At 53.8% G+C, this 57671-nt stretch carries 51 protein-coding genes, 2 pseudogenes and 1 riboswitch (1 of these 54 running past the window's edge); of the genes and pseudogenes, 29 read left to right on the top strand and 24 right to left on the bottom strand.

The window, feature by feature from the left end:
• On the bottom strand, nt 1-23 hold the beginning of the coding sequence (locus O4H49_RS03725; RefSeq protein WP_269422074.1) for a CbtB domain-containing protein. It extends 163 nt beyond the left edge of the window; only the first 23 of its 186 coding nucleotides appear in the window; the start codon lies at nt 21-23; its stop codon lies off the left edge, out of view.
• A gap of 39 nt (nt 24-62) precedes the next feature.
• A riboswitch (cobalamin riboswitch) is annotated at nt 63-280 on the bottom strand.
• A gap of 222 nt (nt 281-502) precedes the next feature.
• Here O4H49_RS03725 and O4H49_RS03730 point away from each other — a divergent pair.
• Entirely contained in the window at nt 503-1114 is a 612-nt protein-coding gene (locus O4H49_RS03730) for a hypothetical protein (protein WP_269422075.1), read from the top strand.
• A 199-nt stretch (nt 1115-1313) separates the two neighbouring features.
• Nucleotides 1314-1712 carry a GFA family protein gene (locus O4H49_RS03735; RefSeq protein WP_269422076.1) on the top strand — a complete coding sequence of 133 codons (399 nt, stop codon included), beginning with the start codon at nt 1314-1316 and terminating at the stop codon, nt 1710-1712.
• A gap of 103 nt (nt 1713-1815) precedes the next feature.
• Here O4H49_RS03735 and O4H49_RS03740 read toward each other — a convergent pair whose 3' ends face one another.
• On the bottom strand, nt 1816-3027 hold the full coding sequence (locus tag O4H49_RS03740) for an aminotransferase class V-fold PLP-dependent enzyme (protein WP_269422077.1): 1212 nt from the start codon (nt 3025-3027) through the stop codon (nt 1816-1818).
• Between the two features lie 233 nt (nt 3028-3260).
• Here O4H49_RS03740 and O4H49_RS03745 point away from each other — a divergent pair, with 233 nt between their 5' ends.
• Nucleotides 3261-4226 carry a LysR substrate-binding domain-containing protein gene (locus O4H49_RS03745; protein WP_269422078.1) on the top strand — a complete coding sequence of 322 codons (966 nt, stop codon included), beginning with the start codon at nt 3261-3263 and terminating at the stop codon, nt 4224-4226.
• Nucleotides 4227-4367: 141 nt separating this feature from the next.
• On the opposite strand, the gene O4H49_RS03750 is transcribed toward O4H49_RS03745, so the two are convergent.
• The gene (locus O4H49_RS03750; protein WP_269422079.1) at nt 4368-5111 is read right to left on the bottom strand and encodes a 5'-methylthioadenosine/adenosylhomocysteine nucleosidase; all 744 of its coding nucleotides are present in this window, start codon (nt 5109-5111) and stop codon (nt 4368-4370) included.
• 185 nt (nt 5112-5296) lie between these two features.
• Between O4H49_RS03750 and ggt the strand changes: the two genes are divergently transcribed.
• Nucleotides 5297-7126 carry a gamma-glutamyltransferase gene (gene ggt / locus O4H49_RS03755; RefSeq protein WP_269422080.1) on the top strand — a complete coding sequence of 610 codons (1830 nt, stop codon included), beginning with the start codon at nt 5297-5299 and terminating at the stop codon, nt 7124-7126.
• A gap of 127 nt (nt 7127-7253) precedes the next feature.
• On the top strand, nt 7254-7829 hold the full coding sequence (locus tag O4H49_RS03760; protein ID WP_269422081.1) for an HD domain-containing protein: 576 nt from the start codon (nt 7254-7256) through the stop codon (nt 7827-7829).
• A 98-nt stretch (nt 7830-7927) separates the two neighbouring features.
• On the opposite strand, the gene O4H49_RS03765 is transcribed toward O4H49_RS03760, so the two are convergent.
• Nucleotides 7928-8599: a glutathione S-transferase family protein gene (locus O4H49_RS03765; RefSeq protein WP_269422082.1), complete on the bottom strand. Its 672-nt coding sequence runs from the start codon at nt 8597-8599 to the stop codon at nt 7928-7930.
• Between the two features lie 172 nt (nt 8600-8771).
• Here O4H49_RS03765 and O4H49_RS03770 point away from each other — a divergent pair.
• Nucleotides 8772-8920, top strand: a pseudogene (locus O4H49_RS03770) (IS481 family transposase); the annotation flags it as partial.
• Nucleotides 8921-8964: 44 nt separating this feature from the next.
• On the opposite strand, the gene O4H49_RS03775 reads toward O4H49_RS03770, so the two are convergent.
• Nucleotides 8965-9636, bottom strand: a complete 672-nt coding sequence (locus tag O4H49_RS03775) for a glutathione S-transferase family protein (RefSeq protein ID WP_269422083.1) — start codon at nt 9634-9636, stop codon at nt 8965-8967.
• Between the two features lie 232 nt (nt 9637-9868).
• The gene (locus tag O4H49_RS03780; protein WP_269422084.1) at nt 9869-10570 is read right to left on the bottom strand and encodes a hypothetical protein; all 702 of its coding nucleotides are present in this window, start codon (nt 10568-10570) and stop codon (nt 9869-9871) included.
• A gap of 180 nt (nt 10571-10750) precedes the next feature.
• Between O4H49_RS03780 and O4H49_RS03785 the strand changes: the two genes are divergently transcribed.
• Together O4H49_RS03785 and O4H49_RS03790 are read left to right on the top strand one after the other, a co-directional pair.
• Nucleotides 10751-13147, top strand: a complete 2397-nt coding sequence (locus O4H49_RS03785) for a mechanosensitive ion channel family protein (RefSeq protein WP_269422085.1) — start codon at nt 10751-10753, stop codon at nt 13145-13147.
• Between the two features lie 114 nt (nt 13148-13261).
• Nucleotides 13262-13879, top strand: coding sequence for a hypothetical protein (locus tag O4H49_RS03790; protein ID WP_269422086.1), 618 nt, complete (start codon nt 13262-13264; stop codon nt 13877-13879).
• Nucleotides 13880-14016: 137 nt separating this feature from the next.
• Here O4H49_RS03790 and O4H49_RS03795 read toward each other — a convergent pair whose 3' ends face one another.
• Nucleotides 14017-14193 carry a type II toxin-antitoxin system RelE/ParE family toxin gene (locus O4H49_RS03795; RefSeq protein WP_269422087.1) on the bottom strand — a complete coding sequence of 59 codons (177 nt, stop codon included), beginning with the start codon at nt 14191-14193 and terminating at the stop codon, nt 14017-14019.
• Nucleotides 14194-14199: 6 nt separating this feature from the next.
• On the bottom strand, nt 14200-14451 hold the full coding sequence (locus tag O4H49_RS03800) for a ribbon-helix-helix domain-containing protein (RefSeq protein ID WP_269422088.1): 252 nt from the start codon (nt 14449-14451) through the stop codon (nt 14200-14202).
• Between the two features lie 240 nt (nt 14452-14691).
• Between O4H49_RS03800 and O4H49_RS03805 the strand changes: the two genes are divergently transcribed.
• Entirely contained in the window at nt 14692-15120 is a 429-nt protein-coding gene (locus O4H49_RS03805; RefSeq protein WP_269422089.1) for a TM2 domain-containing protein, read from the top strand.
• Nucleotides 15121-15188: 68 nt separating this feature from the next.
• Here O4H49_RS03805 and O4H49_RS03810 read toward each other — a convergent pair whose 3' ends face one another.
• The 5 genes from O4H49_RS03810 to O4H49_RS03830 form a co-directional block, all read right to left on the bottom strand.
• Nucleotides 15189-15755, bottom strand: coding sequence for a GNAT family N-acetyltransferase (locus O4H49_RS03810; protein ID WP_269422090.1), 567 nt, complete (start codon nt 15753-15755; stop codon nt 15189-15191).
• Between the two features lie 399 nt (nt 15756-16154).
• Nucleotides 16155-17729 (bottom strand): alanine/glycine:cation symporter family protein, encoded by a 1575-nt coding sequence (locus O4H49_RS03815; protein ID WP_269422091.1) that lies wholly within the window; start codon nt 17727-17729, stop codon nt 16155-16157.
• Between the two features lie 10 nt (nt 17730-17739).
• Nucleotides 17740-18177 carry a universal stress protein gene (locus tag O4H49_RS03820; protein ID WP_269422092.1) on the bottom strand — a complete coding sequence of 146 codons (438 nt, stop codon included), beginning with the start codon at nt 18175-18177 and terminating at the stop codon, nt 17740-17742.
• A 492-nt stretch (nt 18178-18669) separates the two neighbouring features.
• The gene (locus O4H49_RS03825) at nt 18670-19152 is read right to left on the bottom strand and encodes a YbaK/EbsC family protein (RefSeq protein WP_269422093.1); all 483 of its coding nucleotides are present in this window, start codon (nt 19150-19152) and stop codon (nt 18670-18672) included.
• Nucleotides 19153-19257: 105 nt separating this feature from the next.
• Nucleotides 19258-20421, bottom strand: a complete 1164-nt coding sequence (locus O4H49_RS03830; RefSeq protein WP_269422094.1) for a pyridoxal phosphate-dependent aminotransferase — start codon at nt 20419-20421, stop codon at nt 19258-19260.
• Nucleotides 20422-20520: 99 nt separating this feature from the next.
• Between O4H49_RS03830 and O4H49_RS03835 the strand changes: the two genes are divergently transcribed.
• Complete coding sequence (locus O4H49_RS03835) at nt 20521-21195, top strand: GntR family transcriptional regulator (protein ID WP_269422095.1); 675 nt, start codon at nt 20521-20523, stop codon at nt 21193-21195.
• Nucleotides 21196-21258: 63 nt separating this feature from the next.
• Here the strand turns inward: O4H49_RS03835 and O4H49_RS03840 are convergent, their stop codons facing one another.
• Nucleotides 21259-24540: a DUF2126 domain-containing protein gene (locus tag O4H49_RS03840; protein WP_269422096.1), complete on the bottom strand. Its 3282-nt coding sequence runs from the start codon at nt 24538-24540 to the stop codon at nt 21259-21261.
• Between the two features lie 106 nt (nt 24541-24646).
• On the opposite strand from O4H49_RS03840, the gene O4H49_RS03845 reads away from it, so the two are divergent.
• The 11 genes from O4H49_RS03845 to O4H49_RS03895 all read left to right on the top strand — a co-directional run bounded on the left by O4H49_RS03845 (nt 24647) and on the right by O4H49_RS03895 (nt 39662).
• Nucleotides 24647-26509: a class II glutamine amidotransferase gene (locus tag O4H49_RS03845; RefSeq protein WP_269422097.1), complete on the top strand. Its 1863-nt coding sequence runs from the start codon at nt 24647-24649 to the stop codon at nt 26507-26509.
• A gap of 147 nt (nt 26510-26656) precedes the next feature.
• Nucleotides 26657-28123, top strand: coding sequence for a circularly permuted type 2 ATP-grasp protein (locus tag O4H49_RS03850; protein WP_269422098.1), 1467 nt, complete (start codon nt 26657-26659; stop codon nt 28121-28123).
• Nucleotides 28116-29060, top strand: coding sequence for an alpha-E domain-containing protein (locus O4H49_RS03855; protein ID WP_269422099.1), 945 nt, complete (start codon nt 28116-28118; stop codon nt 29058-29060). The genes O4H49_RS03850 and O4H49_RS03855 overlap by 8 nt, the downstream gene beginning before the upstream one ends.
• 186 nt (nt 29061-29246) lie before the next feature.
• Nucleotides 29247-30266: a bestrophin family protein gene (locus tag O4H49_RS03860; protein WP_269422100.1), complete on the top strand. Its 1020-nt coding sequence runs from the start codon at nt 29247-29249 to the stop codon at nt 30264-30266.
• A gap of 195 nt (nt 30267-30461) precedes the next feature.
• Nucleotides 30462-31709, top strand: coding sequence for a tetratricopeptide repeat protein (locus tag O4H49_RS03865; protein ID WP_269422101.1), 1248 nt, complete (start codon nt 30462-30464; stop codon nt 31707-31709).
• A 219-nt stretch (nt 31710-31928) separates the two neighbouring features.
• Nucleotides 31929-33242 (top strand): hypothetical protein, encoded by a 1314-nt coding sequence (locus O4H49_RS03870; protein WP_269422102.1) that lies wholly within the window; start codon nt 31929-31931, stop codon nt 33240-33242.
• Between the two features lie 435 nt (nt 33243-33677).
• Nucleotides 33678-35684 carry a hypothetical protein gene (locus O4H49_RS03875; protein ID WP_269422103.1) on the top strand — a complete coding sequence of 669 codons (2007 nt, stop codon included), beginning with the start codon at nt 33678-33680 and terminating at the stop codon, nt 35682-35684.
• 22 nt (nt 35685-35706) lie between these two features.
• Nucleotides 35707-36804: a hypothetical protein gene (locus tag O4H49_RS03880; RefSeq protein ID WP_269422104.1), complete on the top strand. Its 1098-nt coding sequence runs from the start codon at nt 35707-35709 to the stop codon at nt 36802-36804.
• A 13-nt stretch (nt 36805-36817) separates the two neighbouring features.
• Nucleotides 36818-37411, top strand: a complete 594-nt coding sequence (locus O4H49_RS03885; RefSeq protein ID WP_269422105.1) for an RNA polymerase sigma factor — start codon at nt 36818-36820, stop codon at nt 37409-37411.
• The gene (locus O4H49_RS03890; protein WP_269422106.1) at nt 37408-38055 is read left to right on the top strand and encodes an anti-sigma factor family protein; all 648 of its coding nucleotides are present in this window, start codon (nt 37408-37410) and stop codon (nt 38053-38055) included. The genes O4H49_RS03885 and O4H49_RS03890 overlap by 4 nt, the downstream gene beginning before the upstream one ends.
• Nucleotides 38055-39662, top strand: a complete 1608-nt coding sequence (locus O4H49_RS03895; protein WP_269422277.1) for a S8 family serine peptidase — start codon at nt 38055-38057, stop codon at nt 39660-39662. The genes O4H49_RS03890 and O4H49_RS03895 overlap by 1 nt, the downstream gene beginning before the upstream one ends.
• Nucleotides 39663-39667: 5 nt before the next feature.
• Here O4H49_RS03895 and O4H49_RS03900 read toward each other — a convergent pair whose 3' ends face one another.
• Nucleotides 39668-39829, bottom strand: coding sequence for a hypothetical protein (locus O4H49_RS03900; protein ID WP_269422107.1), 162 nt, complete (start codon nt 39827-39829; stop codon nt 39668-39670).
• A 609-nt stretch (nt 39830-40438) separates the two neighbouring features.
• Between O4H49_RS03900 and O4H49_RS03905 the strand changes: the two genes are divergently transcribed.
• The 3 genes from O4H49_RS03905 to O4H49_RS03915 all read left to right on the top strand — a co-directional run bounded on the left by O4H49_RS03905 (nt 40439) and on the right by O4H49_RS03915 (nt 43817).
• Complete coding sequence (locus O4H49_RS03905) at nt 40439-41269, top strand: hypothetical protein (protein WP_269422108.1); 831 nt, start codon at nt 40439-40441, stop codon at nt 41267-41269.
• Nucleotides 41270-41370: 101 nt separating this feature from the next.
• Complete coding sequence (locus O4H49_RS03910; protein ID WP_269422109.1) at nt 41371-42648, top strand: DUF1611 domain-containing protein; 1278 nt, start codon at nt 41371-41373, stop codon at nt 42646-42648.
• Nucleotides 42645-43817, top strand: a complete 1173-nt coding sequence (locus tag O4H49_RS03915; protein ID WP_269422110.1) for an alanine racemase — start codon at nt 42645-42647, stop codon at nt 43815-43817. The genes O4H49_RS03910 and O4H49_RS03915 overlap by 4 nt, the downstream gene beginning before the upstream one ends.
• A gap of 86 nt (nt 43818-43903) precedes the next feature.
• Here O4H49_RS03915 and O4H49_RS03920 read toward each other — a convergent pair whose 3' ends face one another.
• The 3 genes from O4H49_RS03920 to O4H49_RS03930 all read right to left on the bottom strand — a co-directional run bounded on the left by O4H49_RS03920 (nt 43904) and on the right by O4H49_RS03930 (nt 45418).
• On the bottom strand, nt 43904-44326 hold the full coding sequence (locus tag O4H49_RS03920; protein WP_269422111.1) for a GFA family protein: 423 nt from the start codon (nt 44324-44326) through the stop codon (nt 43904-43906).
• Nucleotides 44327-44438: 112 nt separating this feature from the next.
• A complete protein-coding gene (locus O4H49_RS03925) occupies nt 44439-44870 on the bottom strand; it encodes a cupredoxin domain-containing protein (RefSeq protein ID WP_269422112.1) in 432 nt (143 codons plus the stop codon).
• Nucleotides 44871-44878: 8 nt separating this feature from the next.
• Complete coding sequence (locus O4H49_RS03930) at nt 44879-45418, bottom strand: DUF4142 domain-containing protein (RefSeq protein ID WP_269422113.1); 540 nt, start codon at nt 45416-45418, stop codon at nt 44879-44881.
• Nucleotides 45419-45711: 293 nt separating this feature from the next.
• On the opposite strand from O4H49_RS03930, the gene O4H49_RS03935 reads away from it, so the two are divergent.
• Both O4H49_RS03935 and O4H49_RS03940 read left to right on the top strand, forming a co-directional pair.
• Nucleotides 45712-46647, top strand: a complete 936-nt coding sequence (locus O4H49_RS03935; RefSeq protein ID WP_269422114.1) for an AraC family transcriptional regulator — start codon at nt 45712-45714, stop codon at nt 46645-46647.
• A 147-nt stretch (nt 46648-46794) separates the two neighbouring features.
• Nucleotides 46795-47163: an SPW repeat domain-containing protein gene (locus O4H49_RS03940; protein WP_269422115.1), complete on the top strand. Its 369-nt coding sequence runs from the start codon at nt 46795-46797 to the stop codon at nt 47161-47163.
• A 78-nt stretch (nt 47164-47241) separates the two neighbouring features.
• Here O4H49_RS03940 and O4H49_RS03945 read toward each other — a convergent pair whose 3' ends face one another.
• Nucleotides 47242-47646 carry a MerC family mercury resistance protein gene (locus O4H49_RS03945; RefSeq protein ID WP_269422116.1) on the bottom strand — a complete coding sequence of 135 codons (405 nt, stop codon included), beginning with the start codon at nt 47644-47646 and terminating at the stop codon, nt 47242-47244.
• A 141-nt stretch (nt 47647-47787) separates the two neighbouring features.
• Here O4H49_RS03945 and O4H49_RS03950 point away from each other — a divergent pair, with 141 nt between their 5' ends.
• Nucleotides 47788-48930, top strand: a complete 1143-nt coding sequence (locus O4H49_RS03950; RefSeq protein WP_331283734.1) for an isocitrate lyase/phosphoenolpyruvate mutase family protein — start codon at nt 47788-47790, stop codon at nt 48928-48930.
• Between the two features lie 58 nt (nt 48931-48988).
• Here O4H49_RS03950 and O4H49_RS03955 read toward each other — a convergent pair whose 3' ends face one another.
• The 4 genes and pseudogenes from O4H49_RS03955 to O4H49_RS03965 all read right to left on the bottom strand — a co-directional run bounded on the left by O4H49_RS03955 (nt 48989) and on the right by O4H49_RS03965 (nt 52828).
• Complete coding sequence (locus O4H49_RS03955) at nt 48989-49816, bottom strand: hypothetical protein (protein WP_269422117.1); 828 nt, start codon at nt 49814-49816, stop codon at nt 48989-48991.
• A 49-nt stretch (nt 49817-49865) separates the two neighbouring features.
• Nucleotides 49866-51227 (bottom strand): toll/interleukin-1 receptor domain-containing protein, encoded by a 1362-nt coding sequence (locus tag O4H49_RS03960; RefSeq protein WP_269422118.1) that lies wholly within the window; start codon nt 51225-51227, stop codon nt 49866-49868.
• A 123-nt stretch (nt 51228-51350) separates the two neighbouring features.
• A pseudogene (locus tag O4H49_RS20630) lies at nt 51351-51878 on the bottom strand (pentapeptide repeat-containing protein); the annotation flags it as partial.
• A 254-nt stretch (nt 51879-52132) separates the two neighbouring features.
• The gene (locus tag O4H49_RS03965; RefSeq protein WP_269422119.1) at nt 52133-52828 is read right to left on the bottom strand and encodes a helix-turn-helix transcriptional regulator; all 696 of its coding nucleotides are present in this window, start codon (nt 52826-52828) and stop codon (nt 52133-52135) included.
• A 205-nt stretch (nt 52829-53033) separates the two neighbouring features.
• Here O4H49_RS03965 and O4H49_RS03970 point away from each other — a divergent pair, with 205 nt between their 5' ends.
• Complete coding sequence (locus O4H49_RS03970; protein WP_269422120.1) at nt 53034-53723, top strand: hypothetical protein; 690 nt, start codon at nt 53034-53036, stop codon at nt 53721-53723.
• A gap of 356 nt (nt 53724-54079) precedes the next feature.
• Nucleotides 54080-55639 (top strand): peroxidase family protein, encoded by a 1560-nt coding sequence (locus O4H49_RS03975; RefSeq protein ID WP_269422121.1) that lies wholly within the window; start codon nt 54080-54082, stop codon nt 55637-55639.
• 120 nt (nt 55640-55759) lie between these two features.
• Here O4H49_RS03975 and O4H49_RS03980 read toward each other — a convergent pair whose 3' ends face one another.
• Nucleotides 55760-57460 (bottom strand): methyl-accepting chemotaxis protein, encoded by a 1701-nt coding sequence (locus tag O4H49_RS03980; RefSeq protein ID WP_269422122.1) that lies wholly within the window; start codon nt 57458-57460, stop codon nt 55760-55762.
• Between the last annotated feature and the right edge of the window lie 211 nt (nt 57461-57671).

A 57671-nucleotide genomic window follows, 5' to 3' on the forward strand; every position in this document is an offset into this window, starting at 1 on the left:
TGTGTCTTGATCATCGTGGTCATCGTGTAACTCCAAAAACCGTTAACGCCCGTCGGTCAGGGTCTGTTTACAATAAAAATGGCAGGTATCCTGGCTTTCGGATCAAAACTGCAACAACCTTCCCAACCCTGCGGGCCAGTGGTGTTTTGTTGCAGCTCCCCGTTTACAGTTGCGGGCGCAGCTCCGGCTTAAGATCCCCTGATGGGCAGATCCCTCCGTATTCCCTATTAACCCCCGGGCATCCAACCCTTGAGGGGGGGCCATTCACGTGAGGGATAAACTATCCCCGATCCGGGCGTTTTGTCCAGTCAATTATCGCCGCATACCGGGTGTTACAACGACATCCGGGTGATTCAGCTTGCGCTTTCCCCGTCGGCTTGACGGTGCTGGGCATCAGGGATAAAGCCGGGTATAACTTGGTCGAGAGGGATGGTCCCGAGAAGAATGACCGGAAGCGAGCGGTGGCAATTGCGACAGTGGGGCGGGAGTGGAGCGGCAGAACGTGGAACAGCAGGATGCAAACAGGAAAGCCGCAGAGCAGGCGGGGGATGTCTATGCCCTGCAGGTGATCTGGCGCTTTGTTGGCCCTGAAGCGATTGCCGCCGACAGGGTTCAGGCTCCGGTTTGCTTCCTGCGCGGGTTATCCGGACTGAACGGGCCGGCAGGGGAAAGTCTGAAGCACAGCGTGGAACAAAAACCGGGCAAGATCCGGCAGCAGAACAACTTTGCCAGAGACGATCCCCGGCGCGATAGCTCTCAACCTGCCGTGGTGACCAGCAAGTTCAAGATTATGATGGCCGGGGGTGGACAAAATCCGGAAGACGATCTTTCACAAGATACCTCTTTACTGGCCGGGGCGGTTCTTGCCCTTGCGTTGCGTGCTGCGCTGAATGAGGCGGGAACAGGTGAGAGGGATACAGGAGTGGGTGGCACAGAAGAGACAGACACAGCCAGGGTTAACCCCGACGGCCTGCTTGCGGATCTGCTGGACCCCGATCTTGCCCACGGCAGGTATCAGGGAACAAAGGCGCTTGTTCAGCTGCAGTTCCATGCTGCGTCAAAGGTGCTGCTGGTGGCGCAGATCCTGCCGCCAGTCTCTGTCGTCAAGGGCTAGGACGACAATTTCCGGGAATAACAGTAGCCGCCCTGTCGGGTGTGAAAAGGAAGCCGCGGATCATGCCCTCGAGGGTTCTGTTGGATCCGGACAGGAATACCTTCTGGGTTCATCAAGGCGAGTTTTAACCTTGCCTCTTTCAGGATGTTCTCGTAATGTTCTTGTCTTGAAAACTATATCTGACCGGGAGAACTGTGCAATGATAAGTGGAAGCTGTTGCTGTGGTGCAGTGAAATTTGAACTGTTGGCCGCACCGTCAATGATCGGGACCTGTCATTGTTCCCGCTGTCGCAAGGTGGGCGCGAGCACGATTGCCTTTGTCAAAAAACAAGACCTGAAGTGGGTTCAGGGACGGGAGTCTGTACAGCTTTTCGCGCCAACAGCCCCCTATAAATACGGGCGTTGTTTTTGCAAGATTTGCGGCAGCTCCCTCGGCGAGATCCTGTCGGAAGAAGACAGCTTTCCCATTGCGGCCAATGCCCTTGATGGAGATCTTGACCTGAAGAACCAGTTCCATGAGTTTGTCAGCGAAAAACCCTCGTGGTACGAAATCTGTGATGATGCCAAGCAGTATGAGGGCCATCCGGAGCTTGCTTGATTTTTAGCAGCCCTTTTGTCCGGTTTTCCCCCCGGCTTGCGCGCCAGGCTGGTTCTGTCTGGGCGGTTCTGTCCCGGGGGGTCTGTCAGGGGGAGTGAATTGCTTAACCGCTGAGGTCGCTGACAATCTCGAGCAGGCGATTGATCTCCTTGAGGTCGTTGTAGTAGTGAACGGAAGCACGGATCAGAACCGGCAGGTTGTTTCGGGTTGCATCGATCAGGGTGCTGCTGGGCGAGGAACTGCTGACATTGACGCCGCGGTCGACAATTTCCCGGACCATTTCCCCGCTGTCCCGGCCTTCGATGGCAAAGGAGACAATGCCGCATTGACGCGGGCAGCGGCTGTGCAACCGGATGCCGTTGATTTCTTTCAGATTGGCCCGCAGATACCCCGCCAGTTCATCAATCCGGGCCTGAATGGCATCAAGGCCGATGTCCAGGGCGTAGTCAACACAGGCCCCCAGACCGAGCTTGGCAGCATAGTTGTTTTCCCAGTTCTCGAACCGGCGGGCATCGGGGCGCAGGACATATTCGTTCTGGCTGGTCCAGCTGGCGGAAAACAGGTCGATCATCGGCGGGTGCAGCTGGTCGAGCACAGCGGAACGCACATAAAGAAACCCGATGCCCCGAGGGCCGCGCAGGTATTTACGCGCGGTGGCCGAGAGCAGATCGCAGTTGATTTTCTCTACATCCAGCGGCATCTGTCCGGCGGACTGGCAGGCATCGACCAGATAGAGAATGTTATGGGCGCGGGCGATTTCGCCGATCTGCTCGACTGGATTGACCAGCCCTGAATTGGTCGGCACGTGGGTGATGGAAATCAGCCGGACGCTTTTGTCGATCATGTTGCGCAGACTGTGCAGACACAATTCGCCTGCTTCGTTGCTCGGGATCACCTCGACCGAGACGCCCTTTTGTCTGGCCATCTGCAGATAGGCGAGATAGTTCGAGGCGTATTCGGCCTCGGCGGTCAAAATCCGGTCGCCGGGCTGAAAAGGAATGGCGTAAAAGGCCATGGCCCAGCCAACGGTGGCGTTTTCGACCACGGCAATTTCATCGCGCTGACAGTTGATCAGCCGGGCGAGGGAGTCATAGACCCGCTCAATGTCATCGGCTTTCTGTCTCGCCGCCTCATAGCCGCCGATCATGGCTTCCAGTTTGAGATGGTCAAGCTGGGCATCCAGAACGCTTTGCGGCATCAGCGAAGACCCCGCGTTATTCAGGTGGATGACATTGGCCTTGCCGGGGGTGGCGGCGAAGATTTCAGGCAGGCGGGGGGAGAGATCGGTAAGATTGACGGGGCGGTTGAAAGGCATGGCGTGACCTTGTCTGGCAGTGGGTCCAGGTCTTGCAGTAAGTCCGGGTCTGGTAATGGGCCTGGTAATGGATCTGGTAATGGATTTATCGGACCTGTAATTTTGGCTCTGGTCCTTTAAAACACGTCTTGAGGGCGGTTTTCAAACGATTTAAAAGCTGGAATGACTTTACTATAAGTCAAGTTTATGCTGCTCTGAGATCAGAGCGTAATTTTGAATAGTTCAGGTATTTCATGAAATTGCCTCCTTTGACAGCTGTCAGGCACTTTAATGCGGCGGCCACTCACTTGAGTTTCAAGCTGGCAGCGGCAGAACTTTGTGTGAGCGAGGGGGCAATCAGCCGCCAGATCAAGTTATTGGAAGAATATCTGGGCTGTGCGTTGTTTGTCCGGGGCTATCGCGGGGTCGATCTGACCGAGGCCGGGCGGCGTTTTTACGCGGCGACGGACAGTGCCCTGTTACAGATCGCCCAGAGTGCCACCGAACTGCGCGAGGCCGTACCGCAATTCACGTTATCGGTTACCACCAGCTATGCCATTCGCTGGCTGATGCCGCGGCTGGCGCGTTATGAAGCCGAACATCCCAATCATCCGGTCAATCTGCAAACCGTAACCTATCCGGAAAAGCTGCCGGGCCGGCTGTTTGATGCCTCGATCATCTATCGGCTGGGCGATCCCCATGATGCGGGAACGGTAGCACCTGAAAACAGCGAGCTGGTTATGATCGAGTGGCTCCTGCCTGTCTGCGCCCCGGGGTTTCTGCCCGGCGGCAAACCACTGGATGCAGGCGCGCTGGCCCGGCAGCGGATACTCTTTAACGAGCCGACGGGGCGGGACTGGCGCAGCTGGCTTGGGAAAATTACCGAACAGCTGCCCAATGCGCAGATTGATCTGGAACGGGCGCTGCGCTTTGAGCACGACGATACCGCCATTCAGGCCGCGGTGGCCGGGCATGGCATTGCCCTGGCCAATCTCGCCTATATCAACACCGAACTTGCCCTGGGCAGTCTGGTACCCGCTGTGGCCTGTGACCCCCTGCCGATCGGTGGGCACTATATCATCAGCGCGGGCGGCAAGGCCGCCTTGCCGCAGGTCAGGGCCTTTCGTGACTGGTTGCTGAAAACCGCCGCCGAATGCCCGTCACAATGCCCGTCACAGCAGGGACGCATGACCCACTATAGAAAGTTGAACAGAGAGTAGAACAGTTCGACCTGAACTGCCCGGATCAAACAGGACATCAAACTGCCGCGTGGCACGCACCTGATGCATCTGGAAGAAGGGCGTTTTGATCTCTATAAGGCGGTGCGGGATTTTCTGGAAAACTAGAACCGGGAAAGCCGTTTATTCCCGGTCGCGGCGTTCTTCCTTGCCATCCCAGCCCGCCATGGCGGTGGGGATCATCCGGTCCATCAACTGAAAGGAATTCTCGCAGGCGCGGGAGAGGTTCTGTTGAAAATCCGCGCTGGCAGAATGGCTTGAAGAATCAGACAGGGCGCGGATCACGACAAAGGGCAGGCCGTTGAGGCGGCAGGTGTGGCCAAAGGCGGCGCCTTCCATCTCGGTTGCCAGCGCGGCAAATTCCCGCTGGAGCCATCGCAGTTTCTGGATGTCCTGGACAAAGGTATCGCCCGAGGCAATGGTGCCGAGCATCAGGTTCGGCCCTCCCTCGACCCCGTCAAAGGCGGCATCAAAGGCGGCGGTGGCCTTGCTGACCAGATCGGGCTGGCATTCAATCAGCCGTTCGCGCCCGGGTGTTTCGCCGTGGCGACGGCCAAAGGCGGTCAGGTCCATATCATATTCAACCACATGGCTGGCAACGATGATATCCCCGGCCTGCATGTTGGGCAGCAGCCCGCCGGCTACACCGCTGAAGATCAGCTTCTGTGGTTTGAACAGGTCAATCATCATCTGGGTGCAGATCGTGGCATTGATCTTGCCGATGCCCGACTGGGCCAGCGCGATTTCCGTGCCCTTGTAGTCGCCACGGGTCACGGTGATCCCGGCATGCACCGAGGATGAGGTATCGCTCAACTGGCCCAGCAGCAGCTGGACCTCTTCGGTCATGGCCCCAATGACACCCAGCATGGTTTTGTCTCCGGTTTTTGGCCCCGGACAAAGTTTTGCTGATCCAGGGGATCAGGCGGGAGCGGGGCATTCTAGTTCACAAGAATAAGCGTTGAACCTAAACGATTGATGAACAAGAGACACAATTCTGTGCGAAGAAACCTCCGGAACAGAAATTTATGTGGTCATGTTTCGCGGAATGCTGTTTGATATCTGCAATCATCAGTTTCATAAAGCTGAGCTGGCTGGAAAAGATTAAACGGGGAAGTGACATGAATTTTTTGACGCGAAGCTATGCGAAATCCCTGCCGACAGCGCTGTTGGTCACGGGCATGTTGTGGGGCGGCGGATCTGTGCTGGCGCAGGAAGCGGTGCAGCCCGAAGCAACCCATGCGGTGGTGAAAAAACAGTCGGTCAAGGCACAGAAATTCATGGTTGCCACGGCCAATCCCATCGCCACGCAGGTCGGGTATGAAGTGCTGGAGCGCGGCGGGACGGCAGCGGATGCCGCGGTGTCGGTGCAGCTGGTGCTCAATCTGGTGGAGCCGCAAAGCTCGGGCATCGGCGGCGGGGCCTTTATGGTCTATTGGGATGCCAAAACCAAAAGCCTGACCACTTTTGACGGGCGGGAGAAAGCCCCGATGGCGGCGACGCCGGATTATTGGCTCGGGGCCGATGGTGTGCCGGTCAAGTGGTTCGATGCGGTGGTCGGCGGTCGCTCGGTCGGTGTGCCCGGCACCCTGAAGCTGATCGAAACGGTGCAGCAGCGCTATGGCAATCAGGACTGGGCGGCGCTGGTCGAGCCTGCCCGGGCGCTGGCCGAAGGCGGGTTCCAGATCTCGCACCGCATGGCCAGTGCCATTGCCAAGGCGCAGGGCGAGGAAAAGCTGGATATTTTTGATGCCACGCGGGCCTATTTCTTTGATAAAAACGGCCAGCCTCTGCAAGAGGGGACCTTGCTGCGCAACCCGGAATTTGCCGCGGCTTTGAGCCAGATCCAGAAAGAGGGATCAAAGGCCTTTTACGAAGGCCCGATTGCCGAAGACATTGTCGCGGCGGTCAAAACCGATATCAACGGCGGGATCCTGAGTCTGGAGGATCTCAAGGCCTATGACGTGGTCGAGCGCAAACCCGTCTGTGCGCCCTATCGCGGTTATGAGGTCTGTGGCATGGGCCCGCCTTCGTCCGGGGCCTTGACTGTCGGCCAGATGCTGTCGCTGTTGTCGCACTTTGATCTGCCCGCGCTGGGGCAGGGCGCGGAAAGCACGCACCTTTACCTGGAAGCGGCCAAGCTGGCCTATGCCGACCGCGAGCTTTATATGGCGGACAGTGATTTTGTCAAAATGCCCGAAGGTCTGCTGGACCAGAACTATCTGGCAGAACGGGCCAAACTGATTGACCCGGCAAAAGCCATGAGCAAAGCTGACGCGGGCAACCCGCCGTGGAAAGAAGCCCAGCTGCGCGCACCCGATAGCCAGCTGGAGCGTCCGGGCACCAGCCACTTTTCCATTGTTGATGCGCAGGGCAATGTGGTGTCCATGACCACGACGATTGAAACCGGGTTTGGCTCGCGCGTCATGACCAACGGCTTTTTGCTCAATAACGAGCTGACCGATTTTTCCCGCGCGCCGGAAGAAGACGGCAAGCCGATTGCCAACCGGGTCGAAGGCGGCAAGCGCCCGCGTTCCTCCATGGCCCCGACCATTGTGCTGAAGGACGGTGCACCTGTGCTCGCCATCGGTTCGCCCGGCGGGTCGCGGATTATCAACTATGTGGCCGGGGCTCTGGTCAATATTCTCGACTTTGGCATGGACCCGCAGGTGGCGATCAGCCAGCCGCATATCGTCAACCGCAACGGCGCGACCGATGTCGAGGAAAATACCAAGGCCGTGGCAATGATATCGGCGCTTCAGACCAAGGGGCAGGAAATCAAGGTCCGCGACCTCAATTCCGGCCTGCAGGCGATCCTGATCCGCCCTGGCGAGCTGATCGGCGCCGCCGACCCCCGCCGCGAAGGCTCGGTACTGGGGGACTGATTGATCAGTCTGGTTTTTTGGAAACGCCGGGCCTGATTCAGGCCCGGTTTTTGTTGACGCCCATATCAGACAGGGGGTGTTATAGAAGCCTGTATATTACAACTTTTATCCACTTGTGATGAAGACAATGAATCTGGAAAAAATCAACGGGCGGCTGGAATTCTTACGTGAGGCCGAGAGGTTGAAGTCTGTGCTGCGCAGTGGTTTTACCTCGACCGGGCGGGCCGAAAGTACCGCGGAACACAGCTGGCGGCTGTGTCTGATGGTCATAACCTTTGCCGATGAACTGGGGGATCTTGATCTGCTCAAGGTGCTCAGGATGTGTGTCATTCACGATCTGGGGGAAGCCATTCACGGGGATGTGCCAGCAGTCGATCAACACCTGTTTCCGGACAAGTCAGTCCAGGAAAGAGAAGATCTTTTGCAGTTGAGTAGCACGCTGGATGACGCGCTGCGCGCATCGATCCTTGCCCTGTGGGATGAATATGAAGAGGCCGCGACCCCCGAGGCAAAGGCGGTCAAGGCGCTGGACAAGCTCGAGACAATTCTGCAGCACAACCAGGGGCTTAACCCGGCAGATTTCGATTATGAGTTCAATCTGAATTATGGTGTGAAGCATACCAGCTCAGGCCCGTTTTTCGAGACTTTGCGTAAAATTCTTGATCAGGACACAAGACAGCGCGCGATGCAGAGCGGGAAATAGAACCCCCTGTCTTGATCAGCTTTGATCCGGCGGAACTCCCAGACCTGTGGGGCCGGGAGCCAGAAGGCCCCGGACAGGCCGGGATTGTCTGCGTCGCTTCAGGCGACCAGCAGTTCCCGTATCGTCTCGCGCTGTTGCAGCAGTTGCCACCAGTTCTGCAGGCCGGGGTTTTCTACCAGCAATTTTTTACCCGTCGGTGTGTGCATCAGCAGATGGTACATGGGGGCACAGAAAAAATCTGGCAGGCTGGGGGTTTCCCCTGCAAGATAGGCGCCGGGGGTTTCCTGTCGCAGACGAATGATTTCAATCAGGGCGGTGCGGGCCAGGGGCAGGGCCGCAGCGATTGTTGCCTGATCCGGGGCAAGACCTTCATCCGGTTTGCTGATTTCTTCTTCATAGAGCCCACCGATCCAGTTGGGATAGGCATAGGAATTGAGAATGCTGAGAAGCTGGTTGGCCCGGGCGCGATCTTCAGGGCGGGGCGGTATTAACAGCGGGCCGGGATAGGCGTCGTCGATATAGCGGGCGATGGCGTCTGATTCGTAAAGCTGGATCTGGCCATCATCAAAGGCGGGAACCCGGGCAAAGGGATGGAGAGCGAGATATTCCGGATCAAGCCCTTTGTTTTCAAAAGGGTTGATCGGCACCAGTCGATGCGGAATGCCTTTTTCAGCCAGTGTCAGGCGCACGGCCTGAACATAGACACTGAAATCCGCGCCATAGACGATCGGATGTTCTTTGCTTGGCGGCTGGTCTTTGCTTGACTGCATCTGCGCGGGCTTCTCTCCTTAGTGCAAGGGCTGGATGTGCTGAAATCGAAATGACCTGACAGTTTGCACCACAGCAGCCTTTGTCATGGCCAAGACTGCTGGGGCCATGCCGCTTCTGGAATTGGGCAGGATTTGTTTAGCAAAACTTATCCACTCATTCAGGAGTTATGACATGACCACGATAGACAAGATAGCACAGGCAAGCTGAGTATGTTTGAATTAGCGAGCGAACTGTCCAAAGTTTTCAAAGCCTGCGAGATTATGGGCTATAGTCGGCAGCAGTTTTATGAGATCCGGCGGAGCTTCCAGACCTGTGGGGCCGGGAGCCAGAAGGCCCCGGACAGGCCGGGATTGTCTGCGTCGCTTCAGGCGACCAGCAGATCACGTACCGTCTCGCGCTGTTGCAGCAGTTGCCACCAGTCCTGCAGGCCGGGGTTTTCCGCCAGCAATTTTTTGCCCGTCGGTGTGTGCATCAGCAGATGGTACATAGGGGCACAGAAAAAATCTGGCAGACTGAGGGTTTCCCCGGCGAGGTAGACGCCATGGGTTTCCTCTCGCAGACGAATGATCTCGCTCAGAGAGGTGCGGGCCAGGGGCAGGGCCGCCGTTATTTTCGCCTGATCCGGGGCAATGCCTTCTTCTGCTTTGCTGATTTCTTCTTCATAGAGCACACCGATCCAGTTGGGATAGGCATAGGAATTGAGAATACTGAGTAGCTGGTTGGCCCGGGCGCGATCAGCGGATCGTGGAGGCCAGAGCAGCGGTCCAGGATAGGCGGCATCGATATAGCGGGCGATGGCGTCTGCTTCGTAAAGCTGGATCTGGCCATCATCAAAGGCGGGAACCCGGGCAAAGGGATGCAGAGCGAGATATTCCGGATCGAGTTCTCTGTTTTCAAAAGGGTTGATCGGTATCAGTCGGTGCGGGATGGATTTTTCGGCGAGGGTCAGACGCACGGCCTGAACATAGACACTGAAATCCGCCCCATAGACGATCGGCTGTTCTTTGCTTGGTGGCGGGTCTTTGCTTGACTGCATCTACGCGGGTACCTTTCCTGACTGGTAAGGACGTGACGAACTTCCATGGTAAGCTGAAATCCGGGGATGGGTAAAGCGCTCCTGATAAAATTACTATGAGAATTCAAAACAGATTCACTGAAAATCTGTAGGGTTTTTAAAATCTCATATTTTAAATTATTTGCCTTTTGTCATCGTTCAGGCCATCCAGTACAACTTATTGGCAAAACATATGCTGTACTGGATGCGAAACCTAGTGAACAAAAATAAAACTATCTTGGTGTTTTTCAGAAATTATTGATTCAAAACTCTCGTTCGTTGCCAAACGTACTATCAGTTGCTTACCAAGAGCAGGATTTTTCTTACTTATCTGTTCTTTAATATTTTTTGTATTTATAACTTCCAAAGTGCCAAGATATTGCGCAGGTTGATCACTTGATTGGCTTTCTAGTTTTCTGGTTCTTTTCATTTCAAAGGCGCCAATAAATACAATTTCTCCTGCAGAAAGTGAAACTTTTGGGATATATTTGCGAAGAGAAGGAGTCTCATACTCTTTTATTCGGGAAAGTATTATGTATTCACCGGGGCCAAAACATTCTACGTGGGTGATGTAGTAGGTTCCTGGGTCAATAGAAATAAAAGCATTGCTATCAATTCCTTGCCCGGTCAGTGGATCTGACGAATAGACAAGTACATTTTTCTTACCGCTTAATTCTTCTGTGAATTGGATGTATGCCTGTGCACACTGAATTGACGTGTTTTTGAAGATGCCTGTCCCAACGATATTGACAAGGCCACTTACAAGAGCTTTGTCAGAATACTTTGTATCATTAGGATTGATCGCAGCCATGCGCTGTACCTGTTCAGGTGGTGGTGTGATTTTGGCGCAAGCTCCGAGCAAAAACAGTGCAATTAAACTCAGGCCTATTGTCTTTACTACAAATGAAGTTTTCAAAATACTGTCCTATCAAGAGTTATACATTATCAGCGAATTGGCACATACGATATTCTGCTTAAGCCGTCAAAAGTTATGGTATCACCCATAACCAAAACGTGTCTTTGCATGCCGCTACAAATCCCCGTAGACTTTTTGCCAAGAATAAAACGGGAATAAAAACGGGATAACGGGGATCTCATGCGCGGTTTCACAAGCAGGTTTTGCGGCTGGCTCTTGGCGGTTTTTGTTTTTGTGCTGTCGAGTGGGGTACTGTTGGGCGGGGGAGGGTTTTTGCAGCCGGCGCAGGCGCAAAGCCTTTTTAATAAAAGCCAGCCAGCAGACAAGAAAATCGAGATCCCTGAAGAGCTGGACCCTGCAGCGGTGGATCAGCTGCTCGGGCGTCTGAGCGACGAACAGATCCGGGTACTGCTGCGCGACGAACTGGTTCGCCGGGCCGATGAACAGGCGGCTGAGGAAGACGTCAGCGACCAGACGCTGCTGCTGATTGAAACACGGCTGAGCAATATGGCGACAGAAATTCGTCAGCGGGTGACGCGCTGGTCTGTTGCCCTTGCCAATCTGGAAAACCGCAAGGGCATTGTCGCGGCACGCCTGTCGCTGGCCAGCAGTGGTGTCGGCGGGATGGTTCTTGCCGCAATCGGGCTGGTGATCACAGGTGTGTTGCCGGCGTTGCTGATCAGCTGGGGCACACGGAACTGGCGAAGCTGGCTCAAGGCTGTGCCAGAACACAGCAGCTATTGGGAAAAGGTCGGTCGTACGCTGGTTCTGGGGGGGATTGAGGTTCTTCCAATCATCGTTTTTGTCCTGATGACCATGGCCGGGGGTGAACAGTTTACCAGCCCGCTTGGCCCGTTGTCTGACCAGGTCTGGATCTATCACACCGGGGTGTCCTATGCCTGGCTTTTTGTCGTCATTGCCCGGCGGGCTTTTGCACCGGAGGTGCCACAGATCCGCATCGCGCCGCTTCAGGATGAAGCCGCGCGCCATACCTTTGCTTTGGTTCGCCGTGCCCTGTTTATCGGGGCCGGGGGCTGGGTTGTCGCCGGTTTCTTCCCGACCCTTGGCTGGGGCTTTCCGCCTGCGATTGTTACCGTGGCCCTGACCGGAACACTGGTGGCCGGACTGCTGTTGCTGGCCCTGATCCGCAACTATGGCCGGGTACAGAAAGCCGCGGCCCTGTTGCTGACGCCCGACAGGTTGGTCACGCTGGAAAGCGGACCAGCCAGATTTGCCCCACAGCAGAATACTGTGGAGGTGAAGCCTGCTGCTGGTCCTGATCCTGATCCTGTCGGGGGATCAGCCCCGGCGGATGCATCTTCCCCGGTTTCAGACAGCAGCAGCCTTGGCCGGATCACGGTACGGGCAGCTCCCTTGCTGATTGGCGGTTATCTGCTGCTGGCCTGGCTCTACTGGCTCGCGCATTGGCTTGAGCGGGGGCAGCAACAGCTGGAGGGCCCCATCGGCACGTTGATTGTTGCGCTGACCCTGCCGATTGTTGATCATCTGGGGCGGAATGTCGTCGAAAGCCTGCTGCGGGGTGACAGTGAGCGTACGGCTCGTTTCCGCAAGGTCTTTACGGATGCCTGGCGCCTGCTGAGCTGTCTGGGGGCGGGGATTGTGGTGCTGCAGCTCTGGGGGCTGGATCTGCTGGGGCTGGTCAAGGGTGCAGATGCGCCGGTCTGGGCCAGTACCGGTTTTGACATCGGGGTTACCCTGTTGCTTGGGCTGCTGGTGTGGAAGCTGATCACCGCGGCGCTGCACAGTGAAAAACGGGTCAGCGATGCCTCGGAAGACGCTGAGTCCGAAGAGGTATCGGCGAGCACGCGCCTTGATACCCTGACACCGCTGTTTCGCAATCTGCTGCTGGGGTTCCTCGGCGTGATTGTCATCATGACGGTGCTGTCGTCGCTGGGCATTGATATTGCGCCGCTGATTGCTTCGGCCGGGGTGGTTGGTATCGCGGTGGGCTTTGGTGCCCAGACCCTGGTCAAGGATATCTTCTCTGGCGTGTTCTTCCTGATCGACGATGCCTTTCGCGTTGGCGAGTATATCGAGCTGGACAAGGAAACCCGGGGAGAGGTGGAATCAATCTCGATCCGCTCCCTGCAGTTGCGTCATCACCGGGGGGCGGTGATCACCATTCCCTTTGGCGAGCTGAAAAAGATCACCAACCATAACCGCGACTGGGTGATCTATAAAATGCCCTTCCGGCTGGAGCCGGATACCGATCCGAAAAAGGTCAAGAAGGTGGTCAAACGCATTGGTCAGGAATTTCTGGATGATCCGGAGCATGGTCACAAGTTTATCGAGCCGCTGAAAAGCCAGGGGGTTTTCTCGATCGATGATGATTCCGCCCTGATCATGCGGGTCAAGTTCAAGTGTAAACCCCGGGCCCAGTTTGTGCTGCGCCGCGAGATCTATCACAAGCTGCGCAGTGTCTTCGCCGCCGAAGGCATTGCCTTCGCCCGCCGCAAGGTCGAGGTTGTCAGCTCAAACGGCAAAGCGGTTGATGATCCCAAACTGATCGCTGGTATTCCGAAGGACTTGCTGGAAGGCCCGGAGACGAAGGAGTGAGGGGCACAAAAATCAGGAAAGGTTGAGCTTCTGAACAGGATTTCTTTGACCGTGACTTTTCCAGTAACTACCTTTGTCTTGAAATCATAGCATGTACTTGAGGGGCGGGGGAAAATGAATAAATTTGGAAAAACAGGGCAGATCATCTTGCTTCTTTGTACGGGCCTGCTGTTGTCTGGATGTAAAACGACTGACCCTGCGGCATCAAAAGATGCACCTGTAAGTTTTTCCAGATCCGATACTTATGGTGCGAGCCAGGAAGCTATCATTGTCGCCGCTTTGTTTGATCAGGATGCGAGCTCTGATCCCGCGGTTGACCGCTTCTATGATTATTTCAAAAGCAAGGGGCAGCCGGGGCAGGAATGTATCAGGGCAACCGATCGGCGTCGCTGCGAGTTGGATGCCTATGCGGGTGCGATGGAAGACCTATGGAAATGTGCGATGCCGACGGCAACGGTGGCGGCTGTGATGACTGTGGGTACTTTGTCGGTCACGAAATACAGTAAAATCAGACGTCTGTCTCATGGTCTTGCGGGCTATACCGAGCTATTAACCCGCATCATCAAGCAGTATCAGGCTGACCCGGTTGATAAGGAGAAGCTGGAAAGCTTACGCAGAACCTATGCAGCAAAGGCCAGCCAACAGAACTTTGTTGAGCAGATCCAGGCCACTAAAAAGTGCATGATTTATGATCAGAACCTGACCAGTTTTATTGGAAAAGGACCGCTTTAACTCTCTGCGCGGTCAAAAGCCCTGGCGATATCCTGACGACCAAGGATACGGACAATAAGGATGGCTCGTCTTGCCGTTTCGTCTTCGATGATGCGCTAATAGATTGTGTGGGAGCCGTAGACACTGCGGCGATAGTCTTAGTGGATCTGTTCCGCGACGGGGTATCGTTCGGGATGTTGGCTCAATTGGATAAACCGCTGGATCATGCCATTCTGATACTCCAGAGCTTTCCTGGAACCAAATGTGGTTATTCCATATTCCAGAATAACCTCGAAATCAGTCGCGGCAGCTTCTGTTAAACGATAGCGCCTCACTTTTGATCACGCCGTTTTGTCTTTGCGCTTGAGCACGGCCTTGATGATATCGTCAGGACTTTTGTCACTGATGCCACTTTCTTCTCCGGCACGCAAGGCGGCGCGGATGGCGTTGATTTCAGCCTGTTCACTGGCTCGGGCCTTGCGGATAAGATCGTTTACAACTTCGCTGTTGCTGGCATATTCATCCTCAAGTTCGACCTTGACCCTGAGCCATTCGCTATTGGGATCGGTGACGGAAATGCTTTGTCTCGGCATATTGGGGGTCTCGCTGGTGTGGTAATATGATGTAATATTACACCAAATTTGCATCGATTGGGAGGTACTTTTCTTCTTGATTGGTATTGAGCAAAAGAGAAGTAAGCGCCACATAACAAATAGCTAAAGCATTTTTTCATTTCTGATTAAACGATAAGTGCTTTAAGCGGTAAGGCCCTATTAACAAATATAGATTATAAATCACTGGTTCGCAGGAAGCTTCAACCTTAAAGGTAATCCATGTCTCACCTCTATCATCGATACCTTCGAAAGAGGGCCAGAGAGACATCAATAAATACCAAGATTATCGAAGAGAAAGCTCAACGTGAAAAATCGATGCTGCTGGCCTATTTTCTCTGGTTATTTACCGGCGTGATTGGTGGGCACCGCTTCTATCTGGGCAGACACTTCTCTGCCTTTATGCTTTTACTTGCCTTTGTCAGTCTCATGGTCAGTTTTTACCATATTGAGCTTTTTCTTCTTTTGTTTATCTTAATTCCAACTCCACCTTACATAATTTTTGCTGCTTTTTGGTTTTGGATACTTTTGTTTGTTTTCGATCTTTTTTGGACAGCGAGTGCGGTCAATAAAATCAATCGATCTCTCAAAAAATATCGCGAAAAAGAAGATAACTTCTCTTGTATTCAGTACCCAACAGAACCGAAGTAATTAACTCTGTACGCTGATCCAATTAGAGCAGAGCCCGATCCGGCAGATGCAGGACCGGGCTCTGGGGTTTAGGGCATTTCTTTTGGTTGAGTTTCGGATTTTCCGAGTTTCATACGAAGACACATCTGCCCGGTGGGTTCGTGCAGGCTTTCGTTGATCTGGACGAAGCCGTAGCGGCGGTAGAAGTTGCGGCCAATGCTGTTTTCCTTGAAGACATCGACCTCCAGTTCTCCACCTTTTTCGGCAACGGCCTTGTCCATCAAAGCCTGACCATAGCCCTGTCCCTGTTGTTCTGGTGCAACAAAAAGGGCGGCGACCTCTTTCTCCATCAGAGAGACGAAGCCAACCACCTCAGCGTTTTCACCGGATACTGCTGAACCGGTAGTCGCTGAAACGGGCTGTTTTTCAATCACCCAGGTTTCGACAGCGGGCAGGTAGATTTCCCGTACATTGATCTTTTCCTGTTCAAGAGCAGGCCGGGTGAAAAAGGGATAGGCCAGCAGGCTGGCGTTGAAGAAGATGTCGGCGATTATATCTGTATCTTTGGTATCGTACTTACGGATTGTTGTGTTGATCACTGTGATCAAACCTTTTTTCTTGCGCCGGATTTTTCCATTTTCTTCCTCTGTTTCCAAGATGATCTTGGGCAAGCTGTCAAAACAGGATGCTACAAGACACGGGAAAGGAATGGTCACCGGGCGCGTTGTTAATGCTAGATGAGGTCAAGACAAAGGCTCTGTCAGCGCAGAGGCTGAAAGATAAGGCGTTTGGCTTGGTGGGATGTCCCTTTGGACACCCGGCATTAACAGGACATAAAAGCTCCGGTAAAAGGTGCCGTTACTTTTGTCGAAAGCGGCAGAAGGTGCAAGGATTATTTCCAGTTGTGTCTGTCTGGATCAGGCAAAATAGAAACAGGGTGGCGCGAAGGCCACCCTGTTTCTGTCGGTTGCCCGCATCTAAGGGCATTTTAATTCCAGGAAGGTCAGTGGGACCTTCCTGGAAAGTTGCGGGTCTTTCAACCCGGGTCGAAGACCCTAGTTTTTGAACTTCTTGATCTCGCCGGATTTGAGGCGGGACATATAGGAGTTCAGCTCGCGCTTGACGATCGGCATCAGGAAGTAGAGACCGATGATGTTGACCACAGCCATGGCAAAGATCGCGGCATCGGAGAAATCGATGACCGGACCAAGGTTGGCAGCGGCACCGATGACCACAAAGATGCAGAAGATCACCTTGAAGATGAGCTCTTTGGTCTTGCCCTCACCGAACAGGTAGGTCCAGGCCTTGAGGCCGTAGTAGGACCAGCTGATCATGGTCGAGAAGGCAAAGAGGATCACCGCCAGGGCCAGAACATAGGGGAACCAGCTGAAGGCCGAGCCGAAGGCAGCCGAGGTCAAGGCAACACCCGAGGCCCCGGTTGCGGTAACGATCTGGCCATTGTCACCCAGGATATACAGGCCCGTTGCCGGATCACTGGTCAACTGCCCGGTGATGATGATTACCAGAGCCGTCATGGTACAGATCACAACGGTATCGATGAAAGGCTCGAGCAGGGAAACCACACCTTCGGTAATCGGCTCGCTGGTCTGCACCGCAGAGTGGGCGATGGCAGCGGAGCCAACCCCGGCCTCGTTGGAGAAAGCTGCCCGCTTGAAGCCCTGGATCAGAGCCCCGACCAGACCGCCAGCAACGCCGAGCCCGGTAAAGGCGCCGTCAAAAATCTGGCCAAAAGCCCAGCCGATCTTGTCATAGTTCATCAGGATGATGATCATGGCCGCAGCAACGTACATGATGCCCATAAAAGGCACGACCTTTTCTGTGACCTGGGCGATGGATTTGATCCCGCCGACGATGACAGCAAAAACCACGCCAGCAAATATCAGGCCGGTAATCCAGCCGGGATAGGGATCAAAGATTCCGATCAGCTGGGCGTGGGCCTGGTTGGCCTGGAACATATTGCCACCGCCGAGGGCGCCGAGAATACAGAATACGGCAAAGAGCACGGCAAGGAACTTGCCGCCCGGGATGCCGCGTTCGGCAAAGCCTTTGGAAATATAGTACATCGGACCACCGGAAACGGTGCCGTCGGCATATTCGTTCCGGTATTTGACCCCGAGGGTACATTCGGTGAATTTGGAGGCCATGCCCATAAGCCCGGCGAGGATCATCCAGAAGGTGGCTCCGGGACCGCCGATACCGACTGCCACAGCCACACCGGCAATATTCCCAAGACCTACGGTACCGGAAAGGGCGGTCGCGAGGGCCTGGAAGTGACTGACTTCACCCGCGTCATTGGGGTTGGAATAGTCGCCCTTGACCAGCGAGATGGCATGGCCGACGGCGCGAAACTGGATAAAGGCAAAGTAGAGGGTGAAAACGGTGGCACCAACCACCAGCCAGAGCACGATCCAGGGAAAGGAAGTCCCGGGCAGGTTGGCAAAGATCAGGTTGACGAACCAGCCCGTTGCCAGCGAGAAAATCTCGTTGACCTTGGCATCAATGCCGCCGGCGTCCTGGGCCAGGGCGCTTTGAAGGGTTGCGAAGAAGAGAACCGGATATGCGAAAAGGGACGCCAGCAAGGGCGCCTTGATAAAGCCTGTGTTTTTCATGAGATCACCTTTAGCCGACAACGGTTACCGGGACGGATGCATGCATCACCAGATTGGCAGTGACACTGCCGAAGATACGTCTGGTAAAGCCCCCTTCGGAAGAGCGGGCAACCACAATCTGTTCCGCTTTTTCTTCCATTGCCACGGCATTGAGAATATCCGCTGCATCCCCGTGTTTGACCCGGCCTGCGGCGGTGAAACCATCGGCTTTCAGGGCATCAAGTGTGGGTTGGACCACACGTTCCATTGCGGTTTTGATTTCTTGTTCCCGCCGTTTGTGCCGGCTGGCATTTTCTTCGGGCGTCTGAAAGGAATAAGGGGACCATTCGACCACATAAACCAGTTCAATTGAACATTTCCCGATCAGTTTTGAGAGACGCTTGGCATAGGCGAGCGCTCTATCCCCGGACCCGCTGCCGTCGAGCCCCACGATAAGCTTGGTAGACATTTGACCTCCTGTTAAAGGTTTTATCTTTATGCTTAATTTATTGTTAACCGCCTTATTTCACGGGATAAGGGTGGTCTTTGCAAATGCTTTCAACTTCGCAAATGCAGCATACCGGGGGAGTTTTTGAGGTGTTTTTGAGCCAGGTGGATCCGGATTGAAAAAGATCTTTAATATAAACTTTTGAATAATAATAAATTTATTAACCTGATCATTTCGGGCACAGGATATTTGCACTGCGATAACAGGTGTTGAAAATTTATTTCAATCACAGGCTTTGTAATCGTCACAGCCGCTGTAAAAAAGCTGCGGGTAGGGTGAAGACTGCAAATTTTCCTGATAAAAACCTGTGCAACTGATCGAGCCTTTCCGATTGCCAGAGCAACCGGAGGTGCGCGTTTTCGGATATAGGTCCGGGTCTGTGATATCGGGGGGATTAAAGTCGGGAATTCGACCGCAACATATCTGGCTGGTTTTCACTGAAATCAACGCGAGCTAGATGAATTTGCAACAGAGATCTGTGAGAAACCTTGCTTGTGTGGCAGTTTTCAATCCATCCGGGGTGATTGAAAACACTGCGTTAGGCGCCCCGGCAGAAGCCCAAACCTGTTTGTGATCGAACAAGGCGGGGGCGATGAAAATCGGTATTTTGTGTTTGTGACCAATAGGGGAAACGCCGCCAATGGCAAAGCCTGTTTGCTTTCTTATTGTTTGCGGGTCTGCGCGTTTCAGAGGGCTGCCGACGACAAGAGATGCCGCAGAAATATCCACCTGCTGATCCCCGGCAACCAGAAAAAGTACCAGTTCCTGGGTCTCGGTGCACATAAAGACCAGTGATTTTACGATTTGTCCGAGTTCACATCTGCAAGCCTGTGCTGCTTGCTCTGCCGTGTGGGTGATGGAGGGCATCTCTTTGACTGCAAGTGCCAGTCCCAGCTTTGCTGCGGCGTCTTTCACTCTTTGTATGCTTCTGCTCATGACATACGTCCCCGTTGAATATTTCCCTGTTCAGTATTGTCAGGGTGATAGTCTCTACAGACAGACCCTACGGGGCCGATTTTTTGTCCTGACAAGCTTTCACGGTTACAGATTCCATGACTGGCGAAGACGCTCGCGAATATCACTCAAACGATCCGTGGGCTCGTTGGCAAATACGAAACGTAAATATTGTCCGGCCTTCGAGGCATCGCCCCATCCGGTCATCGGGGTGGCGGCAATTGCTCCCTTTTCAAAGCACAGCTTGGAAGCTTGCCCGGGAGACATGCCAAGGGCACCTGTGTTGATCAGAAGAGACCAGCCGCCGTCGGGTCGAACCAGTGGCAAATCCTGGCACTGATCCAGGATCAAGTCGCGACGGGTTTTCCATTCTGCCGTTGCCGCGATAACACCATCGTCCTTTGCTGTCAGTGCAGCATAAGCCCCCGGCATGGCAATGCCAACTTGACAGACGACATTCGTAAGGCTGACAAGGCCGATGTCCTGAATGATTGACGGCGGCCCCACTACCCAGCCAACCCGCCAGCCAATCATGCGGTATTCCTTTGATACGCTCCCCACAATCACTGTACGATCCAGCATGTCTGGCAAACCTGCGGGATTGATCGGGTTTGAGTTTGTGAAGTCCAGACGTTGCATAGCTGCGTCATGAAGCAGCCAGGCATTGTTTTTGATGACGATGTCGGTAATGGCGTTCCACTCATCTCTCGTGTGAACGATCCCGCTCGGCATCGAGGGACTCATCGTAAGAACCACTGTTGTCCGGTTACTTACTGCTTTGTACAGCGCTTCGATATCAAGCCGCCATACGTTGTTTTCGACGATCAATGGTACCAGTTTTGGTATGCCCCCTGCCAGACGAATGCGATTGAGCAATCCTGCATAGGCCGGATCCGTGATGATGACTTCATCACCGGGCTCAAGCATGGCGAGCAAGCTATTCAAAATGCCCGAAAGACCACCCGCTGAAATCACACACTGACGACGCCAATTGTATTCAGACCCCGTTTCGGTCTCCATACGTTTGCAAACGGCCTTGCGCAGATCATTGATCCCCAGAAAAGGGAGATAAGAGTTTGCGTCGTCCCGCCCGATAGAGGCTTTCGTTGCTGCAATTGCTTCTGCTGGCGGGGGAATGTCGGTGTCGAGATTCTCGAGACGCAACATTTCAGAATTCGCAGAAGCATCTGCTGCGTTTCCCATTTTATCGACGCCAATACCGGGAATATCTTTCAAGCGCGAAACACTCATATTATTGTATCCAATTATTAATATTGGATACAATAATAAAAATTGATTACATTTTGTCAAGTGGTGTATTTTGGCGGAAATAAGGATCCAGGATAAAAATTGACAGACAAAGCCCCCAAACCAACAAAGATATCGCGCAGTGGTGCTCAGGCAAATGAGATCGCCAGGCTGCTGCGCACTGACATTATTTCGGGTGAAATCCCACAAGGAGAAATACTGAGGCAGGAAAATCTGGCCCAGCGGTTCCAAACCAGTCGAATGCCCGTTCGGGATGCTTTGCGTATTCTGGAACAGGAAGGACTGGTGGATCTGCAGCCTAATCGGGGGGCGCAGGTTGCAATTCTTGATGTTGAAGGAATTCGGGAAATCTATGAAATGCGTGCCGTAGCCGAAGTTCTGGCATTACGGCATGCGATCCCGGAATTGACCAACAGCCAGATAGAAAAGGCAGAGAAAATCCGGTCCGAAGCGGAATCTGCCGGTTTGGAACAGTTCGGCGTTCTCAACAAAGCTTTCCATGAAACTCTATATGCACCATGCGCGCGCCCCCGCCTGTTGAGCCACATTTCAAGTTTGCATGACCTGGCGGATCGATACCTTCGTATTGCTGCTATCGAACTTGATTACATCGACCGATCCAACCAGGAACATTGTCAACTGCTTGCTGCATGTAATGCCCGCGATACGTTGAAGGCCTGCAAGCTGCTTGATCAGCACATCATTTCGGCGGGTGAAAAGTTGTTCACAAGACTGAAAGAGGCTTCAACACGGTGATTCCGGTAATATTTTCATCGATTGGCCCTGTTGCCGGACACGGTCGCTTAAAGTGATGCTCCCTTAAACCGAAGCCCGCTTAAAACGAAGATCAAGTGTATGGGGGTATTCGGGATTTTTCTCTTCTGACGGCACGGCAATCTTGCCAGCAGTGTGCCCCAGGGCTTCAAAGCGCGAGAGCTTGCGTCCTTCTGCTTCGTTTTCATTGACCGGGAAGCTGTCATAGCTGCGGCCACCGGGATGGGCGACGTGATAGGTACAGCCGCCAAGCGAGCGCTGGTGCAGGCAATCAATGATATCGAAAACCAGGGGGGCATTGACTGGCAGTTGCGGGTGCAGGCTGGAGGGTTGTGACCAGGCCTTGAAACGTACACCACCAACCTGGGTGCCGCTTTCGTTGGTTGGGGAAAGGGGAACTTTCCGTCCATTACAGGTGACGATATGACGCCCTTCGATCAGGCCTGTGGCTGTGACCTGAAGCCGTTCGACCGTGGCATCAACCGAGCGGCTGACGCCACCACCCGCAGGTTCTTCGCCCATAACCGGCCAGGGTTCGAGGGCCGTCGCGAGAGAGAGCTGGACGTCACCGATCCGGGTACTGCCGCATTCGGGAAAACGAAAGGCAAAAAACGGGGTGAACCAGTCGGCGGAGAAATCAAAGCCCCCTGTCTTGAGGGTGGCCAGAACATCGTTAAAGTCTTCGCGGATGTAATGGGGCAGCATGTATTTATCGTGCAGGCGGGTCCCCCAGCGGACCAGAGGGTTGCGATAGGGCTGCTTCCAGAAGAGAGCAATCGCGGCACGCAACAGGAGGTTCTGGACCAGGCTCATTTGCGGGTGTGGTGGCATTTCAAAGCCACGCATTTCCAGCAGCCCCAGACGACCCCGGTCACTATCGGGGCTATAGAGTTTGTCGATACAGAATTCAGCCCGATGGGTGTTGCCAGTCAGATCAACCAGAAGATTGCGCAACAGGCGATCGACCCGCCAGGGTGAAATGTCACCTTTTTCCGGAATTTGCTCAAAAGCGACTTCGAGTTCATAGAGGCTGTCGTGGCGGGCTTCGTCGATCCGGGGCGCCTGACTGGTCGGGCCGATATACAGCCCGGCAAAGAGATAGGAGAGCGAGGGATGGTTCTGCCAGAAGCTGATCAGCGAACGCAGCAGATCCGGGCGGCGCAAAAAGGGGCTGTCTTCGGGTTTGGCCGCGCCCATGACCACGTGATTGCCGCCGCCTGTGCCGACCCGGCGGCCATCAAGGCTGAACTTTTCGGCAGACAGACGCGCCAGTCGTGCCTCGCGGTAGACGGTCGAGGTGATGTGCTTGAGCTCTTCCCAGTCTGCGGCAGGCTGAACATTGATTTCAATCACACCCGGGTCCGGGGTGACAGAGAAATGCGACAGCCGGGCATCCGCAGGCGGGGTGTAGCCTTCAAGAACCACCGCGATTTTGTTTCGGGCCGCGATGGTTTCGATGGCGGCAATCAGTTCCAGAAAATGTTCGAGCCAGGCCACGGGGGGCAGGAACAGATGCAAGACAGCGTTCCGGACTTCTGCACAAAGCGCGGTACGGATTAGGCCGTTCGGGTCTTTGGCAAAGGACTTGTCATCTGTTTTGGTGCCTCTGGCGACAGTTTTTGTTATCTCCGGGTGTGAGATCAGCGGTTCTGTGGCTTCAAAGGGGCTGCGTTCCGGGCAGATTTCGTCTTTGGCTTCGTCCGGGAAGGGCAGGCTGGCCAGGGGCAGGCGCAGACCGACGGGAGAGTCTCCGGCCAGCAGGACAAGATGGGGGCTTTTGAACTGCCATCTGTTGCTGATCCAGCGTTTGCGCCGATGGGAATAATGCAGGGGCAGGACATAGCCTGACGGTGCATTGAGATCCCGTTCCATCAAGGACTGCAGACGTTCGCGTTCGGCCTTTTCAAAAACATTGGCCTCCATCATTTCATCCTGCAGCGGCAGTTTGCGTTCTTTCCACAGATAATAGGGGGTGTCTTCGCGGGTCGGCAGGACATAATCGGCTGGAATAGCCAGGATTTCAGCCAGCTGGCCGAGAAAGCTTTTTGCTGTATCCTGATCGTGTTTTTGTGGCTTGTCGGGATCGGCAAGCAGACTTTTGTCCTGCCAGACAACCCCGCCGTCCCGCCGCCAGAAACAGGGCAGAGCCCAGCGCGGCAGGATCTCCCCAGGATACCATTTGCCCTGGGTGAACATCGGCAAGCCGCCGGGGGCAAAGTGCGCACTCAGGCGGGCAAAGACATCCTTGCCAAGCTGTTTTTTATTGCTGCCAAGCGCCGAATAGTGCCAGACGTCGTGTTCGCGGTCATCAAGCGAGACAAAGGTCGGTTCGCCGCCTGTGGTCAGGCGAACATCCTGTTTTTCCAGTTTTTTATCGATCTTCTTGCCAAGCGCATCAATGGCCTGCCACTGATCGTCGGAATAGGGTCTGGTCACCCGGGGGGATTCGACAATACGGGTGACCGCCATATCGTGTTCAAGAGTGGCCTTGACACTATCGCCCAGGGTTCCGGTTACAGGTGCGGCGCTGGAGGGATTGGGTGTGCAGCAAAGCGGAATGTGTCCTTCCCCGACAAAGAGACCCGATGTCGGGTCCAGCCCGACCCAACCTGCGCCGGGCAGATAGACTTCGGTCCAGGCGTGCAGGTCGGTAAAATCGACCTCGGTGCCAGAGGGGCCATCGAGGGATTTGACATCAGCAGCGAGCTGGATCAGATAGCCTGAGGCAAAACGGGTCGCCAGACCAAGGTGGCGTAAAGCCTGACAGAGGAACCAGGCCATATCGCGACAGGAGCCACTGCCCAGCTTCAAGGTTTCGCTGCAGCTCTGGATACCGGGTTCCATGCGCACGACATACTGTAAGGTGGTGTTGAGCTTTTGGTTGATGGCAACGAGGAAGTCGATAATACCCTGGGAATGGCGGTCACTTTCTTCAATCCATCCCAAGAGCGCGGGATCTCTTTCCTTGATTTCGAGATAGGGGGCGAGTTCCTCCTTCAGATGCGGATCGTAAGTAAAGGGGAAGTCCCTGGCGTAATCCTCGAGGAAAAAATCAAAGGGGTTGAAGACCCTGATTTCGCTGAGAAGATCGACCTCGATTTTGAATTCGGTCACCTTTTCCGGAAATACAATCCTTGCTAGAAAATTACCGAAAGGATCCTGTTGCCAATTTATAAAGTGTTGTTTTGGTTCAATGTTCAGAGAATAAGACTGAATGTTTGATCTGACATGAGGCGCCGGACGCAGGCGGATGGTCTGCATACCAAGGGTGACAGGTTTGTCATAGCGGTAATGAGTAACGTGGTGCAGGGCAACGACTATACTCATGGCAAGATAAACCTTTAAAATTAAATGTCTTTTGAAATTCACCTTAATCTATTATCATAGACTTGGCACTAATTTTAATGGCCAGACTTTATTTGAGGAGTTCCTGTTGTTCACACTCCCGCCGCTTCTCAGCGACATTTTGGCAATCAGTTTTGATGGCCGTGGATCACCTTCGATCAATATAAATTTGCCCAATCAGGACGGTGATAGTACTTCGCATGGCTGGGGTTTTGGCTGGTACCCGGATGACCATAAGTCCTCCATGGTTGCAAAGGACCCGGCTGCACGTGGCAATCAGGTGCTGGTAGATGCAATTACAGAGTGGTCAAACTTCCGTTCTACGGTGTTCTTTTCCAAAATTCATGGGGCGAGTAAAGGCTACAGTCACCGGGAAACCCAGCCGTTTTCCCGCAGTTTTGCCGGTCGAGACTGGTTGTTTATGCACAACGGTCATCTGGATAAAGCCAAGTTAGCCGAGCTTCACGGTGAGCAGTCGCGGCTGTTGGAGCCGTTGGGCAGCACTGATTCAGAACTGGCTTTTTGCGATATCCTGGCGCAGTTGCAACGTGGCAATGCCCGGAGGATTTCTGATGTGGACCCCACTGTTTTACACGGATGGTTCCTGCGGTTTGATGGTATCGGCAGTTCGGATATGTACATTACCGATGGGGACAGTATTGCCTGTTTCCACGGTTCGCTGTCGCCCAAGCCGCTGTGTTATACGCGTATTCAGCCACCCGACAACAGGGACAGCTATGTTTCCCCCGCGGCAGAAGTGATCCTGAACGATCCAAGGGATACCTATCGCACAGCGCTGGTGGTCAGTTCCTCGCCCTTTACCAATGGGGCCTGGGTGGATATGCAGCCAGGACAGATGATTGTTATCCGTCGCGGCAGTGTGATCTGGGACAGTGCACCAGTGGCCAATCCGGCGATTCAGAAGTTTGCCGCGCCAACACAGCACTCGCAGCCACAGCAAAAAAACAAACCCGGCACAGGTTCCATGGCTGCTGTAGGTGGAGAGCAAGCGCAGGAACATGTCACAAACGTGCGGACCAAAACCCGGACAGATGATGGAATGCCGCTGGGATACCGTCTGTTCGAAGTAAAACACTCAACGCATTATGAATATACGGACCCGGTGGAACATTCGACGCACTTTTTCCGGCTGCAGCCCACCGATGATCCGGTACAGGAAGTGGTCCAGTCGCGGATATCGATCTCGTCTCCGGCTGAGAAAATCCAGTTCGAGGATGTTTTTGGCAACCAGTCGCTGCACTGTATTATCAATACGGCCTATAACAAGCTTACAGTTGAGTCAGTCAGCCGGGTCAAGATTTTTGCCCGCCCGCCGGATGATCATGGCCTGTCGCGGCGCCAGACGACCATTCCCATGGTCTGGATGCCCTGGCAACGGCAGATGATGATGCCCTATCTGCTGCCGTCCGAATTGCCGGAATCCCAGCTGACCGAGATGACCGAATATGCCATGAGCTTTGTCGAGCGTAATGATTATCATCTGCTCAGAACGCTCGAGGATATGAATGTCAGTATCTATCGCGATTATAAATATGTTCCGGGAACGACCTCACTCAACACCACACCTTTTGAGGTTTATACGTCACGCCAGGGGGTCTGCCAGGATTTTGCCAACCTCTTTATCTGTCTGGCACGCTTGCTGAATATCCCTGCAAGGTACCGTATGGGTTATATCTATACAGGCGCAAACTATGCCAACAAAATCCAGTCTGATGCGTCCCATGCCTGGGCCGAGATCTATCTGCCGTTTGTCGGCTGGCGCGGGTTTGATCCGACCAATGGCTGTGCCGTAACCCAGGATCATATCCGCGTGGCCTGCGGGCGCAATTACCGCGATGCGACCCCGACTTCCGGCACGATCTACAAGGGAGGAGGGGGGCTGGAGACTCTCAAGGTTGATGTGAAGATGGAGGAAATCCATGAAGAATAATCTTGTAAGAGTAACAGCCTGTTCGCGTGAAAGTAATCTTTCTTCCCCCACCATCTAGTTCAGGAACGACAGGACTCTGGCGCTGTTCAAGCAGTGTTTCCGGACGACATACAGACTCATTATGAAACAGAAATAAAGGAGTAGGCAGTGAATTTTGCAGGGTACGATACCCAGGGATTTTATGATGAATTGTTCGAGGCTGATGGAAAGCCCCGGAAAGAGGCTTTGCCCCTGATCAAACGGATCAACGCCTTGTCATCGAAAGACCTGCGACGACGGCAAAAAGCTGCTGAACATGCCCTGCATCAACAAGGTATTACCTTTAGCGTATACGGAGATAAAAAAGGCACGGAAAAGATCATGCCTTTTGATATTCTGCCGCGCATTGTCACCGCCAAGGAATGGGACGTTCTGGAAAAGGGACTGAAACAGCGTATCCGGGCGCTGAACCTTTTTATTGATGATGTCTATAACGAGCAGAAAATTCTCAAGGACGGGGTTGTTCCCGAAGATCTGGTTCTGTCTTCGGAATGTTATCTGTCCCAGTGCAAGGGATTGTCTCCGCCAAAGAAGATCTGGATCCATATTACAGGCACGGATCTGGTGCGTGCGGGCGATGGTGAATTCTATGTCCTTGAGGACAATCTGCGCTGCCCCTCGGGTATTTCCTATGTGCTGCAAAACCGGACCATACAAAAGCGGACGCTGCCGATTGTGTTCCAGGCCATGCGGACCCGCCCGGTTTCTGACTATGGGGATCACCTGTATGAAACGCTGCGCCATATCGCCCCCGAAGGGGTGGAAAATCCGAATGTGATCGTTCTGACACCGGGGATCTATAACTCGGCCTATTACGAGCATTCCTTCCTGGCCCAGCAGATGGGGGTGCCGCTGGCGCAGGGATCTGATCTGACCATCATTGACGGTCATGTGATGCTGCGGACCACCCGCGGTTTTGAAAAGGTTGATGTGATCTATCGCCGGATCGACGACGACTTTCTGGACCCGGAAGTCTTCAATAAAGATTCAATGCTGGGTGTGCCCGGCATTATGGAATGTTTTCGCAAAGGCACGGTTGCGCTGGCCAATGCGCCGGGCACGGGAATTGCGGATGACAAGGCGATTTATGCCTATGTACCCCAGATCATCAAATATTATCTTGATGAAGAGCCGGTTATCAAAAATGTCCCGACCTATATCTGCGAAGATAAAAAAGACCGGGAATATGTTCTGGCCAATCTGGAAAAGCTGGTGGTCAAGGCGGTCAATCTTTCCGGTGGTTATGGCATGCTGATCGGACCGGTTTCGACCGCTGCCGAGCGCAAGGAATTTGCAGCAAAGATCACTGCAGCTCCGCGTGATTACATTGCGCAGCCGACGCTGGCCCTTTCGCGCACCCCGACGATTGTCGGGGACAATATCGAAGGGCGGCATGTAGATTTTCGCCCCTATATTCTTTACGGAAAATCCATTTTTGTCTTGCCGGGTGGCCTGACGCGGGTTGCCTTGACCAAGGGATCACTTGTGGTCAATTCCTCGCAGGGCGGGGGCAGTAAAGATACCTGGGTTCTGGGGGATACCCCCATAGGGATGGAGGCTGATCTCGATGCTTAGTCGTGTTGCCAACTCCATCTACTGGATGAGCCGTTATCTGGAACGCGCCGATAATGTCGCGCGTTTCATCGACGTCAATGCCCGCCTGATCCTTGATATGGGCTGGGAACGCGAGAGCGCACAGTGGGACCCTCTGGTCCTTGCCTCGGGTGATGAAGCCGATTTTAAAGCCCGCTATTCCGAATACAGTGAAAAGCAGGTTGTGCACTTTCTTACCTTTGACGAGAAAAACCCGAATTCGATAATCAGCTGTATTAATTCCGCGCGTGAAAATGCCCGGACGGTGCGCGAGATTATCTCTTCGGAAATGTGGGAGGCGATCAACACGCTCTATCACCTAGTTGATAAACATAGCCGCAAACGCAAGGTGGATGACCTGCAGAGCTTTTTTATCTCGGTGAACCACACCAACCACCTGTTTGCCGGGATGATGGAAAACACCATGTCGCACGGCGAGGGCTGGCACTTTGCCCGGGCGGGTAAAATGCTGGAACGGGCAGACAAGACAGCGCGAATGCTGGATGTGAAGTATTTTCTGCTGCTGCCCAATCCGGATTATTTTGACTCGCCCTATGATACAGTCGAATGGGGCGCGGTGCTCAAATCGGTCAGCGGCTTCGAGGTCTATCGCAAACGTTATCACCGGGCCAATTATCGCCATGTCACCCAGTTTCTGGTGCTGGATGAACATTTTGCCCGCTCGATCCGCTATTGTGTGCGTACGGCAGCCCGTTCTGTCGCCGATATCAGCAAAATGCTGGAGATCACGGTGCCGGTAAATGACGAGTTCGCCCGGCTGGAGAAAATGCTGGACGAGGCTGATCTGGATACCATCCTGTCAAAGGGGTTACATGAATTTGTCGATGCTTTTCAGTTCAACCTGAATGTGATCGACCAGTCGCTCTACAAGTCGTTTTTTGCCCTTGAAAGAGACTAGGTCACAGGAGTAATCACAAAAATAATCGTCCCGGAACGATCCCGTGGATTATCAGGTCCACGGGAGACTTTTCTGTCGTTTGTACTGTTACAGAAAGTGGTTTGAAGCAGCAGGCGTCCGAGATCGGTCCGGCTGGTATTCGCAATTCCGGAATTCCTATACCATATTTACGAATTGCGCCGGACGATGATTGCCGTAAACCTTGCCGCGTCAATTTCCGGTGTCAAGGTCCCAGCCAAAATGATCGTCAGAGAAAAACCCAATGCCTTCAAGCTGTTCTTCTTGCTGAGAGGGTCTGTTGTTCCCTCGATAGCACCGCAAATTATCTTTGCCGGCCTGATGGGGTTTCTGGTCTATCTGGCAGACGAATATTTTCCGGACCAGGTTCCGAACCTGACGGCGACGCCTTTTGTGTTGTTGGGGGTTACCCTGTCGATTTTTCTGGGCTTTAGAAACAGCGCTTCTTACGAACGCTGGTGGGAAGCGCGGAAGCTCTGGGGACAGCTGATTATCGACACCCGTTCTATTGCCCGACAGGCCCAGACCTATATCTGGGATCAGGGGGGCGACGTGATGTCTGTGGATGAGAAATATTCGAGAGAGCAGGAGATCAAAACGCATCAGCGCAAGATCACCCTGCTTTGTACGGGGTTTTCCCATGCGCTGCGTCATCAGTTGCGGGGGACCGATTGCCGCGATGATGTTGCGTCGTTTTTATCAGAGTATGAGCGGGAGCGGCTTGGAGCCGTCCGCCATATACCGAATTTTTTCCTGAACCTGTTAGGCGGGGAAATCAGCCAGATTTTGCAAAAACAGTTCATCGGGGAAGTTTCTGCACGCAATCTTGAAGAGCGGATAACCTCTCTGTCTTCTGTGCTTGCCGCTTGTGAACGTATCCATAATACGCCTTTGCCCTTTGCCTATAACCTGCTGCTCAACCGAACGGCCTATATCTATTGTTTCACGCTGCCCCTGGGGCTTTTCACGTCTCTCGGGGCGATGACGCCGCTGATCACCGCACTGATCGCCTACACCTTCTTTGGGCTTGAGGCGTTGGGGGAAGAACTGGAAGATCCTTTTGGCACCTCGGCCCATGATCTGGCCCTGAGCACCATGTCGCGTACCATCGAGATCAATCTGCTGGAAACCCTGAACGAAGCCGAGTTACCCGAACCGATCCAGGCTGACCGTTATTATTTTCCCTGAAAAGTCCCTGTGGGAACAGGGCGCTGCCGGGCGAGACAATTCCTGGATGATCTCTGCTGTCTTGTCCCTCCAGTGCTCAGGGCTTTCTGCGCGGATGGCTGCAGATTTACCCGTTACAGACAAGCTGTCGCTTCTGGGGTAGTATCGTTTTGACCAGAGAAAGCGAGAGAGATGCAGGATCGGTATGGAAATGTTTTGTCCACAGCTTCCGAAGCGGCGCGTGATGCCTATGTTCTGGGGCTGGACAGGTTTCTAGGGGCGGAACCCGCTGTTGAAGAGGCCCTTTCCCTTGCAATCCGCGAGGACGAGGGTTTTGTCCTCGCGCATCTGGCTTTGGCGCGGTATTGCCAGGTAATCGGAAACCGTGCCGGAGCCAAAAGTTCCCTTTTAAATGCCCAGAAAATCCGCAGGAGTTTGACCGAGAGGGAGAGAGGGCAGCTCGAGATTATATCCCTTTTGATCGCAGGCAAGAGCAATGCCGGATATCAGGCGGCACGGGTCCAGTTACAGAATTATCCCCGCGATGTGCTTGTTGCACAGGCCTGTCTTGGTGTTTTGAGTCTGATCGGACTCAGCGGCGAACCGGGGCGGGAGGCAGACAATCTTGCGCTGGCAGAGATACTGGAGCCGCACTATGGGGATGACTGGTGGTTACAGGGGCTTTTGGGTTTTGCCCAGGTCGAAGTCGGCCAGTTTGACCGGGCTGAAAAGAGCATCAGCAAATCTTTGCAGGCCAACCCGAGAAACGCGCACGGAGCGCATTTTCAATCCCATCTCTACTATGAAACCGGGCAGACCGAGGCAGGTTACAGCTTCATCACGGAATGGCAGCGCGGCTATGCCAAAGAGGGACAGATGCATTGCCATATCGCCTGGCACATTGCCCTCTGGGCACTGGCACGGGGCGATATCGAGGAAATGTGGCGGGTGGTTGATCGAGATATTGATCCCAGAGGGGCCTGGGGGCCACCCCTGAACGTGATGGTCGATCTGGCTGCGGTGCTCTATCGGGCAGAAATGGCAGGGGTCACGATTTCTCCCGCACGTTGGCAGGTGGTCTGTGACTATGCCGCCGAGAAATTTCCCAAACCGGGATTTGGCTTTGTCGATGTTCACGCGGCTCTGGCTTATGCGATGGCGGGGCAATCCGAAGCCCTGGAACGTATTATCAGGGATGCCAGAGGCCCGGCGGCAGAGCTGGTGCGTTATCTGGCCGAAGCGTTTGGGGCGATCGCATCCCGGAACTGGTCCAGAGCCAATGATCTTCTGACCAAGGCGCTTTGGGATCACGCCCGGATCGGGGGCAGTCGGGCGCAACGTGATCTGATCGAATATGCATCCGTAGCAGTATTGATGCGGCTGGGCCGTCACGATGAGGCACGCCGACAGCTTGTTATGCACCGGCCAAGAACCGCGATGGAAAATGCAGTGGTGGTAACGTAGACCCGGGTCATCGACCTGTCTGAAAAGCATAATGGCAAGGATGCACGGCTTTTCAAATGATCAGATCCCGAGAAGGTCATGGAGAAGATCACGGGAACGAAAAACAGCAAGAAGTGATTGTTCAGATTTTTTTTGAACCTTTCCCTGATCACCTGCGACAGAAGCTGTAACGACAGTGTTTTGCTGTCTGCATACTTTTAGAAGATCAGGGGAAGAGACATGAAAAAAATTGCAACGGTATTATTGAGTGCCAGTGTTCTGGGAAGTGTCAGCGTTCTGGCGCTGGGTATATCTGCAGCGCAGGCAGCAAGCGGCACATCGGAATATGTTCTGGATGTGGATCTGAACCTCGGGGCCGGAAATGCACAGAACCCGATTATTGTCCGCAATATCTCGAACAACAAACATGTCAGCAATGTCAACCTGAAGACCCAGGGAACCCAGCTGGTGATCCCGGCGACAGGTCTGGTTCAGTGTGCCGATAAACAAAGTGTCGATTACGACAAATCCAGAATTTATTTTGGCGCTATCGGTATGGGCGGGCTGGATAACATCAACGACAGTGGTGCTTTGCACCAGAGCACGTTCCATCCTTCGACCAAAACACGGATCGGTCTGGGTAAATGGATTACCGAAGCCGGAGGCAGCGACAGCTATAGCGTTCCGCTGGACCAGATCAAAAACGGACATCCGGCCGTTCGTGTCGACCCCGTGGCCGAAATCAATAAAAAGCTGCAGGCGCATTTGCAGGGCGGTGGCAAAGCGGTCGATTTTTACAAGGCCAACCAGACGGTGAGCGTTTCACGGACTGTTTCGCTGGCAGGCTGGTGTGAGAAAAATGGCCTGTCCAAAGCAGGATTTGAAACCCAGACCTATCAGATAAGCATTCGCTATGAAGGTGACAGCGAGGTTTATGACCAGGCCAAAATCAAACAGGGGCTGGTCCAGAACAATCAGCAGATCAACCACGGCCTGCCCTTTATGCTGAGCAGCGCGACTTTCCAGCCCAACATGCCGCACTTTATCGGCAAATGTGTGCCGGACGACAACCCGAAGATCCGGGTCAATTTCAATGGTAATGGCAAGGGCGTGGTTGATTTTATCATCGAAGACAATGGCAGTCCGGTCTATAGCACTGCCGGTGTGCTGTATGATTCCAAAAATGGTGATCAGTCATTTGATTTCTATTATCCGCTGAAACTCAAAATGTCTCAAAAACATGACTGGAAGACCATCAACAAGACGTTTGAGCACGGTTTGACGGTCAAGGCGCGTTTCAAGGACCAGAAGGATATCAACACCAATAACTGGAGCAGCTGGAAAGACTTTGGTGCGGCCACCTGGAAGCACCGTTGCACCCCGCAGGTGGCTGTCACTTCAGGACAGAACGGTATTGGCTACCAAGGCCAGCAAGACCCGACCAACCCTGCGGTGAAACCGTTGCGCAAACCACAGCCTGCACCGCTGGTGATCGACCAGATCCAGGCACAGCCGGCAAAACCGAAACGTCAACAGGTTCAGGCCCCGGAATAAACCGGCTTCCGGAAACCGGTAAAGCAGGTAACAGGGCTGAAGTTTCATCAGTCCTGTTACCTTTTTTCGACGGCTGCAACGTGACATCCAACGGCGAGATGTTGGCGGGATGGCAAGGGTTGTTTGCCCCACGATACAGGCCTGGAGTGGATTGCGCTGGTAATTCGGGCTGCTTTCTTGAATACTGTGAGAAGGGGGAGCGCAGGTGATAATATTTTCCTGTTATAGAAAAACCGACAGCAGTCATTTGAAGCAGCTGAACGGTTTCCTGAAAAATCGGGATTGTGTTTTTACTTCGGGAAGGGTGCCGGGGTGATGACAGGGAATCTCTATATTGTCAGACCATTTGTTTTGCAGCTGATTCAGCGTGCGGGCAGATGCATTTTTTGTATCATTTTTTCCTTTTTACTTGCCAGTACTGCACGGGCGGAATGGGTGGCAAACTTTGTCCCGCCAGAAGAACCGGGTGCCGGGTTGCGTATCGATCTGCCCGAAGATCTGGATATTCTGACCCTGACCACGCTGGCGGTTGAACTTGACGGCATTGATATCACGGCCCTGCTGTCGCTTGATGATACGGATTTTATCTATACCCCGGTTGAACCGCTGGGTGGTGGTGAACATCTGCTCAGACTGGTCATTCTCAACGGCGATGGCACAACCACCGAAAAGAACCGCTGGGTTTTTCAGGTTGAAGGCGGCGTTCCGTCAGGCGCGGTCAGCGCGACAAACGCCCCGTCCGAACAAGAACAGATCGCCCAGGCCGAAGAACTGCTGCGCTCGGCCTCTTTCCGGGCCGATACCCTGACCGAGTTCAGCAGCCGGGTCATGCAACAGAATATCGGCCATGACACCAACCGCAACATCCTGTCTGGCAGTGGCGATGGCAATGCGGCTTTTGCCTCGGAAAACTGGGACATCCGGGCCCATGCCAACTATCTGGTCCAGAGCGATGTCGACCAGTCCCTGACCGGGCACCCGGCGGACATCGGTGAATATGATATCACCGCCGACTTTACCGGGGACAGCATGAAGGGCGGTATGACCCTTGGTCATCATGATATCGGTCTGGACAATCAACTGGTTTCCAGTTTTTACCGTCGGGGCAGTTCTGTGCGTCTGGGGACGCGGGATGAACGTTTCGAGGCCCAGGGTTTTGCCTTTGGCACCAGTTCGGTTGCCGGGGCCAGTGACTTTACCGGATTGAATGACAGCGATGACCGGATCAAGGGGCTAACCGCCTCGGTCAAGCCCTTTTCGGATGGGGTTGATGACATCGATGCCCTGAAAATCACCGGACTTTATTACGATGGAACGGGCGACGGCGGCGGTATCGGACTTGAGGAAGAAGGGGGCGACCCTGGTTCCTCCTCAACCGGATCTGGCTGGGGGCTGGTGCTGGAAAAGAGTTTTGATCAGCAGCGTACCCGGTTGCGCGGGGAATATGCCCATGCGCTGTTTGATCAGGATGGCTCGGGAGGAGAGGCGCCAAAGGATGGCAGTGATGCGATTTCCCTCTCCGCCGATCATCGCCTGTTTGAGCAAGGGCCTGTTGTCTTTGATGATGTGCTCGAGATTGATGTGGGGGTGGGCTATGACCGGGTGGAGACGTTTTTTGCCAGTCTGGCCAATCCGGGACTGATCGGGGACCGTGAAGCCTACAGTGCCTATAGCAACATCTATTGGGGAGCCTTGTCAGGCAATGTCTATCTGCTGGATGAAACCAACAACGTTGATGATCTGGCCTCGACCCCGACCGATCGCCTGCAAAGTCTTGACGCCAGCCTGAATTACAGCTTTGACCCGCAGACAGGGGCGATGGAATGGCTTGGTACTCCCTATGTCGGGCTGTCCGGCTTTGTCGCCCTGCTGGACCGGGAAAAAACGCCGGATGGCTATGATGGACCGGATACCGACAGCCTGTCGAAATCACTGACCTTTACCGTCGGCTCCAGCTATACTGACTGGTACTGGTCAGCGTCACAGAGCTATGCCCGCTTTGACGATGATACAAATGAAACCAGTGATACGGTTAATCATCTGAGCGGGATCAATGCAGGCTGGAGCGTATCAGACCGGCTGGATATCTATGGCGGAACACAGTTCGGGGTTTTCGAGGAGGAAGACAGTGACAAGCTCAGCTATAACACCAACCTGTCACTGGGTGTCTCGGCAGAGCTGGTACCCGAAAAACTTGACCTGAATCTTGATTATAATTTGAACCTTGCGAACGGCAGTGGCGACACACCTGATAGCCACATCGTCAATAGCGAGGTTGAATGGACCTTCCTTCAACCACGCAGTAATCGTCCGGGACTGGCTCTGGCGGCCCGTGGTTCGATGGAGGAAACTAATGGAAGCACAGATAGTACAGAAAATGAAACAGATTATCAGGTCTATATGCTCTTGCGGGTCAAGGCCCCCTTTGCGTTTGGTTACTAGAGCCCTTGCAGCATCGCAACTGTTGGCTGGAATTTTATCTGTTCTGGCCCTTCTGTCCCTGTCTTCGCAGGTCCAGGCCAATGTCAATTCTGTAACGGCGTCACCAGCGCGGGTTGCTGTTCCGGCCAAAGGTGCGGCGACTTTTTCTGTGAACTGGGTTGTCAATCGGACAGAGCCGACGATCAGCGGTACTGTGACTGTTTCTTCTGCCAATGCCCAGCTCAGGGTTAACGGGGTAACGATTGCAACGCTGGGCCAAACTCTGTCCAGGCCTTCGACCCTGGCAATCACACAGAGCGCAAGCCTGTCCTTTAATGAGGTTATCACCCTGAACCCGGCACAGGCGCGTCGGGTATCCGACGCCCCGGCTGGCGCAGTGACCATCACCCGGACCTTTACCGATACCCAGACCACAGGGCTTGGTACCCTTCGGGTTTTTGCCGGTCCCGGTATTGGCGGTTCCCTGAACATTCGCCGGATTGATCTGCACTTTGAAAACGACGCCCGGACTGATGTGGTCCGCAAGGATGAAAGCATCCGCGCCATTGCCGAGCTGAACTTTCGCAGCAGCGGTCTGTTGCGGGGGGAGTGGCGGATTATTGATCCAACAGCAAGCCTTGGTTCAGCCCGTGGCCGTGTGTTGCAGGTGGTGCGTCAACAGCTTGCCAGCTCTGGCGAGGGACGGACCCGTATTGTCAGTCCTCCCCTGCCAACCCGGGCAAACGGCCTTTATCTGGTGACCTTCGTCGTGGCCGATACAGACCGGACCATCGAGACACCGATCCTGCGCTATTTTGTGCTGGAAGGGACCGTCGAAGCACCGCAGGAAAATCTCACGATCCTGACGCCGGGTGAGGGAACAGCGGTTAGTACAGCCACAGTCTTTTCCTGGAAACCCCTGTCCGGAGCGACGGCCTATCAGCTGGAAATTTTTGATCCGGGGCAGAGCATCCCGGTTTCAGGCAAGCTGGTGCCGGGAACAGATCTGACACTCAGTCTCTCCACGCTGTCGCTGGAAAACCTTGATCCGGGGAAACGTTATGACTGGCGTGTCAGGGCTTTTGACAGGGAAGGGCGGGTTGTCGGTCTTTCCCCGCGACAAAGCCTGATGATGCCATAGGGACATTCATCCGATGAAAAACACGACGCCCCCCAATGCATCAGAAAAGATATCTGATAACGAAACGGCAGTGTTACTTCTGGAAAAAATCGGCAAGGGCAACGAGCAGGCCTTTGCCGATTTTTACCGTCTGTTTGAAAAACGCCTGTTCAGGTTTATCAAATCAAAATTGAACGATTCCTTTGAAGCCGCCGACATACTTAATGAAACGCTCCTCGAGGTCTGGCGCAAGGCCGATAGCTTCGAGGGGAGATCAAAAGTATCAACCTGGCTATTTGGAATAGCGTATTACAAAACGGTGGACAGAATGCGCAAGCGAACAGACATCCCCATGGACGAAGAGAATTTTCCAGAAACGGCTGATGACAGCCCGGATGCCATGGCTTGTCTGCTTTCTGCGGAACGTGGCGAGCATATCCGCTATTGTCTTGAGAAGCTCAAGTCCGTGCAGAAAGCTGTTATGGAACTGGCCTTTTTTCAGGATCTGCCTTATGGCGAGATCGCCCGCATTGTTGATTGCCCGGAAAACACCGTCAAAACGCGTATGTTCCATGCCAAACAGGCAATGAAGCACTGCCTGTCCAGCAGAATGGGAGCAGACGGATGAGCGACATCAGACAAGACCTGGAGGAACTTCTGCCCTTTTATGTCAATGGCAGTCTGTCACCCGAAGAACAAAAACGGGTTGAGCAGGCCCTGGCAGAAGATCCTTCTATACAGAAAGAAATAGATTTTCTGGAACAGCTGCGTGCCGAGGTCAGGGACCTCGACAGGGGCAACAGCCCCGGCGAGTTCGGCCTGAAACGGCTGCAAAAAGCCTTGAAGGATGAACAGAAGCTGGTTAATTCCGCGCCCCAGACGGGATCAGCTGTTTCAGGGTATACCAGAGGCTGGCGTCTGGCGGCCATCGCGGCCTGTCTGTTGCTCTTGCTGCAAACGGCGGTGACCCTGCCACTATGGCAGAAAAGGGGAGATGACCTGATTGCTGCTGGCGGGGGGACGGGCAGCCAACTCAGCGGGCAGATCATCAGTGTCACCTTTGTCCCGGAAGCCCGTGAGGAAAATATCCGCAATCTGTTGCTGGCGGTTGATGCCTCTATTGTTGAGGGCCCCTCGGCGCTGGGGGTCTACCGTCTGTCGGTTGCCCAGAACAGTGATGCTGTGGTCGAAAAACTTCTGGCGCACAGAAATCTGGTCGAAACAGCCCAGAATGACAGCAGCGGGTATTCAGGCCGGAAAGCGGGGCAGTGATGCTGAAACCAAGCTGTCTTGCCCTGTTATTGCTGATCAACACGGGCCTGAGCACTTTTGCGCTGGCGCAGGCAGACCCTTCAGACCCGTCTGCGGTTCCCGGCACAGCACCTGAACGTCCTGCGCGGGAAGACAGATCCCCCGAAATAACCGGACTGGTCAGTGCCTGTGTCCGGCTGGGTGACATGTTGACCATTGAAGGCAAAAACCTGCTGGAGCTGGGACGCCGGGCGCCTGCGCTGGAACTCAACGGCAAGGTTACCCTGATCGATGTGCTCAATCGCAGCAACGAACGTTTCATCACCCGCCTGCCCGGTGAGGGGCTTCAAGCTGATCAGGCCTATCGTCTGGTGCTGGTGGACAAGAACAATATCCGCCAGTATCAGCGCAGTGACCTGCGGGTGCGGATCTGCCCCCGACCTGCGGCTCTTGCCGAAGGTGTGACGACCGCAACCCCGGAGCGAGACGTGCTGATCCTGATTGCTCCGGATCAGGAAAGCTCTGTTCTTGCCGCGCTGGCTGCCAGATCGGTGCCGTTGCTGGAACGCCACGATCTTGTGGCGATGGACCGTCTGCTGCTGCGGGTGCGTACAGAGGACGCAACGGGGTTGATCCTGGATCTGCGTCAGGTTTTCCCCGAAGCCGAGGTTGATCTCAATGATGATCTTGCAGCTGGTAACGGCCCCCGGGTCTATGCAAAAAAAAAGATCGCCTGGCCCGAAGGAGAAAGCTGTTTTGAGCCGTTGATACAGTCAGGGATCGCGAACAGCTCGGGGCTTGTCGTTGGTTTGCTGGACGGGGCGATTGACAGTTCTCACCCGGCCTTTACCGGGCAGACGCTGATCTCGGCTGACTTTCTGGAAGGCTTGACCGCGGATCGGGAGCATGCCACGGCGATTGCCTCTATTCTCACAGCTGTTGCCCCGGATATGGGGCTGAAGGGTTTGTTGCCGGGCGCGCGCCTCTATAGCGCCGTGGTGGTGCGCCGCAGTGCAGAGGGACGGCAACTTGCCAGTACGGAAGCGACCTTGCGCGGGCTCGACTGGTTGCTGCAACAGAACATCCGGCTGATCAATGTTTCGCTGGCCAGCGACCGGGCAAACCGCCTGCTGATCCGGGGGTTCGAGATCACCCTCTCGCGGGGTGCCCTGGTTTTTGCTGCTGCAGGCAATCAGGGAGCCGGAGCACCACCAGCCTATCCGGCAGCGGTTGAGGGTGTGATCACGGTAACGGCACTGGATGCCGCCAACCGGATTTACCCGGCGGCCAATCAGGGCGGCTATATTGATCTGGCGGCACCGGGCGTTGATATCTGGTCGGCTGCAGCGACCGGAGGAGGGGGTGATGCATCCGTTTCCGGTACTGCCAGTGCTTCTCCGGCTTCCGTGGTTTCTCCGGTTTCTGCCGTTTCTGTTGGCGGGGCCTATCGCAGCGGGACGTCCTATGCCGTACCCTATGTGCTGGCCGCAGCAGCCCTGTTTCAGCTCAGAAATCCGTCGATTTCCAACAAGGTCCTGCTGCTGGCCCTGACCCGGGGCGCCGAAGACCTTGGCGATCCGGGCCGGGATGATGTTTTTGGTGCCGGCCTGCTGCAGAGCGGTTGTTGAGCAGGTTATTCGATCGCGCTAACAAGTAACTGGTCGCTTGCGACTGCATACTGCGGCTGTTCAAAGACCTGATCAAAACCGTCTTGTCCCAGTGAAAAGGCGGTGTAGTTCACCAGACCGGTCACTCCCAGAGACAGGATAAACAAAAATCCCAATGCTTGTGCCATTTGCAGGTTCCTCTGTTTGTTACGCGCGGGCTATAAAAACCTGCAAGCAACGTATCAGAGGGATCTTACAGTAATCTGACAAGTCCGGGTGGTTTTCATGACAGGCCGGAGAAAAGGTAATGGTCCACCAGTTTCCGGTCTTATTGTCTATTCTGCTTGGGTCTGGTTGTAATCCACTGCCCGCCTTCCCATATACATATGATAGAAAATTGATATTCCTGACTTGCCGGTTTTAAAACCGGGTGCAGTCGTTTCAATTTCCCATCAAGAAAAATTAGTCGTTATGGTCCAGCTCCGGGTTACTCGTCTGGTAAAGGCTGCTGCTATCTCTGCAGGCAATCTCCCTCGGCTGTGATCTTTGCTTACATATCTGGGGCAAGCGACCTGTTGTCGGCCTGTTATTGGCTGAAGTTCCTGTAAATCAGTGTTTTCACGCCTCAAGAAGAACCGTGACGCCTCAATTCTGACAAGGCAACACGCGCGAGGCCGTTTTCTGTCACTGCGCGGGTGCTGTCCAGAGCGGCAATGCCTGTTAGACAGATCGGGAACAAACCAGTTCAGGCAAAATTGAAACAGCGATGCGGCGCTTTCTCCGCCAAGGAGTTAGTAATGCCCAGATCCAAACAATCCACCCTGGTTTCCGTGATGCCTCTTGCGTCCCTGCAGAAGAAAATGCGCTCTCTGTTGCTGCTCTTCCTGCTGACCGTCCTGTATTTTATGGTCTTTGGGTCACAGGGTGTCGCGTTATCCCAAACTGTTCTGATCCCGGAAAATGCCCATGCAAAAAGCTATGGTGACGGATGGGAATGCAATACTGCTTTCAAAGCGGACGGAAAGACCTGTGTGGCGGTTGTCGTCCCCGAAAATGCCTTTTCCACCAATCAGAGATACGGGACAGGTTGGGAATGTCTGCATGGCTTTCAGGAAATCGGGGCATCCTGTGTTCCGGTCAGCGTGCCTGTTGGTGGCTATCTTGATCATAGAGGCCAGAGTTGGAAGTGCAGTCGCGGGTATCGTGAAATTGATAAGGGCTGCCAGGAGATTATCTTGCCGGAACATGCATATCTCTCCAACGATTCCTATGGTTCTGGATGGACTTGTGATCGCGGTTACAAAGAAACAGCCGGGAAGTGTGCAGCCATCGTTGTTCCTGAAAATGCTTTTCTGAACTCATCGACATATGGTCTGCCCTGGACCTGCGAGCGGGGTTACGTTGAAATGGGCGGAACCTGCAAAGCGGTGACTATCCCGACCAATGCCTATTTTGATGATGCAACCTATGGGGCGGGCTGGGTGTGTGAACGTGGCTTTGCCGCCGTGGGGGATGCCTGTGTCACAGTAGAGGTGCCACCAAATGCCCATCTGGATCGCAGCGGCAGACGCTGGGATTGTAACCAGCATTTCCGTCAGTCAGACGGGAAATGTGTTCTTAACAACTGATAGACAGATGACCAGTCAATGACGTCACCGCCATGGTGCGGTGCGTCTTACCCGCGGGTGGCAATTCTGTTGCCTGTGGATGACTTTTGAAAGGACCCGACATGGGAAACGAATTGGGAAGCGAATTTGATGGCGACAAACTGGCCGAACCTTCTCTGGGGAAAGCCGTCGGTTCACTTCCAGATTTTGGGTCAGATTCTGTCCCGGATTTTGTCTCGGGTTCCGGGGGAATTTGTGTTGCTGGTGTTGCCAATACCAGTGATGCTGCCCTGCCAGCAATGGGCAGTCTTAAAACACCCACTGCAATTGTTTATTGTGAAAACAATTTCGGGAAAATTGATGGCAAAACCGCGAACGGACTGGTCCGGCATTCGGAAACATTCCGCATTGTTTCGGTTATTGACAGTACCCTGGGCGGGCAGGATTCCGGTCAGTTTCTTGATGGTGTTGCCAACAACATACCGATCTTCAGCAACATGAAAGAAGCTGCAGCCCATGAAGAGGGCATTTCGGATACCTTTATTTATGGCATGGCCCCCTCGACCGGGAAACTGTCCCATGAAGATCGCGGTGTTGTCCTTGATGCGATTGCAAGGGGAATGAATATTGTCAGCGGCCTGCATGAATATCTTGGTGATGACCCGGAAGTTTCGGCTGCGGCAAAGCTTGGCAAAGGGGTCACGATCAAGGATGTGCGCAAGCCACGACCAAGCAAGGACATGCGCCTGTTCGACGGCAGTATCAAAAGGGTCGGTGCCATCCGCATTGCCGTTCTTGGGACGGATTGCGCCATTGGCAAGCGCACCACAGCAACAGTTCTGGCCCGTGCCCTGAATGCACAGGGCATCAAAACTGTTCTGATCGGCACCGGACAGACCGGCCTGATGCAGGGCGCCCGTTACGGGATCGCCATGGATGCCATTCCCCCACAGTTCTGCTGTGGCGAGCTGGAAGGCGCCATTGTCAAGGCTGATCAGGCTGAAAGGCCGGATGTCATCCTTATCGAGGGACAGGGAGCGCTCAGTCATCCGGCCTTTTGCACCTCTGCTTTTATTCTGCGGGGCAGCCAGCCTGACGGGGTGATTCTTCAGCATGCACCAAAACGGGCGCATCGCTGTGATTTCCCAACGATGCCAATGCCTGATCCTGCTGATGAAATCACCCTGATCGAAGCTTTCGCGGATACAAGGGTGATCGGCCTGACCCTCAATCATGAAAACATGTCCGAGACCGAAATCCGGATTGCCATCAAAAAATACGGGAAAGATCTTGGCTTGCCGGTCACCGATGCACTGAGCCGTCCAGTTGCGCATCTGGTGGAGATGGTGGTGGCATCTTTCCCTGCAGTGCGCCGGAGCCCTGTCGTGGCCGCGGAATGAGGACGCCGCGCATCGAAGTTGACCTTGGTAAAATCCTCTATAACACTCGCCAAGTTGTCCAGCAGCTCAAACCATATGGCATAGGTGTTACGGCGGTAACAAAGGCCGTTTGCGGGCACCCGGACATTGCCCGGGCGATGCTTGATGGTGGTGCCGTCGGGCTTGCGGATGCGCGGATTGAAAATCTGGAGCGGTTAAAACACGCTGGCATTTCCTGTCCTCTGACCCTTATCCGCACCCCGATGCCGAGCGAGGTCAGCCGTGTTATTCAAGCCTGTGACACCAGCTATAACACCGAGCTGGACACGATCTATCTGCTTGCGCAGTCCGCCAGACAGGCCGGAAGAGTCCATGATATCGTTTTGATGGTCGAGATGGGGGATCTCAGGGAAGGTATTATGCCCGGGGATCTGCAACAGATTGTCAGAGAGGTGATGACGATCTCCGGGGTTCAGCTGAAAGGTATCGCGGCCAATTTTGCCTGCCTGAACGCAACTGGTCCGGACGCGGCGGCAATGGCGATGTTTTCTGAACTGGCCCGGCATATGGGGCAGGATCTCGCCCAGAATAGAGGCAGGAACAGCTCGGGGACGAGCAAAGATGTTGCTGGTATCTTTCCTGAAATAGTATCGGGGGGCAACTCGACCAGTCTTCCCGGTTTTGTCAGTTTTCCCTGTGAAGCGGCTCAGATCCAGCCGGAAGCCGTGAATGATCTGCGTCTGGGCGAGGCGATCCTGCTGGGGGTTCAGCCCTTGACCGGAGCCGCGATCAAGGGCTTGTTTACGGATGCCTTTACCCTCGTCGCAGAGATTATCGAGCACAAGGTCAAGCCAATTATCTGGACCGGGCCGGTCATGCCCCGGATTACTGCACAGGATCGTCCTGATAACGGGGTGATTCCGGGGGCTGGACAGCGAAGACAATCGATCCTTGCGCTCGGATACCAGGATACGGATATCCGGGGCCTTACACTGCCCTCTGGCAATCGCCTTGTCGGGGCAACCAGTGACCATCTCGTCATGGAAAGCGACAGCAAGACACTGGTGGTCGGGGCTGAAATTCCTCTGCGGCCCAACTACTCTGCCCTGATGAGGGCAATGGCGGCAGGGCAGATCCACAAGGTGACAAAAAACCGGAAGCCGGATGTGGCGAAATTCCACTACTCGTGATGGCCGATAGGCTCATCAAGCAGCAGGAGAGTGTCCTGTTTTAATCAGGCCCGGGTTTTAATCAAGGGAATTCCCTGAACCTCTGTCTATATTCGGTCCGAGGGGTGGTTGATACCGTCATTCAGCGGAACTTCACCGAGATCATAGGGATTGATGCCTTCGAGACAGGCGACGTTGTAGCCGTATTCTTCGGGGTTGGAGCGACGCTGGTGGTGGGTGTAGATGCCGCAGATCCCGCAGAAATAATGCTTCGCGGTCATGCTGTTGAACTGATAGAGGCGCAACTGTTCCGCGCCAGCGACCACTTTGAGGTTTTTCAGGCTGACCGACGCGGCAATAGCCCCGCGCCTGCGACAGATTGAACAGTCACAGCGCCGCGGATCTTCGATGCCGTTGGGCAGGGTCAGATCCAGCTGCACTGCCCCGCAGTGGCAGCTGGCCCGATGGACGGGGTTGACATGAACGGGCTTGAGGGGGCTGGTACGGGGCAGTTTTTCATTCCGAGACATGAACAGCTTTCCTGCTTGATGAGTTATCGAAATCTTCTCTCAGAAAATACCGATAGAAACGGGGCTTGAAAAGCAGTCAGCCTGTTCATCCGGATAATCCGGGCCAAAGGCTTCAGGCTTTTTCCCGCAGTTTTATGTTCCCGCGCATATGGGGATGGAAAAGGCAATAATACTCCCCGGCCATTTCTTCCGTCACGGTCAGAGTGCTGCTTTGGCCCATCGACAGCTCGCCCGTATCCCAGCGCTCATCCATGGCTGTTGCGGTATGGGGGCTGATGTCGTGATTGATCCAGCGGATTTTATCACCCGGTGAAACTTCCAGACTATCGGGGACAAAGATCAGGTTGCGGATTTCGACAGAGTGCACCCGGTCATTATATTTCTGGCTTTCACGGCTGTCATGGCTGTGATCGTTCCCGCTTGCCTTTGCCAGACGGGAAAGCCCGGTCAGTGCAACGAGAAATCCCGTTGCACTGACCAACGTCATGCCAGCTGTTAAAAAAGACCTTCGTGCAGTCATTGCCTGTCGGGCAGGTTTTTTCATGACCGGGCTCATTTCAGTTTCTGAACCATCATCTCGGCGTGGTGCTCATGGCCCTTGAATATTTCAAGGCCTTGTTTGAACAGGGCTTTTACTTCTTCATTTTCGATGTTTGGAATAAAGCTGTGTTCCACCAGTTCATTGACGGCCTTGTGATAGGCCAGCTCATTGGCGGCGTAGGCGCGATCAAACTCTGCACCGCGCAGGGCGGCAAGATCTGTGATGATCTTTTTTGAATTGCTGTTCAGTGTTTTACTCAGGAAATTATCCTGTGCTGTTGCACCGAGTTTTTCCAAAAGCTCAAGAGCTGCCTTGTTCACCGCTTCATGATCCCGGATCATGGTCTGGGCAAAGTTGCGGACTTCTGGATTATCGGACAGGGCCATCGCCAGATGGGCATATTTGATATCAATGTTATCTGCACTATAGGCAACATGTGCGATTTCCAGGTCGTTAAGTTCTGCAGGGTTGTCGGCCAGAACAGGTGCCGAGAAAGCTGCCCCCAGAGACAGGGTGCCGATGGTCAGGATAACAGATGCCAGTTTTTTCATTTTTTTCTCCATTTGGTTTTCTGCCGATTTTCTGGCGGGTTTTCTACCCGGGTTCAGAAAAACTTTGCAGAGGTTCAACGAAAACAGAAAAGACCGAATAAGCCGGACTGTGAATGCTCTGGAGTTCGCATTATATGTCAGATCGTTCAAACCGCTGGACGAAGCCTGGGCTCAATTCCATAATCAGGTCAGCTGACATTCCCTCAAGGCCTGTTGGCAGCAGAAAAAGCCGCCCCAGAGCCGACCCGGAACCCCTGCAGGTAAAGGCACCGAAGGAACGGAAGGACCAGATCATGCTGGATTTACTCAGTGACATTCTCACCCGCCTTTCCGTGAAGGGGACCCTGTACTTCCGCACCTCTTTCACGTCGACCTGGGGGCTTGAAGTCCCGTCTTTTGAAAATGCTGCCCGCTTTCACTTTGCCCACAGGGGAAGCTGTAAAGTGATGATCAACAAAACCGGGGAAAGTCTGGTTTTGGCACAGGGAGATCTGGTGATCATCCCGCATGGCGCCAGCCATAGCCTGTTCTGTGAAAACACCTCGCCGCATGAAATTCTGCCTCTGGACCGGGTTCTGGAAGAGTCCGGCTATAAAGGCGATGGCGTTCTGGTTTATGGCGGCGGGGATGTGGAAAAGGAAACCCAGCTTATCTGCGGGCATTTTTCCTTTGCCAAAGATGCCAGGCATATGATTTTTGACCAGCTTCCTGATTATATCCACATTCAAAACTACGGCGAGACCGCGGGAAAGTGGATGGAGGCTACCCTGCGCATGATCGGTGACGAAGCGGGTGGTGCCAGGTTCGGAGGGGATCTTATCGCACTCAAAATGTCCGAGGTTATTTTTGCACAGGCCATCCGCAGCTTTATTGATCGTCAGGGAGCCGAGATCACGGGGTTGGCTGCCTTTGCCGATCCGCATATTGCGCGGGCTTTGAATGCTTTTCACAAAGCCCCGGCAAAAAGCTGGTCCGTGGAAAGTCTGGCGCGGGAAGCCGGGTTATCACGCACCAGCTTTGCCCAGCATTTTGCCCGAAAGATGGGGGTGACACCCATTCAGTACCTGACATCCTGGCGCATGCAGATTGCCCGTCAGGGGCTGGTAGAGCAGAAGATGAATGTTGCCGAAGTTGCCGCCCTGATCGGCTATGCTTCTGAATCCGCTTTTTCCCGGGTCTTTAAAAAAGAAGTCGGCATGTCACCCGCCGGATACAGATCCGCACAGTAGTTTGTACGATCTCGCATATTTTACGTACTATCTGAACTTCATCGTACGAAATTGTTCCTTACATTGATCATATGAGTTTTGAACAGATTTTCCTCGCCTAAGGAAATATCCCGGAAAACCCGATTTAAATGTAAAGGACCTTCTACAATGATACCGCGCTTTGTTACCAAAACAGTTCATGCCTATCTCGACTATCCAGTTGCGATCAGCCTTATTGCCCTTCCCTTTGTGCTTGAGCTGGGGGGCAGCCATCCCGCAGCGCTCTGGCTTTCTGTCGTGACAGGGGTTGCCGCCTTTATCCTCACCATTTTGACCGATCATCACCTCGGCCTTATCCGGGTGCTGTCGTACCGTTTTCATCTTGTTGTTGATTTTGCCGTTGGCGCACTTTTTACCCTGATCCCCTTTGTTCTGGGCTTTCATGGAATTGATGCCATCTATTACTGGGTAAATGGTCTGGCTGTTCTCACCGTCGTCAGCCTCCATAAGCCGGAAGGCAACATGCAGCTCGCCTAGGGGAAGCTTTCCTGTAGGGTTCATGGAAAGAATTTTGCGGGCGGATTGCTTTGATCCGCCCTTTTCTTTTTTGCGGTGCTAGCGGGGAGGTGATCGCCAGTCCCAGAGGGCAGCAAGACAGAGCAATAGAAACCCGCTCATTTCGATCAGGATGCTGTATTCAAGATACATGGTATAGGTCAGACCCAGGGCTCCGGCTCCGCCGAGCAGGCTTGGCCAGGGATTTTGATGACGCAGTATCCCCCAGACCAATCCGGCGACTGCAAACCAGGCGGTGATGACTATGCCCCCTGCCCAGAGCGTGTCATTGATCGCCAGGGCAACACCAAGCTGGCCGAGCAGGCTGATAACCCCCAGGGTTCCATAACAGAGAAGGAAGGAGAAGGTGGTTGATATCGCCGCGAGCCAGCCGATCTTTGGTTTTTTGCTCTGGGGCGCCCGGTATGCAGGGGACAGTTCTGATCTTTCAGGTCTTCCCGGCATCCCGGCTCCTCTCGGGTTTTGTTGTGTTGACGTAGACTATCTTATCCCGGTGAAGTTGATAGCAGGTAAATAATGTCTCCGGGAGAAACAGTTTTTGTGGCGGTTTTAAAGCCAGCTGCACAGACCTATTGGACAGACCCATTGCGCAGACTCATTGCACAGGCCCATTACCGTGCGGTCTGGAATGAAATCTTCAGCCTTGCATGGCGTATTTCGAACTTCGAGCCCTTTGAACAGCCACGCAAGATACTGCGGGTATCTCGAGTAACGGTGCTGCTCGGTTGTCGGGGAAACCCTACGGGCTCCCAGATGGCAAGGACGGGAAAAGAGGACGGCCTGTCGGTTTTATACCCCAACAGTTCCAGAGATAGCGGTAGCATAATTGCAATTGATTATGCCCTCGGCAATGATCATTCACGTTTGTCTCTTGATTTACGAAAAGGAAGCCAGATGTTGAAAAGCCAGCAGGAAAAATATGAGGCCTTCAAGGCATTGCACGAAAAACCGGGTGCTTTTTTGATGCCCAATCCCTGGAATGCCGGGACGGCGCGGATGTTGAGCGGGCTGGGGTTTGAGGCCCTGGCGACGACTTCGGCGGGACTGGCTTTCTCACTGGGTTATTGTGATGCAACGGCGGGGCTGAGCCGGGAAATCACCCTTGAAAATGCGCGGGAGATTGTCGCGGCAACAGAACTGCCGGTTTCTGCCGATCTGGAAGACGGGTTTGGGGCTGATCCGGAAAGCTGCGCCGAAACTATCCGGCAGGCTGCGGCGGTCGGGCTGGTTGGCGGTTCGATCGAGGATGCCACGGGGGATGCCGCCGATCCGATTTTCGATTTTGACCTGGCGGTAGAGCGGGTTCGGGCTGCCTGTGAGGCCAGCCGGGGTCTGCCCTTTTTGCTGACGGCGCGTTCCGAGAACTTTCTGCACGGACGTCCGGATCTGGACGACACCATCCGTCGTTTGCAGGCTTTTGAACAGGCCGGGGCCGATGTGCTCTATGCGCCGGGTCTGCCTGATCTTGAGGCCATCCGCAAAGTCTGTGCGGCGGTGTCAAAGCCGGTCAATGTGGTCCTGGGCAGAGGCGGATTGACCTACAGCCTTGAGGATCTTGCCGCCGCCGGGGTCAAACGTGTTTCCACCGGAGGTTCTTTCGCCCGGGCAGCCTTGGGCGGGATGATGCGTGCCGCTTTGGAAATCCGGGATCAGGGAAGCTTCTCCTATGCAGACGAAGCATTGTCCCATCAGGAAGTCAGCAGCTATATGGTCACGGCAAAACGTTAAACCGGGTATTGGACGGAATGCTGTCTGTTTCCTGGTAATCTCAAAGGCTTTGGCTTTTCTAATCAAACACCTGTTTCAGATGTTCAGGGTTTTGAAGGCTCTTAATCCGAATAAGGTTTGCATAGGTTGCTGACCAGAGAATGACGATAAAAGGCTCAATAAGTCCGAGGATCACCTGTGCACTGAATTTTCGGTAGTCAATCCAGTGATCGGAAATTAACAATCCACCCTGGTTAATCAAGGGCACGAAGTTGATGATAAAAACGGCGAAAAAAATCTGGAGGATGCCATTGAAGAGGAAAAGCCAGAAAAGGGCCAGTCTATGGCCTCTGCACAGATCCAGGCAACGTCTGAGCGTTTTGGCGATGCCTTGTTGCTCGATAACAGCTACTGGGACCAAAACAAAGAAAATCAGGGTTAGAATATAGCCGGGAATTCTGTTGAAAAGAAAGGACAGTTGGAAGAAGACGTTGCCAATATTGGCGTTTTCAACCAGATAAATGTTGCTGCCCAGCTTAATCAGGGGCAGGAAGGCAACAATCGTCAAGACATAAAGCAGGAGAGCAAGGTTGAGCCGTGCTGTTTTGGGGGCGGGATTTTGCTGTGGGGGGGAATGGTGACATCTCCGGGTGATCAGGAGGTAAAAGCCATAGGTCAGGAGGCTTTTCATGACCATGAGCAGCAACATTCTGATCGGAAAAGGTATATAGATTTCAAAAGTAAAAGGGGTTGCCTCAAGCACAACCTCGAACAGATAATTGCCCTCTCTAAGCATTAGTCCAAGCAGAGAGAAGTAGGCAAGATTCCGGCCCCAGAGGCGAAAGCTCTGTCCCAGCGTGTCAAACACGCGCAGCTTTTGTGGTGAGGGGGAGGTGATGGCCGTCATTGTTTATCCCTGTTTCTGTCCCGGGGAAGTGAATATCGACTGGATAGCATCAGAACAGCTTCAACAGGGCTGCAAGGATCTGTTCCAGCTGGGTCAACAGGGTGACGGCAGCGGCAGGAGAGGTCAGTACATTCGTTGCAATGCCTGCGGAAATGGCGGTGACCAGCCCGGCGACGATCCCGGCGGTTTTTATCAGCCCCCGTCGCAGCAGGCTGTGCCGATGTGACTTGTCTTTTTCTGTATCGCCCTGTTGCGCCAGTCCGCTGGTGATGAGCTTCACAGGGCTTTCGAGCAGTTGAAGGGTCGTTTCATCCAGCACGTCTTTCGCGGCACCAGAAGCAAGACTGTTATTAAGCTGGCGAGCTGTGTTGAGCAATTCCTCCTGTGCCGGTGGGCTTTGTTCCAGATGAGCAAGGTCGGGCTGAGGGGCCGGGCGGGGTGCATCCGCTTGATCCAACGGGATCTGTTTCGGGCGGATCAGGGGTTCCATCTCATGATGACGCGATATCAATCTGCGGCACTGCGACTGTAATCTGTCGGGCCAGTCTGTCTGCGCATCGTGGCGGTCCATACAGTCGATGATGGCGTCTATTCCGTCATCCAGTGCATACCATGTTGGATTGTCGAGACACAGGGCGCTGTGATAACGGGTGAGCTGTTCGGCGAACTCCCGGGGAACATTGAACTTTCGGGCGTGGAGATCTGCAAGCAGCTGTTTGATGGCATAATCCTGCCCGGCGATACGCTGTTTCAGGTCTTCTGGGTGCCGGACTGGCGGGGCGGCATGGGGCGGGCTGTCCAGTGTGGTCAGCTTGCCGTTTCGGGCTTCAAAGGCGAGGCTGCTGGCCTCGAGCAATCTTGTGCTCAATGCGGGGCCTTTGGGGGGATCAAGCTTGTCATGCAACGCCTGTAACAGCTTGCGCATGCCGGGGTGATTAGGCGAAAAGCCGTCCCAGTCTGTCAGGCTGGCATAGAGGGTTTCGGAAAAGCCATAGGGCAGGGGCGCCGTGTCCAGCCGGGCATGGACCAGCTTGTTCTGGCTCTGGGCGCGGCTGGCTTCTTCAATAACCGCAGGGGATTGAACACTTTCACCTGTCCAGAACGTCAGAACACAGGCGGCAGTTTCCAGCTTTTGTGCAATGGTCTCCCGCCATTTTCCCCCTGTTGGAATATCCTGATCCCACCAGCTGGCAATACCCCGGGCTTCAAGGAAGACTTTCAGGCCTGTGATCTTCACGCGATCGCGAGAGCTGTAGGAAAGGAAGACAAAGGGAGTATCAGGGGAAGGTTGTATTGCTGGGCTGTACTCTTCAACGGCAGTCTCTTCCTCTGTATCATCTCCGTCCCACTGGGGCCAATGCGATGGATGTTTCAGTTCTGGGGGAAGTTTGGTGCCAGTATCACCATTCATCTCATTGATTTGTTCTTTGGAAAGACCTGTTGAAGTGGAGAAATCGTTAAAGTTTATTGTGAAAGGTAATTCATTCCGGCTCTGTTTCCCTTTTCTTGTATAAACCTTGGCATTTTTAAAAGAAGAAGATCTTAGGTTTGCATCGCTAAAATCCGAGCTACTTAAACTAGATGAGGAAAAATCGGCGTTGTCGAGGGCGGCATCAGAGAAGTTAACACTATCAAGGAAAGCATGCATAAATTGTGCATTTAGAAGATTTGCGTTATTGAAGTCCACATGCCTAAGTCTTGTATTTACAAAAATAGCTGCCTCTAAATCTGCTCTATCAAATTGTGCCATTGTAATTTTTGAATCAAGAAAAATGGCACCTCTCAGATCTGCGCGATTGAATGATGCAAAATGTACCTTTGAGTTGCTTAATTGGGCCTTTGTTAGGCTCCCTCTATCAATATTTGCAGCATTTAAATTTGCATGAGATAAGTTTATTATGTCCAGTTCGAAGCGCCCAAACTCATTGATTTGTCCTGCATCTTCAAAAGCGGCACGGATATCCATGCCCTCAAAATTAGGGATAAAATCATCCACTTCGCGTCTGGCGTTCCAGGCTTCGACGCCTTCGAGCAGCCATTTAAGATGTTGGGGGTTGCCCATGCAGAAAATCCTCAAGCTATAGCTGTAAAACTCTAGAAATATTTGGGGGGAATGACAAGGCGGGAAGCGGGGCTCTGCCTTTTTTGAGTGCGGCAAAAAAAACAGCTTTTATCGGTGAGAACTGTTTTCGTTCAAATAACAAAAACACCGATTTATTTTACTTAACGGCTTGCGGCCCCGTGTCGCAATGATTGGGGCTCGATGAGCTGGTCGTAATGTTTTGGCCCTAATGCTTTGATCTTACTGTTTTGACCTTAATGTTTTTCTGGCGGGTTGAATGTCTTGACGTAATCGTTATAGAGCTTGCCCGGTTCGGGGCGGAAGGTTTCGCCTGTTGTCGTCAGGCTCTGGATACGGTCGACGCGGAAATTGCGGAAATCGTTGGCTTTTTCGCACCAGCTGGTCAGGAGCCAGGCCCGGTCAAACACGGTCAGGGCGAGGGGGCGGACGGTGCGCTGGCTCGGCTGGTCCTTGAGGTCGAGGTAGCTGATCATCAGCTTGTCATGCTGGCGCAGGGCGGTGCGCAGGGGGGTGAGAAAGGTCAGGTTGTCCTCGTCTGCCTTGCCAAGGGCGGAATAGGCATAGAGCGGCAGGTCGCGGTGCTTGTCGCGGATATGGTCGGGCAGGACCGCGATCATTTTGGCCCGCGCCCGCTCGGCAGCGTCACCCAGATGTTGATCGCCGCGGGCTGCGGCCAGTTCTGTGCCGATGATCAGCGCGTCAAGCTCATCCGGATCAAAATGCAGCGGCGGCAGGAAATAGCCTTTTTCGATCTGATAACCGATGCCTGCTTCCCCCCGGACCGGGGCGCCCATTTCCTGGAGCGTGGCCATGTCGCGATAGATGGTGCGCAAGGAAACACCCATATCCCGGGCGAGGGTTTCGGCCGAAATCGGGTGCCGCCTGGCCCGCAGGCGATCAAGAATAGAAAAAAGTCTGAGCAGGCGCATGGGGATACAGCCGGGTCCGGTTCTGAAAAAGACTGGTCGAATATAACAAAACAACCCTGACATATACTGTCAGGGGTATCCAGTAGATATAGGACAGCACCCGGTGAGTGAAACGTGCCCGTTTCCATAAAACCGGTTGAAGCAACGGCGTGGTTAATCCGTAACGCCTACAGAGCTGTCGCATGATTTGAGGGAGAAAGAACAGATGTTAGTCGATACTGCAGGAAAACAAGATACCGACCTTGCTGAAAGCAACAAGGGTTCCGGCACGACCGGCGGTTTTACAGCCATGGGCTTTGCCCGTTATGAAAAGCAGGCAGAAGTGACGGGAGAAGAGCTGATCGAGGCCTGTCTGACCTGGCGGCGGGAATTTCTCTATCAGCAGCCCGGCATTGCCCGGCACTGGTTTTTGGGGAATCTCAAGGGGCATTTTGCCGATGCTGTTCTGGCTGACACCCCTGAAGCTTTACAGCAGATGGGGGAGAAGTATGTCGAGTACGAAAGCTCGCATGCCTTTATGGCGCTGCTCAAACCAGAGACCGTGCGCATGAGCCCGAACAGGTTGTTGAGCCCGGTGATGCAGATGCCTGAAAATTTCTCCTGCATCGAGTTCGGCAGCTTTCGTCCCAGGCCGGGAGAGAGCTTGTCACCGGAAGCTTTACAGGATGTCTCGACCCGGATTGAGCAGCTCTATCTGGCAAGACAACCGGAATTGCGGGCCCATTTAATGGGACAGGTCGATGAAAATACCTGGTCGGAAATTTCTTTTGTCCAGAACCTGGGAGCTGCGCGGCGGATTTGTAACGGCTATATCGGCGACCCGACCTGTCAGGAGCTGCTGGCCCTGTTTGACCCGGCCAGTGTTGATCTGGATTTCTGGTTCCTTCTTGCTTAGGAGGAAGCTGGTTTATTGAAAGAGCCCCGGTTGCCTTCAGGTTACCGGGGCTCTCTTCTGGCAGCCTTGCGCGCTCTCTTGCCTGGCTGATTAACCTGTTCCTGTCTGGATGTTCCGTACAGGCTGGCTACTATCGGGCGTTGTTTTTGTTGTTGTCTCCTTCTATGGTGGTGGTCGGGGTGCTGCTTTATTGAGGGCCTGCTTCTGATGTCTGGCTCCAGATTTCCGGCCCCAGATTTCCGGCCCCAGATTTCCGGGACTGGTCTGATCGTCAAGCCCGGGCAGGCCTGTGACAAAGCCTTCAGAGCATCCCGTTATAAATAATGATAAAGCAATTCGATTCAGGGAGAGCGCAGATGTTTGAAGGTTTGAAAAACTGGGCAGCCAAGATCGGGCACGAGCTTGCCCCGGAAGTGGTCAGCAAACTGGCGATTAACTCTTTTGCAAAGGCGAGCTCGTCCCGACCGCGCCCCTATAGCCTCTGGTCTGATAAAAAAGGCAAGATCTGTGACTATGTGTCCTGGGCATCGCTGACGGATCGCAATTTTTCCGGTCGTCATCTGCGTGCCGCGCCGGAAAGTTATAATCAGCTGTTGCCACCGGACAGCCCCTATAAATCATTGACGGACCATGGACAGATTACCGGACTGTTCAAACGGACAACACAAATTCCCTGTCCGCGTTCCAGCCTGCTGTTTCCCTTTTTTGCCCAGTGGTTTACCGACAGCTTTCTTCGGGTTGATGGCAATGATCGGCGGAAGAATACCTCTAATCACGAAATCGATCTTTGCCAGATATATGGGCTGACAGAAGCCACCGCCCGGATTTTGCGGACAAAAACAACAGGCAAGCTGAGAAGCCAGTTCATCCAGGGGGAGGAATACCCGGACAATCTCTATGATGATGCCGGGGGTCTGAAGCCCGAGTACAAGGGCCTGCCCTATGTCAAAAACGGCAAGGTTGACGAGATCCGCAACAGGTTCGGGGATGGGGAGGTCCGCAAGAAAAACTATTTTGCCACAGGGCTGGAGCGGGGAAACTCCACGGTTGGCTATACCGCGATCAGTACGCTGTTTTTACGTGAACATAACCGGCTATGTGATGAGTTGGCGTTGCGCAATCCAGACTGGGATGATGAACGCCTGTTCCAGACAGCGCGAAATATCAATATCGTTCTGCTGCTCAAGATCGTTATCGAGGATTATATTAACCATATATCACCTGTTAAACCCCCCATTTTTATGGTTGATAACTCCTTTCCGGAAGAGGAGCAATGGTATCGAACCAACTGGATCGCGCTGGAGTTCGACCTGTTATATCGCTGGCACGGCCTGATCCCCGATAAAATGACCTTTGGTGCACAGGATTATCAACCAAAGGAGTTTATGCTGAATAACTCGGTGTTGATCAGCCATGGTCTGGGCGGGATTATTGACGGTGGATCACGCCAAAGAGCGGGTCGGATCAGCCTGCACAACACACCGGGATTTCTGCTGGGCGCGGAATATGCGGCGATCAAGATGGGTCGGGATTACCGCCTGCGCAGTTACAATGAATATCGAACCCGGTTTGGGTTGGAAGAGTTTGATGACTTTGACGACCTCACCTCGAACGAAGACCTCGAGGCCGAACTGAAAGATCTGTACAGGGATGTGGACAATCTGGAATTTTTTGTCGGGCTGTTTGCTGAAGACCCTGATCAGGACGCCCTGTTCGGTGAACTGATGACCACGATGGTTGCTTCCGATGCCTTCACACAGGCGCTTACCAATCCTCTGCTTGCCAGGGAGGTTTTTGATGCCGGAACCTTCACGAAGTACGGTATGAAGACCATTCGGAACACCAACAGTCTTTTTGACCTTGTTCAGCGGAACGTCAATGATCCCGCACAGTTCAAGGTCTCGTTTGCGTTTTAACCGGGGCCTGATTACCCGGGATCTGGGTAACAGGGGGCGGGCGAAGGAGAGAGGTTTGATAGGCTATAGCCAAGACCCGGATATCTGGTCTTGGCTATAGCCGTAACGGACAGCGCCGGCTCAGGCCGCCCGGACTGTCTCGAGGAAAATACTGAGCTGGGTTTTCAGCTTGTCGGAATTTTCAGTCAGGGCATTGGCAGCCGTCAGCACCTGGGTACTGGCAATGCCTGTTTCACTCGCGGCCTTGTTGACGCCGACGATGTTCGAGGAAACCTCTGTTGTGCCCGTGGCGGCTTCCTGGATATTACGGGCGATTTCCTTGGTGGCGGCGCCCTGCTGTTCAACAGCTGAGGCGATAGAAGAAGAAATCTCGTTGATGGTCTGAATAACATCGTCAATGGTCTTGATTGCTTCCTCGGCTTCCTTGGTTGCTGTCTGCACATCGGCAACCTGACGACCGATTTCTTCGGTGGCTTTCCCGGTCTGGCTTGCCAGATTTTTCACTTCGCTGGCAACCACGGCAAAGCCTTTTCCGGCATCTCCGGCGCGGGCGGCCTCGATTGTCGCATTCAGAGCCAGCAGATTTGTCTGTTCGGAAATATCGCTGATCAGTTGAACCACTTCACCGATTTTTGTTGAGGAGGAGACCAGCCCCTGAACCTGTTTATTGGTACGGGAAACTTCGGTGACTGCCTGTTCACAGACTTCGGTTGAGCGGCTCATCTGGCGGCTGATTTCGGTAATGGAGCTGGAAAGTTCTTCAGAGGCAGATGCTACCGTCTGGACACTGACCGAGGCTTCTTCGGCAGCGGCGGATACGTTTGTCGCCTGGGCAGTTGTTTCTTCCGATATTGCCGCAACATTTTCTGCTGTTGCACGCATCTGGGTTGCTGAGTCCGAAACGGAGCCGACGATAGAGCCGACATTGACTTCAAAATCATCGGCCATCTGGTTCATCAGACGCTTTTTCTCAGCCACTGCTCTTTCCTTGGCCTGGCTGGCTTCGAGCTCCATATCCCGGTTGCGGATCATGTTCTCTTTGAAAATCAGTGTCATTTTGGCAATGTCCCCGACTTCGTCTGCCCGCTGGGTGCCAAAAACATCGATTGTCAGGTTGCCTTCAGAAAGTTCTTTCAGGCAGGTGACGATCTGTTTGATCGGGCGTACGGTGCCAATGGTGGATATATACCAGGCGAGACCAAAACCGATGGTGATACCGCTTGCTGCAACCACCAGCATGGCGGTGATCAGGGTATTGGCAACTTCTGTTGCTTTATCGGACATCTGTGTGCCCTTGTTATCGGTATAGTCGACAAATTCTTTGACCGCTGACCTTAGATCCGAGGCAATGACTTTACTGGAATTTACTGATTCGAGAAGTTCCCGCTGGTTATTCGAAAGCCCCGTCGAACTGCTGTATTGATTGGCCAGGTCCAGGGTTTCAGAGAGTTCTTTTTGATAAAGCGGCAGGATGCCCGCTATTTTATCAAGCATCTTTTTCTGGTTTGGTCCTGCACTTGCCTGCAGTTTGGCGAAGCGCTCGCTGATTTCTTCAAAAGTTGAGTCGATCACGGGGGTGACTGTACTGGCATCAGCGGGTGTCAGAGCCAGAAGATATTCCGCCCGGTTGAGAATCAGAATACGTTGGCTGATGCCTGCTGCATACCGCATTTCCGCGGCTGTCAGATTGATATCATCGGTGGTGTTGCTCAGGCGGTTTAAACCGGTCAGCCCGGTTATGGTGACAGCAAGGGCAACCAAAGTGAGGAGGCCGACGATGGCGTATATTTTGATGGATAGTTTGAAATTACCTATATTCATAGCCCTCTCCATTCAAAAGGTAAGGAGGAATAGCCTGTTTTAATGCTGCGTGTCCCACAATGGAGAGCTATCAATGGTTACAGAACATCTGACTTCAGGGCGTTATATATAAGGGCGTATTGCCGTTACCCCTGTTGAAAGCCGATCAAAGTCAGCAGGGAGAAGCCCTGGTCGGTTTCCTGTTACCGATAGCAAGCTGCAGCAAATTTAT

Source organism: Kiloniella laminariae, from assembly GCF_027214005.1.
Taxonomy (GTDB): Bacteria; Pseudomonadota; Alphaproteobacteria; order Kiloniellales; family Kiloniellaceae; genus Kiloniella; species Kiloniella laminariae_A.

Excerpts from the sequence above, each read along its gene's own strand:
- O4H49_RS03885 (WP_269422105.1), top strand. The coding sequence starts at position 36,818 with ATGAAAAACACGACGCCCCCCAATGCATCAGAAAAGATATCTGATAAC.
- O4H49_RS03980 (WP_269422122.1), bottom strand. The coding sequence starts at position 57,460 with ATGAATATAGGTAATTTCAAACTATCCATCAAAATATACGCCATCGTC.
- O4H49_RS03800 (WP_269422088.1), bottom strand. The coding sequence starts at position 14,451 with ATGCCGAGACAAAGCATTTCCGTCACCGATCCCAATAGCGAATGGCTC.
- O4H49_RS03975 (WP_269422121.1), top strand. The coding sequence starts at position 54,080 with ATGTTTGAAGGTTTGAAAAACTGGGCAGCCAAGATCGGGCACGAGCTT.
- O4H49_RS03895 (WP_269422277.1), top strand. The coding sequence starts at position 38,055 with ATGCTGAAACCAAGCTGTCTTGCCCTGTTATTGCTGATCAACACGGGC.
- O4H49_RS03775 (WP_269422083.1), bottom strand. The coding sequence starts at position 9,636 with ATGCAGTCAAGCAAAGACCCGCCACCAAGCAAAGAACAGCCGATCGTC.
- O4H49_RS03750 (WP_269422079.1), bottom strand. The coding sequence starts at position 5,111 with ATGCTGGGTGTCATTGGGGCCATGACCGAAGAGGTCCAGCTGCTGCTG.
- O4H49_RS03840 (WP_269422096.1), bottom strand. The coding sequence starts at position 24,540 with ATGAGTATAGTCGTTGCCCTGCACCACGTTACTCATTACCGCTATGAC.
- O4H49_RS03915 (WP_269422110.1), top strand. The coding sequence starts at position 42,645 with ATGAGGACGCCGCGCATCGAAGTTGACCTTGGTAAAATCCTCTATAAC.
- O4H49_RS03760 (WP_269422081.1), top strand. The coding sequence starts at position 7,254 with ATGAATCTGGAAAAAATCAACGGGCGGCTGGAATTCTTACGTGAGGCC.
- O4H49_RS03855 (WP_269422099.1), top strand. The coding sequence starts at position 28,116 with ATGCTTAGTCGTGTTGCCAACTCCATCTACTGGATGAGCCGTTATCTG.
- O4H49_RS03925 (WP_269422112.1), bottom strand. The coding sequence starts at position 44,870 with ATGAAAAAACCTGCCCGACAGGCAATGACTGCACGAAGGTCTTTTTTA.
- O4H49_RS03900 (WP_269422107.1), bottom strand. The coding sequence starts at position 39,829 with ATGGCACAAGCATTGGGATTTTTGTTTATCCTGTCTCTGGGAGTGACC.
- O4H49_RS03920 (WP_269422111.1), bottom strand. The coding sequence starts at position 44,326 with ATGTCTCGGAATGAAAAACTGCCCCGTACCAGCCCCCTCAAGCCCGTT.
- O4H49_RS03740 (WP_269422077.1), bottom strand. The coding sequence starts at position 3,027 with ATGCCTTTCAACCGCCCCGTCAATCTTACCGATCTCTCCCCCCGCCTG.
- O4H49_RS03785 (WP_269422085.1), top strand. The coding sequence starts at position 10,751 with ATGCGCGGTTTCACAAGCAGGTTTTGCGGCTGGCTCTTGGCGGTTTTT.
- O4H49_RS03910 (WP_269422109.1), top strand. The coding sequence starts at position 41,371 with ATGGGAAACGAATTGGGAAGCGAATTTGATGGCGACAAACTGGCCGAA.
- O4H49_RS03890 (WP_269422106.1), top strand. The coding sequence starts at position 37,408 with ATGAGCGACATCAGACAAGACCTGGAGGAACTTCTGCCCTTTTATGTC.
- O4H49_RS03945 (WP_269422116.1), bottom strand. The coding sequence starts at position 47,646 with ATGCCGGGAAGACCTGAAAGATCAGAACTGTCCCCTGCATACCGGGCG.
- O4H49_RS03735 (WP_269422076.1), top strand. The coding sequence starts at position 1,314 with ATGATAAGTGGAAGCTGTTGCTGTGGTGCAGTGAAATTTGAACTGTTG.
- O4H49_RS03970 (WP_269422120.1), top strand. The coding sequence starts at position 53,034 with ATGTTAGTCGATACTGCAGGAAAACAAGATACCGACCTTGCTGAAAGC.
- O4H49_RS03820 (WP_269422092.1), bottom strand. The coding sequence starts at position 18,177 with ATGTCTACCAAGCTTATCGTGGGGCTCGACGGCAGCGGGTCCGGGGAT.
- O4H49_RS03965 (WP_269422119.1), bottom strand. The coding sequence starts at position 52,828 with ATGCGCCTGCTCAGACTTTTTTCTATTCTTGATCGCCTGCGGGCCAGG.
- O4H49_RS03815 (WP_269422091.1), bottom strand. The coding sequence starts at position 17,729 with ATGAAAAACACAGGCTTTATCAAGGCGCCCTTGCTGGCGTCCCTTTTC.
- O4H49_RS03825 (WP_269422093.1), bottom strand. The coding sequence starts at position 19,152 with ATGAGCAGAAGCATACAAAGAGTGAAAGACGCCGCAGCAAAGCTGGGA.
- O4H49_RS03955 (WP_269422117.1), bottom strand. The coding sequence starts at position 49,816 with ATGACGGCCATCACCTCCCCCTCACCACAAAAGCTGCGCGTGTTTGAC.
- O4H49_RS03870 (WP_269422102.1), top strand. The coding sequence starts at position 31,929 with ATGAAAAAAATTGCAACGGTATTATTGAGTGCCAGTGTTCTGGGAAGT.
- O4H49_RS03765 (WP_269422082.1), bottom strand. The coding sequence starts at position 8,599 with ATGCAGTCAAGCAAAGACCAGCCGCCAAGCAAAGAACATCCGATCGTC.
- O4H49_RS03940 (WP_269422115.1), top strand. The coding sequence starts at position 46,795 with ATGATACCGCGCTTTGTTACCAAAACAGTTCATGCCTATCTCGACTAT.
- O4H49_RS03930 (WP_269422113.1), bottom strand. The coding sequence starts at position 45,418 with ATGAAAAAACTGGCATCTGTTATCCTGACCATCGGCACCCTGTCTCTG.
- O4H49_RS03805 (WP_269422089.1), top strand. The coding sequence starts at position 14,692 with ATGTCTCACCTCTATCATCGATACCTTCGAAAGAGGGCCAGAGAGACA.
- O4H49_RS03905 (WP_269422108.1), top strand. The coding sequence starts at position 40,439 with ATGCCCAGATCCAAACAATCCACCCTGGTTTCCGTGATGCCTCTTGCG.
- O4H49_RS03745 (WP_269422078.1), top strand. The coding sequence starts at position 3,261 with ATGAAATTGCCTCCTTTGACAGCTGTCAGGCACTTTAATGCGGCGGCC.
- O4H49_RS03830 (WP_269422094.1), bottom strand. The coding sequence starts at position 20,421 with ATGAGTGTTTCGCGCTTGAAAGATATTCCCGGTATTGGCGTCGATAAA.
- O4H49_RS03935 (WP_269422114.1), top strand. The coding sequence starts at position 45,712 with ATGCTGGATTTACTCAGTGACATTCTCACCCGCCTTTCCGTGAAGGGG.
- O4H49_RS03960 (WP_269422118.1), bottom strand. The coding sequence starts at position 51,227 with ATGAATGGTGATACTGGCACCAAACTTCCCCCAGAACTGAAACATCCA.
- O4H49_RS03790 (WP_269422086.1), top strand. The coding sequence starts at position 13,262 with ATGAATAAATTTGGAAAAACAGGGCAGATCATCTTGCTTCTTTGTACG.
- O4H49_RS03860 (WP_269422100.1), top strand. The coding sequence starts at position 29,247 with ATGATTGCCGTAAACCTTGCCGCGTCAATTTCCGGTGTCAAGGTCCCA.